The organism is Nonomuraea sp. NPDC050547 (assembly GCF_044457345.1).
In the GTDB taxonomy this organism is placed as follows: domain Bacteria; phylum Actinomycetota; class Actinomycetes; order Streptosporangiales; family Streptosporangiaceae; genus Nonomuraea.
Genome location: NZ_JBITGW010000040.1, coordinates 1 through 44,840 on the forward strand (window position 1 = coordinate 1; position 44,840 = coordinate 44,840).

Consider the following 44,840-nt stretch of genomic DNA (forward strand, 5'->3'; position numbering starts at 1 on the left):
GGCCGTCTAGTTCGGGCCCCGCGCAACCCGCGCCCCCGCCCGGCACCACCCCCCGGGGGCTTTGGGGGGGGGGGGGGGTGGGGGCGCGGGCCCCCCCCCCCCCCCCCACTTCCCGGTCACGAGCAGAGCGACTGCGTCATCCTCATGGAGCCCGGACGACCGACGTGGACCTTCCCGTTCGAGGACGGACCCCCGATCGTGTCGCTGAGGTCCCCGATCGAGGCTGTCCCCCCGGCGGCCGCCCGTTCGTCGCCCGGACGACGGAATCCCCGAACGACAACAGGTGAGACACCTCCATGAACGTGTTCTTGTGGATCGTGCAGGCGGTCCTCGCCGCCATGTTCGCCATGTCCGGCCTGGAGAAACTCCTCCGGCTCAAGGACGAGCTGGCCGGCAGGTATCCGTGGACGGCCATGTTCTCCCAGACGGCCGTGCGGGCCATCGGCGTGACGGAGCTGCTGGGCACGATCGGGCTGATCGTGCCGGCCGCCGCCGGGATCGCACCCGTCCTGACGCCGATCGCCGCGACCGGGCTGGCGATCATGATGGCGCTGGCCGGCGCCATGCACATCCGCAGGAAAGAGCCGGCCGGGCTGAAGGTCACCGCCGTCCTGCTCATGCTCTGCGTGCTCGTCGCCTGGGGGCGGTTCGGCCCCTACGGCTGGCCCTCGTGAAGGTGTCAGCCGGCTGACGCGCCGGACCCGCAGGCAGGCCCCAGTAGCCGTGTGGATACGAACTGGACAAGCCGGATCATTAGCGGCACTATTTGTTTACGGACCCGTCTCGTAAATATATTGGAGGTTCGATGGACACGGACGTCCTGGTGGTCGGAGCCGGACCGGTGGGGCTCGCGCTGGCGTGCGGGCTGCTCCAGCACGGCGTCTCGGTCCGTGTCATCGATCGGGCCCCGCTCCCGGCCACCACCTCCCGGGCGAACTTCGTCCACGCGAGGGGCTCGGAGGTGCTGGACCGGCTGGGTGCCCTCGACGGCCTGCCGCAGGAGTCGGTACGGGCGATGACGATCACCACCTACGCCGGTGACCGGCCGATGATGCGCATCCGGTTCGGCGACCCCGGGCTGGGCACCGCCGCTCCGCCCATGGTGATCTCCCAGGCGCGGGTCGAGGCGCGGCTGCGCGAACGGCTGGCCGTGCTCGGCGTCCGGCCGGAATGGGGCGACGGCCTGGTCGAGGCCCGCCAGGACGGCACCGGCGTCACCGCGGTGCTGGCCGGCGGCACCACCGTCCGGGCCGGCTGGATGGTGGGCTGCGACGGCACCGGCAGCACGGTGCGCAAGCTGGCCGGCATCGGCTTTCCGGGGGTGAAGGTCAGCGAACGGTTCCTGCTCGTCGACGGCCACCTTGACGGCGAACCGGCGCTGGACCGGTCGGGCACCAGCGGCTGGGTACACGCCGATGGCATGCTGGGCGCCATGCCGATGCCGGGCGGACTGTGGCGGCTGATCGCCTACGACGCCGCCTTCCACGAGGACAAGCCCGCCGAGGAGCAGATCGCCGAGCGCATGCGGCGTATCCTCCCCGCGCGGACCGGGCTGTCCGGCCTGCGCCTGGGGGAGGTCACCTGGGCGTCGCTGTTCAGCGTGCACCGGCGTCTGGCCGATGCCTACCGCGCCGGACGCATCCTGCTGGCCGGGGACGCCGCGCACGTGCACGCCCCGTTCGGCGGCCAGGGCATGCTCACCGGGCTCGGTGACGCCGAGAACCTCGCGTGGAAGCTCGCCCTCGTCGTTCAGGGCCGGGCCGGGGACGCTCTTCTGTACACCTACCAGGCCGAACGCCGTCCGCTGGCCACCGCGGTGTTGCGCGGCAGCACCGCCGCCACCAAGGTCAACATCGCGGGCGGCCCGCTCGGCCGGCTGCTGCGCGACCAGGTACTGCTGCGCGTCTTCAACCAGGCGTGGATCCAGCGGTGGACCACCTACAGCACCTCCCAGCTGTGGGTGAGCTACCGGCGCGGCCCGCTCGGCGGCGGGCGCGGCGCCAAGCCCCGTCCCGGCGACCGCGTCGGCGATCTGGCGTGCGAGCGTCCCGACGGCAGCCGTACCCGGCTGAATGCCGAGTTGCGCGGCACCTGGGCGGTGCTCGGCGCCGAGGTCGCCTTCGACGCGGCCCGGCGGCGGCTCGGCGACCGCGTGGTCCGGCTCCGCCCCACCACCTCCGCCGGCGGGCTCGCCCTGCTCATCCGCCCGGACGGCCACCTGGCCTGCAAGGGCGGCTCCACCGAGGTCACCCGCTGGCTGGACGGAGCCCTGGGATGACCGCCACCCGGGGCCGGGGACGTCCGCGCGATCCCGGGACCGACACCGCGATCCTGGCCGCCGCGCTGGAACTGTTCGTCGAGCGGGGGGTCGAGGGCACCAGCATGGAGCAGGTCGCCAAGCGTGCCGGCGTGGGCAAGCTGACCCTCTACCGCCGCTGGAGCAGCAAAGAGGATCTCCTCGCCCAGGCCATCGAGCGGTGGGTCCGCGCCGAGGTGATCCCCTCAGCGGCCGACGTCCACGCCCTGCGGCCGCGTGACATCGTCGAGCGCGTCCTGCCCGCGGCTGCCGAGATGGCCGCAGGCGCGGACTTCCGGGCGCTGGTCGCCCGCATCATGGGCTCGGCGGTGAGCCATCCGCAGCTGATGGCCGTCTACTGGGAGCACTACATCCTGCCCCGCCGCGAACTGGCCGCCGCGATGCTGCGCCGCGCCCAGCGGGACGGCACCGTGGCCGCCGACGCCGACCTGGACGTGCTGATCGACATGATGGCCGGCGCGGTCACCTACCGTGTCCTGCAGCCCGACCCGCCGGACGCCGCCGAGATGCTGCGCTACCTCACCGCGGTCTACCGCCAGGCCGGACTCTACCCATCGGCGCGGGACGGCTGATCACTCGGCCGGCGCGGTCAGTCCTCGACGACCTCCAGGTGCAGCTCGCGGAGGTGATCGGGGTCCGCTATCAGGTTGATCTCGGTGATCCGCCTCCCGGTGATCGTAAAATCGAACGCCACGCGCGGCTGCCCGCCCGCTGACCAGACGGCTCCGGCGGCGCCGTCGATCAGGGCCAGCCGCGCGCCCTGGGCACGGCCGCGGAAGGTCCCGGCCACCGCCGAGGCGCCGCGGAGCCGTCCGGACGCGCCCGTCAGCACGGCCGCACGATCGGCGTGCAGCACCACGTCCGGGTCGAGCAACGCGAGCAGGGCGCCGAAGTCGCCGCCCCGTGAGGCCGCGAGGAAGGCGGCGACGATCTCCCTCTGCCGCAGCAGGTCGGCGCCGGACGGCGGGTCCGCCCCCTGGACCCGCCGCCGGGCCCTGCTGGCGAGCTTCCTGGCCGCGGCCGGGGAGCGGTCCACGATCGGTGCGATCTCCTCGTACGGCACGGCGAAGACGTCATGCAGGACGAAGGCCAGCCGCTCGGCCGGGGTGAGCGTGTCGAGCACCACCCGCATCGCCAGGCCGACCGAGTCGGACACCAGCGCGGCCTGCTCCGGATCGTTCCCGCCGTCGCCGGCCGGGTCCGGGGCCACCGCCTCCAACGGGTCCTCGCGAAGGGTGGCGCGCGAGCGCAGCATGTTCAGCGAGACGCGGGCGACGACCGTGGTCAGCCACCCCCGCAGGTTCTCCACCTCGCCGGTGTCGGAACGGCTGAGCCGCAGCCACGCCTCCTGGACGGCGTCGTCGGCCTCGCTCGGCGAACCGAGCAGTTGGTAGGCCACCGCCCGCAGGTGACGGCGATGCTCCTCGAATCGGCCGGCCAGAAACTCGTGGTCACCCATCGGTCACATTCCTTCGTCGGGTCGTGTCATGTCTATGACCCGCCGGCCGTCGCCGATGTGACCGGCGCACACGAGGAGTACGGAGGAAACCACCATGTCCACCCGCGTGTGGCCGCGACGGCTGCTCACGGCCTTCTACTGGTTCGTGGCGTTCACCTTCTTCATGGGCTTCGTCACGAAGTACTGGCCCGGACCCACGTTCTTCGGGCCGGCGTACTCGGTGAAGTTCGCCGATTGGGGTTACCCGTCCTGGTTCAGGTTCGTGGTCGGCACCATCGAGGGGGTCTGCGCCGTCCTGCTGGTCATCCCCCGCCGGCGATTCAGGTTCATCGGCGCGACGGCCCTGATCCTGGTCCTCACCGCCGCGACCACGACGCACATCGTGGCCGGCAGCGAACTCTACGAACGCGTCGCCGCCCCCGCCAACCTGATGATCATGTTCGTCTTCGCCCTGCTCAACTGGCCGGCCGACTGGCGGGACCTGCTGCGCGGGGAACCACCGCGCGGCGTGCCCCGGCGTGCGTGACCTGAGGATCAGGGCCGGAGGCCGTGGAAGAGCTCCAGCCGGGTGTGGTGGTAGTCGAGGTCCTCCTGGTCGTGCCTGACACCGCGGGCGACGGACACCTCGAAGTAGGCGGCCTCCCTGCGCAGCTTGTGCCTGATCAGCTGGGCCAGCGCCTCGTCGCCGAGGTCTGCGGCCGTTCCGCCCTCATCCAGGTACGCGTCGACGAACCGGCGTACCAGATGAGGCTCGTCCTCTCCCCATTCGGTCGCGGCGGCGGCCAGTTCGTACTCGGGAGCGCCCACGAAGGACTCGTCCCAGTCCAGGACGGCGGCGAGCACGTCGCCACGAACCAGCGTGTTGCCCGCGTAGTAGTCGCCGTGCAAGGGATGACGGCTCGCGTGCGTACGGTGGAACTCGGTGAGCCAGAGATCCAGATCGGGGTCGTCGAGGCCGCCGTGCCCTCCCGGGCCGTCCTCGGCTCCGAGAAGCCCGTACTCCGCGAAGGACCGGACGGGGCGAGGTCCCGGGCGGGCCGTGGACAGGGCGTTGTGGAGGCGAGCCAGCAGACGGGCCGCCTGGAGCGCCTGCTCCGACTCCTGCGGCCAGCGCCCTTGGACAAGGGGCCACAGCGAGACCGGCCGGCCTTCCACCCGCGTGACCGTCGCTCCGTCGAACGTGGTCAGCGGTGCGACGGCCTCGGGCATCCGGTCGGCGGCGTGCCGGGCGACCGCGTGACACCACTCCGTTTCCTCGCTGCCGCGCGACTCGGGACCGATGCGTACCACATGGTCCCCGAGCTGGTACGCGGCCGACTCCTCCCCGCCATGCAGCCGCAGCGCCTCCCCATGGCCGTCGGCTCCCCACATCTCCTTGACGGCTCGCCGGACGGTATCGGTCAACGGGATCACTGCGTAGATCATGGTGCCCACTCTACGAACCCCGTGCCGACCACTCGACCAGGACCCGATCCGCACCGAGCCGGCCGAAGGTCAGCAGGCGCCCGGCGAAGGCGAGAGTGACGAGCAGCCTCAGCCGACGCCCGGCCCCCATCACCTACAAGGCCGGCGCGGACGAGGCCATCGCGGCCCGAGCTCCGGCCATCGCATCCAGCCTCCGCGATGTCTCCTCGTCGTCGGGGGTCATCACCATGAGCCGGTGGCCCGTCTCCGTGACGTCGGTGGAAACGAAGTTCAGCTGGAGAAGCCCCACCAGCGGACTCTCCAGGCGTTTCACCTCGTAGTGCTGGAGAAGCACATCGTGGCGGCTCCACAGCCGCGCGAACTCGTCCGACCTCTCCAGCAACCGCCCCACCACGCCCGAGGCATCCGCTCCCGCCCTCCCCGCACTCGCCGCGGCACGCATCCTCGCCACCATCCTGGTCGCGACGATGTCGTCATCGACGTACCGGCCGCGCCAGTCCGGGTCGGTGAAGAACTGCACGGCGCAGTTCCGTTCACCGGGTGGGATCAAGTCCATGTCGGTGAAGAGGTGCCGGTAGGCCCGGTTGTACGCCACCACGTCGAACAGGCGCGTCTGCAGACACGCGGGATAGGGATCCAGCTTGTCCAGCACCGGTTGGAAGGCCGCCAGGAGAGCCGGGTCGGATGCGACCGGATCGGCGGCCGGTGTCCGCACGCCGGCGAGCCTGCGCAGATGCCGCGTTTCCGCCTCGTCCAGGTGCAGGGCCCGGCCGACCGCTCTGAGCACCTGGGTGCTCACGTTGATCGGCCGCCCCTGCTCCAGCCAGGTGTACCACGTCACCCCCACCCCTGCGAGCACCGCGACCTCCTCGCGCCGCAGGCCGGGCGTGCGGCGTCGTCCGGTGGCCGGAAGCCCGGCCCTGCCGGGACTCAACCGCTCGCGCCGGGTGCGGAGGAAGTCGCCGAGCTCACGCCGGGCGCTCGGGGAAATCGTGTCGGTCATGACTCCATACTGCTGCACCCACGATGGCCCATCCAGGTTCGGCTAATACCCCCATAAACAGGCTTCTGGTACCCGGATCCGTGTCCACGCAGCATCGACACGTGACCACAGCTTCCACCCCAGCGACCCGATCCCAGCCACGAACGCTCGGGCTTCCCGGACTCCTCGCCACCCTCGCCGCCCTGCTGCTCTCGGTGGTCAGCTTCGCCGCCGCGGGCATCGCCGTACCCGATATCGGAGCATCTCTGCGCGCCTCCCCCGCCGAGCAGTCGCTCGTGGTCTCGGTGTACTCACTCGGCTTCGCGGTGCCGATGGTCCTCGGGGGCCGCCTCGGCGACCTCTACGGACGCCGCCGTCTGTTCCTCCTCGGCATGGCGGGCTTCACCCTCTTCTCCCTGATGGCGGCCCTCTCCCCCACCGTCATCGTCCTGATCGCCGCGCGCGCCCTCACCGGCGTCTCCGCGGCGGCGATGGTTCCCCAGGTGCTCGCGACGATCACCGCGTCGACGCACGGCCGCGAACGCGCCAGAGCCGTCGCGTTGTTCGGCGCCACCGCGGGCGGCGCGACGGCGATCGGGCAGATCCTCGGCGGAGCACTGCTCTCCGTCCCGCTCCTCGGCGCCGGCTGGCGCACGGTGTTCGCGGTGAGTGTCGTCATGGGCGTCGTCGCGTTCCTCGCCGCCCTGCGGTGGGTACCGGCCACCAGTTCCCCCGGCCACCGCTCACTTGACCTGATCGGCACCGTCCTGCTGGGCTCCGCCCTCCTCTCGTTGCTCGTCCCGCTGTCGCAGGGCGCCGCGCTCGGCTGGCCCGCATGGTGCTGGGCGCTGCTGGCCGCCGTCCCGGTCCTGTTCGCGGCGTTCTGGAGGTGGCAGCTCCGGCTGCACCGCGCCGACCGCGTCCCGCTGGTCCCGCCGCCCCTGTTCCGCCTGGGCTCCTACCGCGTCGGACTCGTGATGGCGCTCATGCTCCAGTCGGCCTTCGGCGCGTTCACCTTCCTCTACGCCCTCACCACACAGACCGGCCTGGGCTGGACCCCGATGCACGCCGCTCTCGTGCTGCTCCCGTACGCCCTCTGCTTCTTCGTCGTCTCCATCTGGTCCGGGAAACTCGCACCACGCTTCGGATTCCGCCGGCTGCTGATCATCGGCGGGGTCATCCAGGCCGCGCTGCTCGCGCTCACCGCGACCTCGGTGTTCCTGCAAGGAACCGGCCTGAACTCCTGGACTCTCGCCGCGTCCCTGATCGGCGTCGGCATCGGGCAGGCGTTCATGTTCGGTCCCCTCGTCGGCGCGATGATCGCCGACGTCCCCCCGGCTTCCGCCGGGGCCGCGTCAGGAGCGCTCCAGACGACGCAACAAGCCGCGATGGGCCTCGGCGTCGCCGTAGCCGGAGGACTCCTCGCCGCGGCCACGGCCGCATCGGTCATGTACACCACCGCACTCGCCGTCTGCATGATCGTCCAGGCCGCCTTCGCCGTCGCCTTCGCCCTCTGCGCCCTCGCCCTCCCCCGCCGCTGACCCCCGCCTCCCGGCGAAGCTGCGGACCGCCCGCCCCTGTCCCCCGGCGCAATGCGGAACGTCCACGCGCGGGTACGCTCGCCCCCCAGGCTCATAGGTCTCGCGGAGTCAGCCGTCTCTTCGGGTCTGCCTCTCCGCCGCAGCGCGGAACGCCGCGCCGAACCGGTCGGGCGCCTCCAGCCATGGATGGTGGCCCGCGTTCGGAATGATGACGACCTCGCAGCTGAGACGTGTTCCGAGCCGTCGCAGGGCCTCGGCGGGCCGGCTGTCGCCCGCGCCGCCGATGATCACCGCGCCGGGCGGCAGGCACGCGCGAAGCGCGTCCACGTGTGATTCGAGCGGGTCGGCCCTGCCGGCGGCGTTGAGCTGGGCGTTCATCGCGTAGTTGACGGGCCGCAGCGTGTGGGCCGCTGTCAGCGCCCATTCCCACGCCCGATCCCGGTCGGCGTGGTCGGTTGACCACGACAGCGTGAGGTACTCGATCTCCTCGGCACCCGTACGTGATGCGAGCGCGTCCAGTTCGTCGAGCCTGATCCGCTGCTCATCGGTGCGGCGTGCCAGCTGTGCTTCCCGGTCGGCTTCCCGCCAAGGACCCAGGAACGGCCCGGCGAGCTGAATCAGTCCGGCCACGCGCTCGGGATGAGCGAGCAAGAAGTAGCCGGCCATGTTGGTTCCGAACGAATGTCCCACCAGGACCACCCGGTCGTGCCCCCAGGCATCGAGCAACGACACCAGGTCCTCAACGTGGCGGGCGATCGTGTGCTCACCCTTCCACGACGATCCGCCGGTGCCGCGCTGGTCGTAGCGGTGGACCAGGCACAGGTCGTCGATGATCGCGGCGACCGGGGCCAGATAGTCGGGGACCCCTGGACCGCCGTGCAACATGACCACGGGAAATCTCCGCGGGTTCGCCGAGCCTGCCGTCCAGGTGCGTAGCCGCGTACCGTCACCCATCTCCATCATTGGCGTGAGTGTAGAGCTATCGGGTCAACGACCCGGCAACCGGTGGTTCAACGAATCATCGGAGTGCAGCGCCACGCTCTCACGCTGCCGTGATCTTCTGGCAAGCTCGCGGGATGCTCAAGTTCACCGATTTCATCATCGACTGCCCGGACACCATGAAGCTGGCGGCTTTCTACTCCGGGGTGACAGGCCACCCGATCAAGGAAGGCAGCCACGAGAACTGGGCCGGTATCCCGTTCGGTGAGATCGAGCTGGCCTTCATCCGGGTGGACGACTACCGCGCCCCGCAGTGGCCCGACACCGAGCACCCCAAGCAGTTCCACCTCGACTTCGAAGTGGACGACATCGAGTCCGAGCAGCGCCGCGTCCTCGAACTCGGCGCGACGCTGCGGCAGAACTTCATCGGTCCCGAGGGGTACGGCTGGCGGATCTACACCGACCCGGTCGGCCACCCCTTCTGCCTGTGCCGCAACAAGGGTGTCACCTGGACCGACCAGGGCCCGATCTGGCCCGAGCGCGGCTAGGAACTGACTCAGCGCGAGGAGGGCACGGTCTGTCCCCGGCCGCCGATAGAGCGGCCGGGGCTCACTGGTCCGTACGCCGCCGCGAGGCCTTGGCGGGGTCCGGCAGAAGCACGTTCAGCCGGCGCTACCACCCACAGGGGATGGTGGAAACCGAGGCCCTGGAACCGTTGGCGTCGGTGACCGTGACCAGGGTGGTGAAGGTGAGTTCCGTCCCGCCGGGGTTGTTGCAGTCGAACGCGGCCGTGGTCCTGCGGGCGGCCGTGTCGGTGCTCACGACGGGCTGGCGGCGTGCTCGCGGGCTGAACCACTCAGCGGTGACCGGGCCGACCCCACCCGCCCATACCGCTTCGCACAGAACGTAGTTCACTCCCAGCGGCTGCGGACCGCAGGTGAAGCTGGTGATGCTGGTGGTTCTGCTCGGGCACGTGACGGGTGTGTCCCCCACGCCGGGAATGATGTCGTCGGCGAATGTGACCGTCAGCCCGATCACGAACCGCTCGCCGGGTGTGCAGTTCACCAGGATCTGCCGGATGTTGTCGAACCGGGGAAGGGGGTCGTCGTCCTTCGTCCATTCGATGGACTCGATCGGCCGGTTGTCGAATTCCACGGGGATGGTGCAGACGATGTCGGGGGTGTTGGTCAACGCCGGTCTGCACACGGGGTCGGGCGCGTCTGCGTGGGCGGCGCCCGCTCCGGTCAGCAGACCTCCGAGCACGGCGGCCAGCAGCACGAAGACGGCGCTCAGTCGTCGTCGCATCTGATCTCCTCATCAGGTAGACACTGATCGATGAGTGGCCCGCGCGGACTACTCAGGTCATTCGCGCACCGGGGCCCCGCAGATCACCGGTTCCGTGACGAAGGTCGCCGGGTTGTCAGTGGCGGCTGCCACCGTGTACCGCATGGGCGAGCTGATCGAGCGGGTGGACGAACAGGACCGCGTGCTGGAAGTCGTGGAGCGCGCGGAGGCGGTGCGCCGGCGGTGGCTGCATCGGATCGCGACGACGATCTGCCGCGATCCGATGGGGCGGATCCTCGTGCTGCGCCGAGCCGAGGGGCATGTGCGCTTTCCCGGCCACTATGACGTGATGGTCGGCGGCGCCGTGGGCGTGGGCGAATCGTATGAGGACGCGGCGGCCCGCGAACTGGCCGAGGAGCTGGGTGTCGGTGTCCGGGGGCGCCCCTTGTTCACGTTCCTGTGCGAGGAAGGGATCGGCCCCGTTTGGTTCGGGGTGCACGAGGCCGTGATCGCCGAGCCGTTGGCTCCAGATCCGTCCGAGATCGCCTGGCATGCCTGGCTCACGGAGTTGGAACTGCGGAAGGTGGTCGATCGAGGGCCGTTCGTTCCGGGTGGGCGAGAGGCCCTGCGCCGCTATCTTGGCCGCTCAGCTCAGTGACGGTGCGGGGCCGCCACTGACGATCGCACCTGTGCGATCGGGCGTGGCCGTACCGTCGAGCATGGCTTGAACGATCGGCCCCGCCCACGTCACGATCGCATCGTGACCGGCTGAGGCGATCGGTTCGACGCGCACGGCGTACCTGGCCACGGCCAGACCCATGAGCTGAGCGGTGACGAGCGCGCCGCGCATCGCCGCGTCGGGGCCTTCGAGTCTGTCGACGACCTGAGCCGTGAACTCCTTGTCGATGAACTCGCGCAACATCCGCGCCGACGGATCCTGGCTGCCTGCGGACATGGTCAAGGTCAGGATCGGCTCCAGGCTCGCGCCGGCGTCCCACATCTGCAGGAAGCGCCGGACCAGTTCGGCGCCGGCGCCGTCGACGCCGTGGGCCAGCAGCGCGGCCACCGGCTCACGCGGGCTGCCGGGCGCCTCGAGCACGGCGGCGAACAGCTTGTCCTTGCCTCCGAAGAAGTAGCTGATCATGGACGGATCCACACCGGCGTCGGCGGCGATGGCCCGCACGGTGGCGCGATCGTAGCCGTCACCGGCGAATCGGACACGAGCCGCCTCCAGGATCTTGTGGCGGCTCTTCTCCCCGCTGCGCCATCGGCCTGATCGTCCGCTCATGCCCTGATTCTACATTTTCTCCAACACACGTTGAAGTATGAGTGCCGTGACGCTAGATTCTCCAACGGGTGATGAAGAATGGATGTATTGATCGCCGGCGGCGGCCTCAGCGGGCTGACCATGGCGGCTCTCCTCGGCCGGTACGAACGGGACGTACCCAGAGGGCCCGAAACCACCGGCTCAACCCGCGCACCATGGCGGTGCCGCGTGGAGCGGGGCTGGTGCGGCCGGTCCGCGCCATCGAGCTCGGACACGACAGCGGCGGCCTGGTCATGGCCGACACGCTCATCTGCCCGTCGAGACACAGAGAAAGGCTCTGACATGAACCAACCGCTGCGCGTGCTCATCGCGGGCGCCGGCCTGGGCGGGCTCTGCCTGGCCCAGGGCCTGCGCCGGGCGGGCGTCGACGTGCTGGTCTTCGAACGCGACGCCGGCCCGTACAGCCGGGCCCAGGGGCATCGCGTGCACCTCGACGAACGCGGCGAGGACGCCCTGCGCGCCTGCCTGCCCGAGCACCTCTTCGACCTGTACGAGGCCACCCGCGGCCAGCCCAGCGAACGCCTGATGCTGATCGACGCCGCAGGCGAACACCTTCGGGAGATCCCGGTCCCCCCGCTGCCCGACGACACCTCGATCATCAAGAAGGGCAGGGCGGTCAGCAGATCCACCCTGCGCGAGATCATGCTCGCCGGCCTGGACGACGTCGTCCACTACGGCAAGGCCCTCACCCACTACGACCATGACGTGCGGGCCTGCTTCGCCGACGGCACCCATGTGAGCGGTGACGTCCTCGTCGGCGCCGACGGGATCGGCTCCGCCGTACGCCGGCTGCGCCTTCCCCAGGCACGGATCGACGACCTGGACATCCGCTGGATCGGCGGCAAGACCCCGGTCACCGCCGGCATCGAACGCTCGCTGCCGGACGGGCTCCACCACGCGTTCGCCGCCGTCACCGGCATGGACCCGGCCATGATGATCGGCTACATGCGCTTCGGGAACCCGCCTCCGGCCGCCGCCGGACGCCTGGCGCCCGGCCTTCGCCTCACCGACACCGAGGACTTCGTCATGTGGGCGATCACCGTGCAGCGCGACCGGCTCACCGCCGCGGACGCCGCCCTGCCCGCCTCCGGCCTGCACCGGCGGGCCCTCGACCTCACCACGACCGCGCATCCCGCCCTGCGCCGCGTCGTCGAGCAAGCCTGGCCCGAGCACACCTTCCACCTGTCGATCGGTACCTCGGTCGCCGTCCCCGCCTGGGACAGCGACCACGTCACCCTGCTCGGCGACGCGATCCACGCCATGCCGCCCTCCCGCGGCTCCGGCGCGAACACCGCGCTCAGCGACGCCGCCGACCTGGCCCGGCACCTGATCGACGCCCAGCGGGGCCGCGGCAGCCTGCCGGAGGCGATCGGCGCGTACGAACACGCCATGCTCGAACGCGGCTTCGCAGCCGTGGAGTCCTCGACGCGAGCGATCGACGCCTTCGCCCGGAAGATCATCCGATGACGACCGTCTGCGTGGTCGGCGACGGGGGAAGACGAGGGGTCCCTTGAGCCTCTTGATCACCCCATCCTGTGCGCTGTAGGCATACCGAGAGGAACTTCGTACGCCTGAACGAGGCGCTGAAGACGCGCGTGGAGAGCTGACGCTCAGCAGCGCGAGCCGCGACCCTCTAAGGGGTGGCGAAACCCGCGACGATCGTTGCCCGCGGTCCCGCATGGCCGCGCTGAGCTGCTCTCCTGACATCGCCATGTTCACAGTGGGCGGGGACGGCAGGCGGGAGCGCGTATCGGCCTGGCCTTCACCAGAGCCACGGTTGCGCGGGCAGGCGGTTAACTGAGCAGGCCCCGGCGATAGCCCTCGCCTACGGCGGCGGCGCGGTCGCGGACTCCGAGCTTGTCGTAGATGTGCAGCAGGTGGGTCTTGATGCTGGCCTCGCTGATGAACAGTTTGGCGGCCGCCTGGCGGTTGGAGGCGCCGTCCGCGACGAGGGCGAGGACCTGGAGTTCGCGGTCGGTGAGGGCGGCCTTCACGGGCCGGCGTACCTGGCCCATCAGGCGGCCGGCGACCGAAGGGGACAGGACCGGCTCGCCCGCGGCGGCAGCGCGTACGGCACGCAGGAGTTCGTCGGTGGGGGCGTCCTTGAGGAGGTAGCCGGTGGCGCCGGCTTCGATGGCGGGCAGGACGTCGGAGTCGCCGTCGAAGGTGGTCAGGACGAGGACCTTGATGTGGGGATGGGAGTGGCGCAGGGCGGTGATGGCGCTGACGCCGTCCATTTCGGGCATGCGCAGGTCCATGAGGACGATGTCGACCTCGAGTACGGCGGCGCGGTCGATGCCTTCGCGGCCGTTGGCGGCTTCGCCGGCGACGTGGATGTCGGGTTCGGCTTCGAAGGCGGCGCGCAGGCCGTCGCGGACGATCGGGTGGTCGTCGACGATGAGGAGGCGGATCACCGGGGGTTTCCTTGGAGTGCGGGAACGGTGGCGCTGACGGCGGTGCCCTCGCCGGGTGTGCTCTCGATCTCGAGGGTGCCGCCGACGCCGCGTAGGCGTTGTCTCATGCTGCTGAGGCCGAATCCTTTGCCGCTGGGGTTGTGGATGCCGCTGCCGTCGTCGCGGATGTCGAGCAGGACGACGGCGCCGGTGTAGGAGAGGGTGAGGCCGGCGCGGGTGGCGCCCGCGTGCTTGGCGACGTTGGCGAGGGCTTCCTGGGCGACGCGGAACAGGGTGACCTCGATGGCGGGGCTGAGGGGGACGCGGTCGCCGGTCACTTCGACGTGGAGGTCGACGCCGGTGGTCTGGGTCCAGTTGCGGGCCAGGGTGGTCATGGCTTCGGGGAGGTGGGCGTCCTCAAGCTGGTGGGGCTGCAGGGCGGCGACCGAGCGACGGGCTTCGGTGAGGCTCTCCCGGGCGAGGTTGAGCGCGAGTTCGACGTGGGTGTCGGAGTCCTCGACGCGCTGGGCGGCGCGTAGCTGGGTGATGATGCCGGTGAGGCCCTGGGCGAGGGTGTCGTGGATCTCGCGTGCCATGCGCTGGCGTTCGTCGAGGATGCCGGCCTGGTGGGCTTGGGTGAGGAGCTGGGCGTGGAGGCCGGCGTTCTCCTCCAGGGCGGTCTGGAGGTCGCTGACCGCCTTCCGATATTTGCGCTGCCGGTCCTCGATCTTGATGCCTGCGATGGAACCGCCGCCGATGGCGACGGTCTGCACGGCGATGATCGCCAGGTAGAAGACGATGAGCTGGAGGGTGGCCTGGCTCCAGTCGAGCGACGAGCCGTACAGGACGAAGGAGGTGGCGGCGACGGCGGCGAAGGTCCACCGGGAAGGAGCGAAGTGGGCGGCGAGGAAGAAGCCGGAGATGCAGTAGATGATGAAGCTCGGGTGGTGGAGGGTCAGCAGCGCGGCGGTGGCCAGGACGCCGGCGAAGTGAATGGTGACGGCGGCCCTGCGCCGGCGCACCGCGGCGGGGATGAGGGTGCGGGCGCCGAGAATCCAGGCGAGGGCCAGGGCGGTGAGCGCGAGAGTACGGGGGATCCCGCCTTCGTGCCGGTCGGGTGCGGCCAGGCTGATGACGAGGGAGGCGCCGAGGGTGATGTACGGGACGATCTCGACGACGCGCTCGAAGCGTCGTTCCCAGGTGGAGATCGGGAAGGGGTCGTTCATCCGGGGCTCGCCCTCCTCTCGGGGTATGGACGGGTATCACCTGGTGGTGGTGGTCGAGGGCGAGTTTAGGCGCATGGGGATGAGGATGGCGTAGCCGTACATGAGCAGCCCCAGGGCGATCATGAAGATGACGGTGGGCCATTGCCAGATCGGCGGGAGATGAAGGGCGAGGAACCACCCGGGACCCCCGATGCCGAAGATCTTCATGACCAAGGGCACGAGACCCTGGGGGAACAGGGGAAGCCAGGCGATGGCGTAGCTGATCGTGACGCCGATGCGGTGCAGGACGGGGAGGTCCGCGGCGGCGGGTTTGCCGGCCTCGGGCGCCGGGCCGTGCTTCATGAGGTTGAGCAGGTCGATGCCGTGGTTCTCGAGTCTGCGGTACGCGATCCTGCCGAAACCCCAGGCGCTGAGGGCGCCGGTCAGCACACCGGTGGCGATGCCGGCCCAGGGGTGGAGGAGGATGGCGCCGGCCGCGGGCAGGCCGGTGGCGGGGACCGCGACGAGCACGAGCCAGGCGAGGCTGGTTTCGGCGGTTTCGTCGGCGCCGGTGCTGAGCGGGTTGCCGCCGCGCTTGTGGGGGTCGGTGCCGGGGACGAGCGAGGTGACGGCGAGCAGGACGATGATCCCGGCGCCGCCGCCGAGCAGGGCGGGGAGCAGGCCGAGTACCCACGGCCAGGCCCAGGCCAGGCCGCTGACGAGGGTGCCGGCCAGGGAGAGGAGCACTGCTGCCGGGCCGACGACGAGGAGCCAGGCGAGCTGGCGGCCGCGGACGTCCGCGCGTTCCGCGCCGGGGGTCAGGAGGGTGAGCCAGAGCGCGGTGCCGTCGGAGCCGTAGAGGTTGGCCGAGGACGCGGCGGCCATCACGATCGCGATGAGTCCCGCGAAGGGGACCATGATCCAGGCGTCGAGGGCGAGGAGCAGGAGGGGGGTGACGATGGCGTAGGAGAAGGCGGTGGCGAGCAGCTGGATGCGGACGAGGTCGCGCCACCAGGCGCGCAGTTCCTTGGCGGCGGTGATGCGGGCGCCGCCGGTGCTGGGGAGAGGGCGGGGGGTGCCGCCGCGGGGTGGCACGCCTCCGCGTGCGGCCGAGACGACGCGTCGCGACAACAGGCCGGCCCAGGCGGCCAGGAGGAGGGCGATCACGCCGGCGCCGGCGACGAGGATGGCGAGGGCCAGGGGCCAGGGGGCTTCGATGGCGGCCACACCCCATCCGGAGGGCAGGACGCGCACGAGGACCTGGGACCACGCGGAGGTGTCGGTGCCGCCCAGCGCCGCGACGGGCGCCCAGCCGTTGCTGCACAGGGCGATGGCGGTGCCGGTCACGATGCCGACGGCGGCCGCGGTGGCGCGGGATCTGACGAACAGGCCGATGAGCGCCACGATGACGCGGGAGATCATCACCATCGTGATGAGCGTGGTGACGGCTGCCACCAGGCCGATGAGCACTCCGGCCGGGCCGAAGCGCCAGCCGTACACGGGCAGGGACAGCAGGGCGACGAGATTGATGGCAGGTGCGGGGCCCGCGAAGGCTCCGGCGAGCAGCGCCGCCGCGATCCGGCCCGGCGTGGCCGGGAGCATGGAGAAGTATTCGGGGCGGAGGGCCTCGTTGCCGCCCCCGATGAAGATGGGGCCGAAGATCCAGCCGGCGAGCCACACGGCCAGGGTGACGGGCAGGTGGACGGGCCACAGAACGGCGACGGCGATGGTGCCGAAGGCCAGAATCAGCCCGGCCGAGACGCCGGTGTAGAGGTTGGTGGCGTTGTCGCCGCGCAGGGAGTTGCGCATGAGCGCCAGCCGCATGCGGATCATGTGCCGCGCCAAGGCGGTCGGGCCGAGGGTCAGGCCGTGAGCCATGCCAGGCCCTCCGTTCCTCCGGTGCGGGCGCCGACGAGGTCGACGAAGGCGTCCTCCAGGGTCGCGGCGCCGCGTACCTCCGCCAGTGGCCCGGCGGCCACGACCCGGCCGTCGGAGATGACGCCGACGTGGTCGCAGAGCTGCTCGACGAGGGCCATGACGTGGCTGGAGATGATCACGGAGCCGCCGTTGCCGGCGAACCTTCGCAGGATGGTCTTGATCGTGGCCGCGGAGACGGGGTCGACGGCCTCGAAGGGCTCGTCCAGGACGAGCAGGCGGGGCGCGTGCAGGAGGGCGATGGCCAGGCCGATCTTCTTGCGCATGCCGGTGGAGTATTCGATGACCAGGGTCCGCTCGGCGGCGTCGAGCTCGAGGACGTGGAGGAGTTCGTCGGTGCGCTCGGCGACGACGGCGGGCGGCAGGCCCCGCAGCAGGCCGAGGTAGGTGAGAACCTCGCGGCCGGTGAGCCGTTCCGGCATGGCGTTCCCGTCGGGCAGCACGCCGATCAGGTGCTTGGCCTGGACGGTGTCGCGCCAGACGTCGACGCCGAAGATCTCGGCGCTGCCGGCGTCGGGGCGGAGCAGGCCGACGGCCATCGCCAGGGTGGTGGTCTTGCCGGCGCCGTTGGGGCCGACCAGGCCGTAGAAGGATCCCGCGGGGACGGTGAGGTGGATGTCGTCGACGGCCACGTGGTCGCCGAAGGCTTTGCGGAGTCCGATGGTGCGGAGAGCGGGCTCCTGGTGTGTGGGCATGTCCTGAGAATCGCGCGGGGAGCATGGGTGGCGGATCGTCCGGCCGGAGAGCGGAGTGGTGGATTCCGGCATCAGCCGATCGGTTGATGCCGGAGGCGGCTGGTTCGCCCGGACGCCCCTTGCCCAGCGGCGTTTCCCTGCACCATTCTCGATGGGTGATCTGGTGGCTGTCCTTCCGGGCCAGGCGCGGGGACCCGGCGGCGATCCGCACGTTGTGGCGGCGCTGGCGCACGGGTGGCGACCCGGCCATCTGGGACGTCCTGCGGCGCACGGGCCTGAGCGACGACGAACTGGTGCTCTCCGTGCTTCAGGGCATCCCCGTCGTACGCGCCACCGCGCTGGAGGCGATCATCGCCCGAGGCGACCAGAAGGTGATCGACAGGCTGTTCCACCCCGACTGGCACGACCCGGACGCGGCGCTCAAGCTGCTGCACGAACTGACGGCGCGCGACCTGGCGCCCCACGGCCACGCCCACCTGGCCAAGGTACGGCTGGCGGTCGGCGACCGGGACGGCTTCCTGGAGATCGGCGAGTCCGTGACCACGCCCGTCCCCGGGCTCCTGTGGCCCCACACGATCATCGCCGAGCATCTCAGGAAACTGGAACTGGAGGACTGGTTCCTCCGCCAGAGCCTGCGCCGAGACGATCAGGACTTCGCGCCCTTCGCCAGGATGCTGAAGCGCCTCATGCCCATCGACCTCGTGCAGGCCGCCCGGCGCAGCGAGCACGCGCCGACCGCCGACCTCGCCCGGGACCGGTGCCGCACCGCCCGCGGGGGCGAGCTCGCGGCGCTGTGGTCCCAGGCGCTGCGCGGCGGAGAACCTTGGCCGGCGCTGTTCGGCAACCACACCCGGCTCGACCCCGAGGCGAGCGGGCACGGCTGGCGGCTGTGGCTGGCCGGCCCCACCCGAGAGCTGTCCAGCCACCTGCTGAGGCACGGGAGCCAGGTCAGCGACCCGGCCTTGGACGACATGAGCGTGGTCGGTGATGCGGACCTGCTCATCGAGGTCCTCGTCTCCCCCCGCCTGCCACGCGCGATCCGCGTGCTCATCGAGCGCTCCCCCACGCTCCGCGGCCACATGATCCACGACCTGCTGAACGGCCGCCTGGACGCCCTCGACACCGGCCGGCTGACGGCCGGCTACCGGCATCCGCAACTGCGCGAACCGATCCGCGCGGTCTTACGCGAGGCCCGCGGCCTGGACCTCCTCGCGATCGTCAACCCGGCGTCACCGGAGGACCGGCTCTTCGCGGCCGACACCTTCCTCGCCTGGCAGGACTGGGCGAAGCTGCGCGACTACCTGCTCACCTGGCCTTTCCTCGACGTCCTCCAGTACGGGCCCCGCCTGGCCCGCCACCACCCGCCCGAACTGTCCGCCCTGAGGCCGGCCCTCGATGCCGACCGCGCGATGATCCGCTACGCCCGCGTGACCAGATCGCCCAGGATCAAGCCCATCCTGCGATGCTCCCTGGCCACGATGACCGGCGATGACCTGGCGGTGGTGCGCTGGATCCAGAAGAGCGCGAAGAGCAACCCGAAGCTCTGCCTCCTCGCCCAGGTGATCGAATCCTGCCTCACCCGGCGAAGAACGTCCGCAGATGGCGATTGACCGGGTCCGGGCAGTCCAGCTGGGGGGCGTGGCCGCAGCCGTCCAGGATCACGAGCTGGTCGTTCGGGAGCAGGTCGGCGAACCGCCGGGCGCGCTCGACCGGCTGAACGGTGTCCTGCCTGCCCCACAGCACCAGCGTCGGAGTCCTGGTGGCGGGCAGGGCGCGTTCGGTCTGTGCCCAGTCGAGGCGGCGTTCCAGCAGGTACGTGGCGCGGATGTTGTCATGGAAGGTCATCGGCGCCCACCACTCGTCCACCAGCTGATCGGTGACGCGGCCCTTGTTGACCATCATGCCCTCGGCCAGGCCGCGCACGGTGGACCTGCCGGTGGACAGCTTGACGGCCAGTTCGCCGACGACAGGGATCTTCAGGGACTCCCACATCACGGTGCCCGGCAGGTCCAGGCCGGTGGCGTCCAGCAGGGCGAGCTTGGTGACGCGGTCGGGGTGGCGCTGCGCGAAGGCCAGGGCCCAGCCGCCGCTCCAGGAGTTGCCGGCCAGCGCGGCCTGCCGTACACCGAGACCGTCCATGAACGCGCCGACGGCGGTGACCATCGAGTCCAGGTCGAAGGCGAAGTCCGGGTCTTTCACCCGGGTGTAGCCCTGGCCGGGCAGGTCGGCGACGTAGACCGTGTGGTCGCGGGCCAGGGCGTTGAGCTGGTCCTTCCAGCCGATGACCGAGGTGCCGCCGGGCGAGAGCAGGATCACCGGCGTGCCGGAACCGGCCTGGACGTAGTGGAAGCGGGCGAGGGGAGTGTCGGCGTAGCGTGAGCCGGCTTGGGCCAGGTAGGGCGAGCGGAAGGCGCGCCCGTCCTCGGCGGGCTGCCAGACGTAGGCGCCGAACAGCAGCGCGGTCACCAGCAGCGCCGGCACGGCCGCGAGCCGGCGGCGCCGGCGCGCCGGTCGGGCGGCGGTGGTCTGCGGTGCGTTCTCAAGGCCAACCATGGTGATCTCCGGCGTGGTCGGGGAATCGTTCATGCGTCTGGACGGACTGGCGTGCCGCCCTGTGACAGTCATGGCAGGTGAACTGGCTCACGCCGGGCCGGACCTGGGGCTGTGGTGCCGGCCGTACCGGATGATGATCAGTGTTTCGCCGGCTCGGGTACCTGGATCCCGGCTCTGAACTCGGGGCAGTCCTCCAGTGACGGGCCGTGGTGGCACTGCTTCAGGTGGCCGAGGTACCGCCGGGCGGCGGCCAGGCGGTCCAGTTGCGCGTCGATGTCGGCCATCCGGGTGTCCACGACGTCCTGCCGGTTCTCGGTCCGCGACAGCAGCGCCGCGATCTCGTCGATCCCCATCAGTCCGCTCTGCCGCCACAGCCGGATCAACGCCACCCGGTACACCTGAGCGCTGTCGTAGAACCGCTGCCCCGAGCGCCGGTGCGGGACCACCAGCCCGCGCCGCTCCCAGTAGTGCGGTGTCGAGAGCGGCAGGCCGAAGTGATCGGCCACCGCGCGGATCGATGTCAGCCCATCCACGACCCCATCTTCACGCCTCTACGGCGGATCAGGGCAGGGCGTTCGAGCGGCACCGCAAGGATCTTGACGCCCGCCGAGCGAGATCGTTCCCCGGGAGCCGTCCACGGTGATGAGCCGGCCGTCCTGGATCCGGGTGGTCGCGCCGGCCGCCCCCACCACGGCGGGGATGCCGTACTCGCGGGCGACCGTCGTGCCGTGGGAGATCATCCCGCCCTCGCGTGCGGCGGAGAGCAGGAAGCGCGCAGCCAGGTGGTGGAGGAGCTTGCCGGGCGGCACCCTGCGTACCAGCTCGGCGACCTTGGCCCGGCCCTCCCGCGCGGCGGCCGCGAACTCGGTCGGCGCGTCGAAGCCGGTGTCCGCGGCATCGACGTAGCTGATCAGCGTGCTGAAGACGGGTGCGGGGTCGTCGGCCCAGCGGGGCAGCCCGAGGTCCATCTCGGCGGCCACGCGGCAGCCGTGGCGCGCGAGAAAGGCTCGCGTCCCCGCCTGCAGGGCCTCGGGCAAACCTTCTCTGGTGTCGCTCAGCACGTACTGGTCGGGGACGACCGTACCGGCCACCACCGCCTCGCCCCCCGCACCGCCTCGGCGACCATCTCGGACCTGCGGCCCGTCACCGGGTTCAGGGTGTGCAGGACGCCGGCCACCCGGGCGTTCACCATGCGCTGCACGATGACCGCGATGCGGGCAGCGCCTGATCGCCGCGAGGACCTCCTCGCCGCCGCTGACGTGCAGGAACGTGTCGTACTGCCCGGTACGCACGCACGACGGCCCGGGCCAGCCCCTCGGGCAGTTCCGTCGCCAGGATCGCCGCGCGAACGGAGCGCGCCACCTCCTCAGCCGAGGAGTCGCCGTCCAGGAGAGGCGCCGCCCTCCCGGCGCAGGCGGAAGCATAGGCGGGGGTGGTGACGACGAAACCGCCGGGGACGCTGAAGCCCCTGCCGAGCATGGCGGCCAGGTTCACGGCCTTGTTCCCGGCCCGTCCGGCGTCCCGCTCCGTCAGCTCCCGCAACGTCACCACGGTCCGCGCGTCCGTGACAGCCACCTGGTCACCCCTCCTTCGCCGGTCGGCAGTGGGCATCACGATGTCTCCTCAACCCGGGTTGAGCGCAAGCCTCCGCTTCCTGCAGTCGGATCAGGTGATCGCACTCTTTCGACCTCGTGGTCGTCTGCGCCCCCGCCGGCGAGAACTCCCGCGCGGGACTGAACACCTGACACGACATCCGTCCGCGCACCCGCGCGGTACGACGGTGACGTGGCGGCCCTCGGGGCGCGACACTGACGGGCATGGAGTTCGAGTTCGTGACGCGGCGGCCGACGGGGGTGTTGGAGCCGTTCACGGAGTCGGTGTGGTTCGCCCGGGGGCGGATGCCGTACCCGCGGGAGCGGATCGCGCCGACGGGATCAACGGTCGCGGTGCTCGTCCTCGGATCCCCGATCGTGCAGACGCCGCGCAACGGCGACGGACCGGCGTTCGTGGCGGCGGAAGGCTGGTTGGCCGGGCCGCACGACCAGCCGGTGATCAACGCCCCGACCGCCGAGACGCTCGCCGTCGGTGTGGTGTCGTCGCCGGTCGGCTGCCACGCGCTGTTCGGCGTCGATCCCGCTCCGCTGCGCGGGCGGGTCGTGGACCTGACGACGGTCTGGCCGCCCGCCCGTGCGCTGCGCGCCGCACTACTCACCCGCCCGGACCCGGCTGCCTGCCTGGATTCCGTCGAGGCCACGCTGCGCGCCGGCCTCTCCCCGGCACGCGGATGGCGACGGTGTACGACCGCCGTAGCCGCGCTGGAGGCCGATCCCCGACGGCGCATCTCCGGTCTGGCCGCCGAGCTCGGCATCACCCCCGCCCACCTGGACCGGGAATTCGTGCGCGTCATCGGCCTGACCCCGCGCTCCCTCGCGCGCATCCTCCGGCTGCGGCGGCTGCTGAATCATGTGGACGTGCACGCCGATCTGAACTGGACCGGGCTGGCCGCCGCGTGGGGATGGTTCGATCAGAGCCACTTCATCAGGGATTTCAAGCGCCACAGCGGGGTGACGCCGTCCGCGTACGTGCTCGCCCAGCGCGGCGCGTACGCCACCGGGCAGAACGAGCCGGGGTTCGTCCCCGAGATGTGAATTCCGTACAAGTCCCCTACCGCGGCCGGCGGTCACACTGTGGGCCATGAAACGGGCATTCGCCGTCGACGCCGTCATCGACCGGCCGGCGCGGGACGTGTGGCAGGTGCTGACCGACTGGGAACGAGCTCCCCGATGGATGAAGGGCGTGGAGTCGATGTACGCCGAGTCGGGCACCCGCGCCGGTTCGACGATCACCTTCCATGCCCGCGGCAAGACCCGCACCAGTGAGATCGCCGATCTGGACGAGGGACGCTCGATCACACTGGTGACCATCCAGGGCGGAGTCACCGCCCGATACGTCTACCGCCTGGAGCCGCTCGACGGCGACGCGCGTACCCGCGCCCACCTGACCGCCGACCTCGCCACGACCGGATTCCCCTGGACCCTGTTCGCCCCCTTGATCCGCCTGGCCGTCCGCCGCACCGACGCCGGCCAGATCCACGCCCTGCGCGCGACCGCGGAGGGCGCACAGCCTTAGGCACGTTTCCACGGCCGCACCGGACCAGTGGCCGGGTCCAAGGAGCTCCACCTCGTGGAGTGGCTGTGGCGGGGCCCTCGATAATCGTCGGATGCCGCGATTGCCGGTTCTGGACACGAAGAGCCGGCTCCCTGTCCGCCTCCAGCGGCCCGCCCCTGCCGCGCCCGATGATCGACGTCCGTGTGCCCGCGCCTCCGGTCATCAGGAGAGTTGCCGGTGCCGCCGTGACCGGGGCTGCGCCCGGGTGCTGGGGTCGGCGAGGCTCACGACTGCCAGGCCTGGCGGAAGCTCCGCCGTGCCCGCGCCAGTCTCGACTTGACCGTGCCCACGGGCACCTCCAGCAACCGCGCGGCGGCCGCCTCCTCCAGGCCTTCGAGGTCGCGCAGCATCAGCACCGCCCGGTGTTCCGGCGAGAGCCGTTCCAGGACGTCCCGAATGTCCACCGCGCTCTCCACGTCCTGCCGCGACGGCAGTTCGGCCAGCTCCGCGGGGCTGGCGCGGCCGTCGCGTCTGGCGATTCTCACCGCTTCCCGTACGGCTATCGCCCGCGCCCAGCCGTACAGCGCCTCGGGCTCACGCAGCCCGCGCAGGTTCCTGAAGACGGCGATCAGCGCCTCCTGGACGGCGTCGGGTCCGCTGTCGAGCGCGATGGGGCCGCAGATCCGGCCGAGGTACGGCGTCAGCTCGTCGAGCAGGTCGCTCATGGCCATGGTGTCCCCGCGCTGTGCGGCCAGGACCCGTTCGACGGTCACCGGGACCGCTCCTCGACGCGGGCGGCCAGCCGCGCCAACGCCTTGCGCCCGGCAGGCCTCACGCCCAGCGGCACCAGCGCGGATCGCCCCGGCACACGAAGACCTCCGGTCTGCGCGACGAGCGTGCCACCGGGTACGGCCGTCGCCGCCAGGCCGACGAGCAGGAACCTGGACTGCATCCAGCACCAGCCCGGTCGCAGGTCGACGGCGAATCGGGCGCGCATGCCGTACCTGCTGCGAGCCGTGGCGACCAGCCGCCCGTGGCCGTCGTCGGCGACGATCCGCACGTGCCGCATGTCCGGCTCGAACGTGCCGAACTCGCGCTCCAGGTCGCTCGCCACCTCCCAGATCAGCTCGAAGGGGGCCGGGATGACGCGCTCGGCGACGTGCGCGCCCGGGATGGCGGCGGCCAGCGCGCGCAGGCGCCGCACCGGGTCCAGATCAACGACAGGCCAGTTCATACACGTCCAGAGGCGGCGAGGTTCCCAAAGGTTCCATGGAACCATCGGGGAATCCGCCGCCTCCTTGAGGGCATGAACACCAAACGTCTCGGCACCTTCGTCGCCACCATCCTGGTCGTCGACGCCATGGCCCACCTGTACTGGCTCGTCAGGCCCGCGTCCGACCCCCGTGCGCTGTCGATGGCCGTCCTCAACATGGACGTGCCCTTCACCCCCCGGGTTCTGCTGCCGCTGATCCTTCTGCTGACCACGGCGGCGATCGCGATCGTAGCGGTCTCCAGGGGCCGGGGCGGGTGGCCGGCGAAGGCGGTCGTGTTCGCGCTCGGGGCGGGGCTGCTCGTGCGGGGAGCGCTGGGGCTCGTGTGGTCCTCCGGCCTCGGCACCGACACCGGCACGCCGTTCTACCGGCTCAACCTCCTGCTCTACACGCCTGTCTGCCTGATCGCGGCCGGTTCGGTGGGCCTCGTCCTGGCGCGTACGCGGAGGACGGGCGCGCGGGTTTGACCGGCGGCCGGCGTCGCGCTACGGGACTTCCCCCGCGTGGTCGACGATGCCGGCGGCCACCTGAGCGACCGCGAAGATCACCTCACCCTCGGGCAACGCGCCGTGCGGCGGCGGCGCGGCCGATCCACCGACGTAGACGGTGATCTTCCCCGCCCCGACGCCTGGTGATCGTTTCGCTGCCTTCGTCCCGCTGGGCTCGCTCCTTGCCGTCACCCCGCGTCCACCTTTCGGTGGTGTGCCGCGAGCCGGTCTCGCCTCCTCCCTCCGGCGACGCGGCCGACGTGGGCGCGATCTTGGGCGATCGGTAGAAGTGTCTTCTGGCGTAAACCCACTGGGCGTCTCGCGGATAGACGTCCGCCTGCCCCGCCGCCGCCGTCGCGCGCTTGGCCAACGTCTCCGCGTGCCTCCGGTCTTCTCAGCTCCCTGGACCCCGCCAGAGCGTCCGGCCCGCCGTGGACGGTTCCTGGTGTGGAATGAATGTCACGACCGTACTTATCCGAAGGCGGGGAACGGGTTCCCGCCCGCGGCACGGCTCTGGTTCAGCGGGTGACGCCGCTGAGTTCGTTGGGGGTGTTCGGGAGGGACGCGGTCTTGAGGATCTTGCCTGAGGCGAGGTCGATCGCGTGGAGCTGCTTCTTCGCCGGGTCGCTGACGAACACCGTCTGGGCGCGGGCGAAGATGTTCGGGCGGGGCTGCTGCCAGTCCAGCGGCTCGGTCCAGGCGCCGAGGACCGGGATGGTCCTGACGACCTTGGCCGCCACCGGGTCGATGACGTGGATCTTGCCGTCGGTGCCGAGGACGAGGGCTTCTCCCTGCGGGCCGCGGGCCAGCGAGCGGAAGGTGTAGCCGGCGCCGAGCTCCAGGAGCCGCAGCTTGCCGGTGTCGGTGTCGATGAGCGAGACGCGGGTGGGACGTTCCAGTTCGGCGTCGGGGTCGGTCTTGTAGTCGCCGAGGACGACGGGCGACATGTCGGTGCCTGACTGGTTGCCGATTCTGCCGTAGGTGTCCGGGCTCGCGACCTTGGTGATCTTGCCGTTCTTGTAGAGGAGGACGCCGTTCTCGCAGCCGATGACGACGGCTTCGTCCTTGGCGGTGGCCTCGCCGTGCACGCCGGGGCACTGCTCGCTGCGGGCGAGTTCCTTCCTGTTCTTGTCCAGGACGACGATGCCGCGGCGTTCCTCCTCCGTGCCGAGGGTGACGAGGAGTTCTCCGTTCTCGAGCTCGATGGCCACGCCGTGGTGCGGGGCGGCCGCGGTGTAGACCTCCCCCTTGGGCAGGCCCTCGCCGAGCCGCGCGGGGTCGAAGAGGGTGACCTCGCCGCTGCCGTCGGCGAACAGGACCGTGGTGCCGCCGTGCCTGACCACGTGTCCCGGCTTGGCGGCCTTGAACTCGTCGTTCTTCAGCGCCGGGGAGACGGCGTCGAGGACGCGGAAGCCGGTGGCGGTCGAGACGAGCATGTGACGGTCGTCTCCGGCGGCGTTGACCCGGTTGTATCCGGTCAGCGGGATGTCCTTGGCCAGGCGCAGGGTCTTGCCGTCGAGGACGTACAGGCCTCCGGCGTAGGTGGCGACGAGCGGTTCGGCGACCGGCGGCGGGGCCGCCGCCTTTGTGGTCGTGCCGCAGGCGGTCAGGAGGAGGCCGGCGGCGATGAGCGTCGGGAAACGCATGGTGAAGACACCTTTCATTGGAGGGATGTGACGATGGCCGTGGTGTTGGTGCGCATCATGTCCAGGTAGGTCGCGGCGCCCGGTTCGCGCCGGCTGAGCGACTCGGAGAACAAGGTGACGACGCGGACGTCCAGGCGGGTCTCCGAGGCCAGGACCTGGGCCAGGCGGTCGGGATGGGAGGAGTCGGCGAAGATCGCCTTGACCTTGGCGCGCCTGATGGCGTCGGCGAGCGACTTCAGGTCGGAGGCGCTCGGGGAGGCGAGCGTGGTACCGCTGGGGATCACCGCCCCGATCACGCTGAAGCCATACCTTTTGGCGAAATATCCGAAGACATGGTGGTTTGTCACGAGCTTTCGGTTGCCGGCGGGGATGGCGGCGATCTGGGTGGCCATCCAGATGTCCAGTTCGGCGATGCGTCCGCGGTAGGCGGCCGCGTTCGCGCGGACCCGGGCGGCGTCGATGCCGTCGACCTCCGCGATGACGCGCTCGGCGATCAGGTCGACGGCCTTGGCGACCTGCCGCGGATCGGTCCAGAAGTGCGGATCGGCGTCCGCGTCGCCGATCACGCCGTCGCCGACGGCGAGAGTGGGGACGGCCGCTTCGCGCGCGGCCCGGACGTTGCGCAGCACGCCCTCCTCCAGCCCGAGGCCGTTGTAGACGACGAGGGCGGCGTCTTCCAGCCGGGCGGCCTGCTGGGCGGAGATGCCGAAGGAGTGCGGGTCGGAGTCCGGCTTCATCAGCACGGTCACCTCAGCCTCGTCGCCGACGATGTTGCGGGTGATGTCGCCGAGGATGTTCGTGGTGACGACGATGCCCGTGCCGTTCCCGGTCCCCGCCGCGCAGCCCGCCAGAAGCACGATCGCCAGGAGGGCGGCGGCGACGCGGCTCATCGGCCGATCTCCGTCATGTACCGCGGCGCGAAGCCGAGCCTGAACGTCCGCGCCCGTCTGAGCCTGTCGTTGTAGTCGATCTCGTGGACGGCCTTGCGCGCGGGGTCGTTGACGTAGGCGCGGGCCGTGTCCACCTGAATGACAGGACTTTCCGGTACGGCCAGCAGCTTCGTGCGCGCCGTCCGTTTCCCGGTGGCGGGATCGTGGGACTGGAGCGTTCCGTCCCCGGTCAGCGACAGGACGGGCAGGCCGTCACCGGCCGCGTTCACCGCGACCACGCCCTTGCTCCTGATCAGCTTCCAGGTCGAGCGGGTCACGTCGAGCACCCAGATGCCCTGGTCACCGGCCATGGCGGCGAGCGTGGTGCTCCCCGGCCGGTGATGGAACTCCGTCGCCCGCACGCCGCGTACCGGATACCCGATCTTCTTCCCCGCGAGGTTCCCGTCGACGACCAGGGCGCCGTCGGCGCACCCGACGACGACGCCGCGGCGGGTCACAGCGGCGCCTTCCGGCTCACGACATCCCTCGCCGATCGTGCGGACCCGCGCCCCGGCCCTGGTCCTCACCTGTACGGCGTCGCCATCGGCCACGAGCAGATGCCCCGCGAAGGGCACGACGGGACCACCCGCCGAGAGGACGCCGATCTGGGCGATGTCCCCCTTGTCCAGGCGGGCCCGGTCGAGCAGCTTGACCGTGCCGTCCCCGGACCGCACGGCCGTGACGGCCGTGTCGCTGAACGCCTCGTGCGGCCCCCGCCCGGTGACCTCGCCGAGATCGCGAACGGCCGACCTGTAGTAGTGGACGTGGTCGCCGTGATCGACCATCCACGCACCTCCATCGACGATCCGCAGCGCGCCGCCGGACAGGAACGCGTGCCGTCCATCCCCGGTGACCCCCGTGACGTCCCCGGCCTCGCCGGCGGCGTACACCTTCCCGCTGAGCAGGTCGAGGACGTGCGCCTTCGCGCCGTCGGCCAGGACGAGCCGGTACTGCGGCTCGGCGGTCTCCTCCGCCCCGGCCACGTAGCCGTGGGGAGCGGCGTTCTCGGCAGGCTCGATGGCGCATCCGGCCAGTACCAGCAGCCCCGCGAGGGCGATCTTCATCACTGCGTGCGATTCCTTCCGGCGATCCCGCGACCGATGGCGGAGACGAAGAACAGAGCCACGGCGACGGCGGCGATCGTGGCCCCCGCGGCCGTCCCGGCGTGCCACGACACCACCAGCCCCGCCGCGGTCGAGACGACGCCCAACGCCGCGGCGCCCAGCATGATCATCGGGATGCGGCGCGCCCACAGCGCCGCCGCCGCGGGCGGCGCCACCAGCAGGCCGAACACGAGCAGGGTGCCGACGATGTGGAAGGACGCGACGATCGCCAGCGTGAGCAGGGCGAGCAGCAGCACGTGAGCCAGCCGCGGCCGCATGCCCAGCGTGTGGGCCTTGCGCGCGTCGAAGGCCAGGGCGACGAAGAGCCGATGACCCGCCAGCGCGACCAGCGCGCAGACCCCGAGCGCGACGGCCAGATGGACCAGATCGCGCGGCCGCACACCGAGGACGTCTCCGAAGAGGAACGCGGTCAGATCCACCGCGAACGACTCCGAGTGCGACACCACGATCACGCCGAGCGCCAGCATCCCGGCGAACAGCAGGCCGATGCTCGTGTCCTGCGACAGCTTCGGCGACCTGCTGATCGCGCTCACGCCGAGCGCCATCGCACCGGCGCTCACCAACGCTCCGGCCAGGAGATTGACCCCGATGAGCGAGGCGAGCGCGACTCCCAGCAGCATCCCGTGCGACATCGCGTCGCCCAGGAAGGCCATGCCGCGCAGCACCACCCACGTCCCGGCGAGGGCGCAGATGAGGGAGACGAGGATCCCGCCCATGAGGGCGTGCCGCACCAACGACACCTGAAACGGATCAAGCAACCAATCCATGGCAAAGCACTCTACAATGAAAACCATTATCAATTTCAACTCGGAGGTGTCCGTGACCGTCGCGATCAGCGATCTCAGTGCGGGGTACGGCGGGCGGACGGTCCTGCACGGCCTCGATGCCCGCTTCCCGGGACCAGGCGTCACCGCCGTGGTGGGGCCGAACGGTTCCGGCAAGTCGACGCTGCTGGCCGTACTGGCCGGAGTCGTCAAGCCGCTGTCGGGAACGGTGTCGCGGGACGGCGGCAGGCGTCCCGGCTACGTGGTGCAGCGCAGTGAAGCGTCCGACACGCTGCCGATCACGGTCCGGCAGACGGTGGCCATGGGCCGCTGGGCGCACCGTGGCGCGTGGCGGCCGCTGTCACGGCAGGACTGGGCGGTGGTCGACGCGTGCATGGCCCGGCTGGGGATCCGGGAACTGGCGGGCCGCCGGCTGGGCGCGCTGTCGGGCGGGCAGAGGCAGCGCGCGCTCCTGGCCCAGGGGCTGGCGCAAGAGCCTGACCTCCTGCTGCTCGACGAGCCCGCGACAGGGCTTGACGCGGAGGCCCGGCAGCGCATCTCCGACGTACTCGACGAGGTGCGCGCCGACGGGACCACGGTCATCCACGCCACCCACGACCTGCGCATGGCCAAGCGCGCGGACCACTGCCTCCTGCTCGATCAGGGACGTCTCGCCGCAGCGGGGACACCGGCCGAGGTACTGACCGCACCACGCCTGGGCCCGTTCTCGGGTGCGGTTTCCTGATCCAAGCGGTGTCGCCGACGGCGAGCACGCAGCCGTGCCGGCCCTATCCGAGCCCTCTGCCGCCGCGTCCATGGGGGTGCGGCGGCGAACAGCGTCGATCCGCCGCAGCGGGCTCGCCCACCGGTGTCGACGGCACGGTGGAGCCGCGCGCGGTCCTGGAGTGCTGCGCGCCGGGATCCGTCCGACGGCCTCATCGGCGTGACCGGGGCCCGCGAAGACCTGGAGCGCCGGGGGCCGGCGGCTCCTCCCGAGCCGCCGGCCCCGGCGCCGCACCGGTTCACGTCATACGACGCGGCAGCCGGTGGTGGTCTCGGTTCTGGTGCAGGTGTCGGGATCCACGCCGCCGGCAGGGGCGGCGGGCAGTCCGCCGTCGGCGGTGTCGCCGGGCTGGCTGGTGGTGTGCCCCTGCCCGTCGATGGAGTCGGCGCCGTCGCCTCCACGGATGACGTCGTCGCCGTCGCCCTGCTCGACGGTGCTCAAGCAGGCGGTGGTGTCGTGCTTGCCGCGATCCCCGCACAGGAGATCGTCGCCGTCGCCGCCGTCCACGGTGTCGGCTCCCAGGCCGCCGAACAGCCGGTCGTTTCCGTCGCCACCGAGGATCTCGCCGTCACCGTTGCCGCCATAGATGACGTCGACTCCGGCGTCGCCGGTGACGGTCGACAGGTTGCCGCCGCCGGCGGCTCCTTCGCCGGCGCCGCCGCCTACGGTGATCATGTCGTCGCCCGCGCCGCCGGTGGTGCTCGCACCGCTGAGGAGCCCGTCTCCGCCGTGTCCGAGGGCGCCGGTGGCTCTGCCGCCGCCGACCGTGATGGTGTCGTCGCCGTCCCGTCCGGCGACCGTGCCCGCCAGGACGCCGTGGCCGCCCAGGCCCCCGGCGTTCGTGGCGACGCCGCCGAGGACGGAGACGTTGTCGTTGCCCGGCCCCGCGTCGACGCCGCCCCCGGCGACGGCGGCGTTGACACGGGAGTCGGCGCCGGCCGTCGCGTCGCCGCCGTAGATGAGGATGTTGTCGTGGTCGGTTCCGCCGTTGATCTGGCTCGATCTGACGGCCAGGGCCCCGGTGGCGCTCGCGGCGCCCCTCAGGGTGATGCTGTCGTCGCCGTCGCCGCCGTTGACCGTGGCGCCGTCCACGGCGGGCGAGCCCGCGGCGCTGATCATGTCGGCGCCGCCGAGGCCGTTGACGGTGGTGCCGGGCAGGATGGAGGTTTCGTCGCGGCTGCCCGCCCAGCAGGTGATGATGTCGTTGCCGGCGGTGCCGTTGATGACGGTGCCCGTCTGGGCTGTGCCGTTGACGGTGCACGTGCTCGCCGCGGCCGCGTGGGCCGCCGGCGCGAACGCGAGCAGGAGCGCGGTGGTCGCCAGGGGGATGGTCAGGGTGTTCAATCTCATGATGAAGGTCCCTTGAGGGATGAGATCCACTGTCCGTAGAGGGGTTCGATCAGGGTCTCGTCGTAGGGTGTTCGATAGGTCACCTCGACTCGGCCCGTGCCGGCCGTGGGGAGCACATCGAAGAACAGCCCGTACTTCGCGTGCCTGGCAGGTGGCGAGACGAGCTCGACCTCCAGGCCCGGCCACGCGAGGTCGGGCAGGGTGGGATTGAGGTCGAAGACCACATCCACATCGGGTGCGTCGGTCATCGGGGTCAGGTCGAGCGGTTCCCCGGCGCGGCTGGTGACGACGGCCACGTCGAGGAAGTGCCCGGCGAAGGCGTGCTGGCCGGTCCTGGCGTCGGCATGGAAGCCGACCCGCAGCTCGGCCCGCCCCGTCACCTGGTGCAGCGCGTCGCAGAACGCACGGAACGCCAGCCTGAACGGCGTGAGCCCCTCGCGCTTCGCCCGCTCACGCACGTCGTCCCAGTGAGGCAGGCCGAACTCGCGCCGCGTCGCGGGCGAGAAGTCGTGCGGTCCGGGCGGCCGAGGAGTGACCCCGGCGGCTCCTCCGGGCAGCGCGGGGATCGGCGGCACCCCACGCGGCAGCCGTTCACCGCGTACGGCACGCGTATAGGCCTCCGTCAGGTCTTCGAGCACGAGCCCGGCCGACACGCCGTCCAGGACCAGGTGGTGCCCGAGCAGGACGAGGGTGTGCAGGCCGGGCCCCTGCCGGAGGAGCGCGGCACGGAACAGCGGGCCGCCGTCGAGCGAGAAGGGCGCCTCGGTCCAGGTCCGCACGTCGTCACCGTCGGCCACCTGGAGTTCCCCGGCGATGCTCGGGTCGCCGCGCAGGGCGGCGCCGTCCTCGGTGAAGGCGGCGGTCAGCGCGGGATGGCGGCGCAGCACGTACCGCACCGCCTGGCCCAGGGCCGCGACATCGAGCCGGCCCCGCAGGCGCAGCAGCATGGTCTCGTGGTAGGCGGTCCACTCGGGACCGTGATCGCGCTGGATCTGCCACAGCCGCCGCTGCTGTGGCGTCGCCCGCCACTCCGGCCGTTCCCCGGCAGGGAGGAAACCGCCCTTTCTCAGGGCGCCCACGCTCCGCTCCACCGCGTCGAGCAGGTGCTCGGCGTCCCGGTCGTCATGCGCGGTGGACAGGAAGAACGTCCTGCCCTCCCACACGTGGACGCCCTCTGCCAGCAGGCTGTAGTAGAGCATCTCCAGGGGAAGCGGCTGGTAGAAGCCGGCCGTACCGCGATATTCGATCCGCCACAGTGAGCCGAACGAGGCGATCGAGTACGGCAGGCCCTCGGCCTGGAAGATCTCCGTCAGCCCGTCGGTGATCCGCGCGGCCCTGGCGTTGAGATCCGGATAGAGCGTGGGCCCTTCCGCTTCCAGATGATCCAGTACGGCACGCGCCGCGCTGACCGCGAGCGGATGTTTCTGGAAGGTGCCGCCGAACAAGGTCGTCCGGGCGGTGGGCGCGCTGTCGTCGCCGTATCCCCAGGCTCCGCCGTCCATGCCGTCCATGAGGTCGGCGCGGCCGGCGATGGCCGCGATGGGCAGGCCGCCGCCGATGACCTTTCCGTAGGTGCTGAGGTCCGGAGTGATGTCCCAGTGGCCCTGCGCGCCGCGCAGCCCGATACGGAACCCGGTGATCATCTCATCGAAGATCAGGACGATGCCGTGCTCGGCGGTCAGCCGCCGCAGCTCGGCCAGGAACCGCGCGGGCTGCACGGACGGGTTCCTGTTCTGCACCGGCTCGACGACGACCGCGGCGAGCTCGCCCGCGACGGACCGTATCCGCCGCAGCGAGTCGTCCTCCCCATAGGGCAGGACGACCGCCTCGCCGGCGGCCGCCGGTGACAGCCCGGGAGCGCCGGTGTCGGCCAGCACGGCGTCGATCAGCCCGTGATACGACCGCTCGAAGTAGGCGATCTTGTCGCGTCCCGTGGCCAGCCGTGCCAGCCGGATCGCGCCCATGACCGCCTCGGAGCCCGTGTTGCAGAAGGTGACGCGATCATGACCGGTGATCTGGCAGAACTGATCCGCCAGATCATAGGACTGCTTGAGCTGATAACCCAGGGAGTAGGTCTGGCCGAGCTGACGGCGGATCGCCTCGGTCACGAACGGCGGATTGTGCCCGAGCAGCTGAACGCCGAAGCCCATGCAGTAGTCGGTGTAGACATTTCTCGCCGCGTCCCAGAGCCGCGCCCCCTCGGCCCGCTCGGCGACGAACGGGACGATCAGCTCCTTCAGCGCCGGGCGGAAGTTCGCCCACGGCCGGCTCTCCGCGAGCCGCGGCCGGTAGGCGCCCGCCAGTTTCTTGGCCGACTCATCCCGTTTGCCCATCCGCTCCACGAGATCGGCCACGTAGTGGCGCTGGGGCTCGGTGAGCGGTTCAGGCCTGCTGTGCGGTACGGGCGTGCTGTGCGGTACGGGCGTGCTGTGCGGTACGGGCCTGTCGTGCGGTACGGCATGCGGCACCGGCATCGCGGGAGCCGGGGGAAGATCGCGCTTCGGCGGGATCTCGTCGCGGGCGGCGGGGGTCAGCAGGCGCAGCTGCTCCCGCATGACCGCCAGCTGCTCGGACACGAGCCGGGACAGGGACCCGTCGGCGGCGGGCTCAGAGGCGACAGCGGGCTCCAAGGCGGGAGCGGGCTTCACGGCGGGGGCGGGCTTCACGGCGGGGGCGGGTTCAGGGGCTGCGGTGCTTCCGATCGCGGCCGCCAGCGCCCGCACGGTCGGGTAGGTGTCGAACAGCATCGAGGGCTGCAGTGCCGTGCCGTACCGGTCGTTGAGGTAGGACACCAGCTTCATCAGCACCAGGCTGTCGGCGCCGAGGTCGAGGAAGGTCGCATGGTCGGAGATGTCGGCCGCGCCGAGCTTGAGATGTTCGGCGAGCCGCTCCTTGATGGTGACGACGGTGTCGCCGTGCATGCCGTACTCCTTGGTGATCGCCCAGTGCCGGGTCCTCTGCCACGGATAGGTGGGCAGGTCCGGCAGGAAGGTTCCGTCGGGGTGGCGGGCCGTCCAGTCGATGTCCGCTCCGGCGCGGTAGAGCCGCGTGAGCGGTTGGGCGACACTGCCGGCTCGGTGGGCCTGGACGACGCGGACGGGCCGGTCGGCGATCGCGGTGATGTCGCCGGCGTGGGTCGGGCGCGCGCCGACTTCGAGGAAGGACGCGAATCCGATGGTCAGGAGGGCCTCGATCGCCTGGTGGAAGCGGACCGGCTCAGAGATGCCGCGGGCCCAGTAGTCCACGTCAAGCGCGTCGCCGCCGGCGACCGCCCCGAGCACGGTCGAGCAGAAGACGGCCGTGCCCGCGGAGGCGGCGGCCGGGAGGTCGGTGGCCGTCATCGCCTCGGCGACGTCCCGCATGAGGGGACTGTGGAAGGCGTAGTCGCCCGGCAGGGGCTGACCGGAGCATCCGGCTCCCCGCAGCGCCCGCATGGCCGCGCCGAGGTCGCCGCCGGAGATCACGAACCTGTCGGGGCCGTTGTAGGCGGCGATGACCGCGCTCTCGCCCAGATGCCGCCTGACCTGGTCCATGGGACCGGTCACGAACGCCATGCGGCCGCGCCCGTGGGCCCGCCGCATGGCGGCGCCCCGTGCCGCCGCCACCCTGGCGGCCTGCTCCAGGTCGAGCAGCCCGGCCGCGTAGACGGCTGCGGTCTCTCCCGCGCTGTGCCCGACGACGGCGGCGGGCCGCACCCCCAGGGATCGCCACAGGTCGGTGAGCCCCGCCTGGAAGGCGAACAGCACGGCCTGCGCCACGTCGGTGCCGTCGGGGATCGGCTCCGCACCGGACAGCATCGCCCGCAGCGGCAGCCGGAACATCGGCTCGCACCTGGCCACCACGTCCGCGAAGACAGGCTCGTCCAGCAGGGCCGGGGCGTCGGGGAGGTGGCTCTGCCCGCTGAACACCAGGACGGGATCGCGCCAGGGCACACCGTCCGCCTCGGGTTCCGGCAGATTCCGCAGGTCACGCCGTAGCTGCTCCCGGTCCTGCACGATCACGGCCGCCCGATGGGGGTGATGCGCCCGGCGTACGGCGGCGCTGTGGCAGATGCCGGCCAGCGGCCTGTCCTCGGCGAACTCCGCATAACGCTCGGCCAGCGCGCGCAGCGCGCCGGGACTGCGCGCGGACAGCGGCAGGATCAGCGGGCTCGGGAAGGCAGGCGCGGGCCCGGCGGCCTGGGTCGGAGGCTCGGCGACGATCAGGTGGGCATTGGCTCCTCCGAAGCCGAACGAGCTCACCGCTCCGATCAGCCGCCCCTCCGCGGTCCACGGCATGGACCGGGTGACCACCTCGACCTTGGGGTTACGCGGCAGCCGCGGGTTCGGCGGATCGGCGTGCAGCGAGGCCGGCAGGTGGCGCCGTCCCAGGCACAGGATCAGCTTGGCCAGCCCGGCCATGCCCGCCGCCGCCTCCGCGTGCCCGATGTTGGACTTGACCGACCCGACCCGGCAGATCCCCGACTCCCTGGCGCCATAGGTGCGGGCCAGCGCGCTCATCTCTATCGGGTCGCCGAGCGCGGTGCCCGAACCGTGCGCCTCGACATAGGTGACCGCCTCGGCGGGCAGTCCGGCGTCGGCCAGCGCGCTGCGGATGACCGCTTCCTGGGCGGTGCCGTTCGGCGCGGTGAGCCCGTTGCTGCGGCCGTCCTGGCCGACCGCCGAGCCGAGGATGACGGCCAGGATCTCGTCGCCGTCACGTTCTGCCGCTTGGAGGGGTTTGAGCAGGACCACGGCACAGCCGTCCGAGCGGACGAAGCCGTCGCCGCCCGCGCCGAACGATCGGCAGCGGCCGTCGCTGGACATCATCCCGAATTTGGACAGCGACACCCAGTTCGCCGGGCCGAGCACCAGGTTGACCGCGCCCGCCAGGGCGATGGAGCAGGCGCCCCGCCGCAGGCTCTGCACGGCGAGGTCGACGGCGACCAGCCCCGAGGAGCAGGCGGTGTCCACGGCCATGCTGGGTCCGCGCAGGTCCCAGGTGTAGGAGATGCGGTTGGCGGCGATCGACGACGCCTGTCCCGTACTGAAATAGGGGCCGATGGCGGTCAGGTCGCCGCCCAGGGCGCGGCCGTAGTCGCTGCCGCTGATCCCGATGAAGACCCCGCAGTCACCGGCTCGGGCGGGTGGCAGCCCCGCGCGTTCCATCGCCTCGTAGGCGGACTCCATCAGCAGCCGCTGCTGTGGATCCAGCTGCTCGGCCTCGGCGCGCGACAGGCCGAAGAATCCCGCGTCGAACTCCTCGATGCCGTCGACGCACCCCGCCCACCTGCTGCTGATCTTCCCCGGTTCCTCCGGGTCGGCCGAGTAGAGCCGGTCGACCGGCCACCGCGACGGCGGCACCTCCCCGATGGCGTCGACTCCGCCGGCCAGCAAGCGCCACAGCTCCTCGGGAGAGGCGACGCCCCCGGGGAACCGGCAGGCCATGGAGACGACGGCGATGGCGTTCATGGTGTGGCCAGCGCTTTCGCCAGGTCGGAGATCGTCGGATGATCGAAGATCAGGGAGGTGGGTACCGGCGCGCCGAGCATGCGTTCCAGCTCGGCGGCCAGTTGCTCGGCCCCTACGGAGTCCAGGCCGAGGCCGGCGAAGGGCATGTCGTCGGCGAGATCGTCGGCCGGCATCGCCAGGATCTTCGCGAGCATGAACCTGAGCATCGGCCTGAGCATGGCCACGCTGGGCTGGGGAGCCGCGTCGCGCTGCCGCCACTGGTAGCGGACGCGGAGTTCGCCGGCCGCCAGCCGGCGGCGGCACTCGTTTCTCTGGACCTTGCCGCTGGAGGTCTTGGGCACGCTCCCCAGGTGGACCAGGGTGATCGTGTCGAGTTTGAGCTGAAAGGCGGAGGAGATCACGCGCTGGATCGCGGTGGCCATGTCGGCCAGCGACTCCTGTGACTGTGCCCCGCGGATCTCGCACACCAGGCCGACGGCGCCCTCGTCCTGGAACGCGGCGAGGCCACCGGGCCGGATGGCGGGATCCACCTCCTGGGCGACGTGCTCCAGGTCCACCGGATGGTAGTTCTGCCCGCGGACGATGATCACGTCCTTGAGCCTGCCGGTGAGGTAGAGCTCGCCCTCGTGGAAGAAGCCGAGATCGCCCGTACGAAGTTCGCGCAGGTCGCCGGACCGGCCGTGGAAGCCTTTGGCGACGCCCCAGCCGGCGACGGCGATCTCCCCGACGGCGCCGTCGGGCAGGACCTCTCCGGTCTCGGGCGACAGGATGGTGACGTCCAGGCCGGGCAGCGGCCGTCCGCACGACGACAGCGACCGGCCCGCCGGCGCCGCCTTGGCGCTGCCCGCGCTCAACGCGTCCCGGTCGGCGGTGAACCGGCCCGGCGTCTCGCCCGGCCGGGGTGTCGTCACCGCCAGCGTGCACTCGGCCAGGCCGTAGGAGGGGCGCATCGCCTCGGCGCGGAACCCGCACGGGCCGAACGTCGTCGCGAAGCGGTCCATGGTCGCGACGCGGACGGGCTCGGCCCCGTTGATGGCGGCCTTCCAGGTGTCCAGCCGCAGCCGCGACCGCTGCTGCTCGGTGACCTTGCGCACGCACAGGTCGTAGGCGAAATCGGGCGCCGCCGAGTGGGTGCCGCCGAAGTCGGAGATGGCGCGCAGCCACCGTTCCGGATCACGGATGAACGCCTGCGGCGACAGCGTCACCACCCGCGCGCCGCGTAACAGCGGTATCAGCAGGCCGAGCACCAGCCCCATGTCGTGGAAGAACGGCGCCCAGTTGACCAGCACCGAGTCGCGCTCGATCTCCAGCGCGTCCCCGAAGTGCCGCGCCTGACCCAGCACGTTGTCGTGAGTGATCTCGATCCCGCGCGGCGAACCGGTGGAGCCCGAGGTGTACTGCAGATAGGCGAGGTCCTCCCCGCGCGCCCCACTCTCCTCGGGAACGGCGCCGCCGCCCCCACGCCCAAGCCACGTGATCTCCGCCAGGCTCGGGCTCAGCTGCACCACCTCCTCGCGCGAGACCTGCGGGGTGAGGCCGGCGGCGGTGATCCCGGCGTCCGCCACGATCCGCGCGAGCCTGTCGGCGGACCGGTCACGGGGTGTACGAGGCTCGGGAGCGGGCACCGGCACGGCGCCGCCCAGCAGGCAGCCGAAGAACTCCACCACGAAGTCGGGCCCGATGCTGTGCAGCAGGAGCACCCGCTGTCCCGGCTCGACGGCCGGCGCGAACGCCTCGCACGCGCGCCGCAACTCGCCGAAGGTCAGCGTGGTGCTCCGGGGCTCACCCCCGTGGTCGTAGTCCAGGTGGGTGAGCGCCGGACGCTCGGCGGGGTGTGCCAGCGCATCCTGGATCAGGCGCATCGGCTCAGATCCGTTCGCGCAGGCTGCGTGGGCGGATGTCCGTCCACACCGTGCCGATGTGCTCCAGGCATTCCTTTTCCGACCCGCGGAATCCGGCGTCGTCCCAGCCCGCGGGCAGGTCGCGGTCGTCGGGGTAGATCGAGTACTGCTCCTCGTGGTTCACCACAACGACGTAGTTCATCAAGGCTCCTGTCGATAGTCGGCGTACGGCCGGACCGTCATGGCATAGGCGGCCAGCAGGTAGGCATTGGAGTAGGCGACGACCAGTCCGTGCGGCAGCCGCGGCGACGGATGGTCGGCCAGCAGCAGCGCCCGGTCGGACGCCGGGTCCTGGACGAACACCGCGCTGAGCGCGAAGTGGTTGGGCTCGTATCGCATCGTGGGCGCCGATCCGAGACGCTCGTCGTCGATCTGCGCCCCGGCCAGCGCGTGGAAGCGGTTGAAGGTGAAGCTGGCCGCCAGCTCGGGGTCGCGCATGAACGTGGAGATGGTCGCGAACGGCACCCGCCGGTGCGGCATGATCGCGACTTCCTCGCGGTGCACCCGCCGGACGAGATCGATCCAGGTGCCGCCGTCCAGGCGCAGCGTGAAGGGGACGATGTTGAGGAACAGGCCCAGGGCCTCGGCCCCTCCCGCCTCCTCGACCCTGCCGTGCTGGCCGAGCCCGGTGACGACGTCGGTACGACCGCTCGCCCGGCTCAGCGCCACCAGATGGGCGGTCAGGGCGACGCTCTTGACGGACACACCCGCGTTCTGGGCGAGCCTGGTCATGGCGCGGGACAGCTCGCCCGGCACCTCACGCTCGATGGTCCTGCCGACGGTGGGCCCGGCGGGCAGCTTGCCGAAGATGGCGCCGTCCGCGGCGGCCAGCCGTTCCTTCCAGAACGTCAGCGACTCGGCCGAGCCCGCGGCCTCGCGCTCCAGCGCCACGAACCGGCTGAAGCGGGACGCCGGCGGGGGCTGCGGAGGCGTCCGCGGCCGGCGGCTGAGCAGCGCGTGGCGGTTGATCAGCTCGGCCAGCAGGGAGGTGAAGCTCCAGCCGTCCAGGATCGCGTGATGTTCGACGACGGTGAGCTGGAAGGACTCCGGCGACAGCCGCTGGGCGTTCACCCGGAACAACGGCGCCCGGCCCAGGTCGAAGGGTGCCGACCACTCGCGTTCGACGAGCGCGGTGATCTCCTTGTGCTGATCGGTCCCGGTGAGGTCGCCCATCGCCAGCGGGAGTGGGGCCGACGCGCGCACGAGCTGCATCGGCTCGCCGAACGACGTCAGGTCGAAGCAGGTCCGCAGCACGGGATGACGCTCGGCCGCCTCGCGTACGGCCCGTTCCAGCGCCGCCTCGTCCAGGGGCGCCGCGACCCGGTAGCTGTTGACGTTCTGGTACGGCCGCAGCTCCGGGTCCAGCTCCATGTGGTAGACCATGGCGAGCTGCATCGCGGTCATCGGGTAGGCGTCCACCAGGCCGTCGATCGCCGCCGCCCGCTCAAGGTCACGGTCGTCGAGCTGGCCGTACGGCTGGGCGTCCGCGGCCGGCGCGGCCGGTGTCGCCTGATCGGCCGCCGCGGCGACGGTGGGATGGGTGAACAGCACGTCCAGCGGAAGCGTGTAGCCCGCCCGCCGCAACCTCCCGACGACCTGCACCGCGCGTACGGAGTCGCCGCCGAGGTCCATGAAGGAGTCCTGCCTGCTCACCCGCTCCACCTTCAGCACCTCCGACAGCGAGGCGGCGAGTGCCTGTTCCACGGGCCCTTGGGGCGGGTCGTAGACCTTCTCGGCCCGGCCCGCCGTCGGCAGGGCGCGCCGGTCGACCTTCCCGTTGACGGTCAGCGGTATCCGATCCACCACGATGACCGCCGACGGCACCATGTAGTCCGGCAGCCGGCCCGCCAGATGCGCTCGGATCTGACCCGTCGTGGCCTCGGCGCTCAGCACGGCGTAGGCGATCAGCCGGCCGTCGGTGGCCACGACCGCGCCGGAGCGGACCGCGGGATGCTCCATCAGCACCTGATGGATCTCGCCGGGCTCGATGCGGAACCCGCGGATCTTGACCTGGTCGTCGATCCTGCCCAGGTACTCCAGATTCCCGTCGGGCAGCCAGCGGGCCAGGTCGCCGCTGTGATACCGCCGGGCGCCCGGGACGGCGGGGTCGGGGCGGAACCGCTGGGCGGTGAGCCCGGGACGGCCCAGGTAGCTGCCCGCCACCCCGTAGCCGCCGACGACCAGCTCGCCCGGCACCCCCACGGGGACGGGATGCCCGCGCGGATCCAGCACCTCGGCCGACAGGTGGGCGAGCGGACGCCCGACGACCGAGCGCTCGAACGGCGTCTCGGGGGTGATGTCGAAGCCGGTGACGTGCACGGTGGTCTCGGTGATGCCGTACATGTTGCACAACCGGGCCTGCGGCGCCGCCCCCGCGGCGAACCACCGCCTGACCTGCTGGGGTCGCAGGGCCTCGCCGCCCAGGACGACCCAGCGCAGATCGCGCAGGACCCGCGGCGACTCCTCCACCAGGGCGGTGAGCTGGGCGAACGCGGAGGGCGTCTGGCTGAGCACGGTCACCCGCTCGCGCCGCAGGAGATCGGCGAACGCCTCGGGCGACCTGCTGACCTGCCGGGGAACGGTGACGACCCGCCCGCCGTACAGGAGAGCACCCCAGATCTCCCACACCGAGAAGTCGAAGGCGTAGGAGTGGAAGAGGGTCCACACGTCCCGTGGGCCGGGGGTGAAGCGCTCTTCCGCGGCGGCGAACAGCTCGGCGACGTTGGCGTGGCTGACCGGGACGCCCTTGGGCCGGCCGGTGGAGCCGGAGGTGTAGATGACGTACGCGGTGGCATCGGGGCCGGGCGGCTCCAGGCGGCCGGTGGGGCGGGCGGCGATCTCGCGCTCCTCCTCACGCAGGCCGATCGTGACACCTTCGCCCGCCCGGTCGGCCAGCACGACCTTGACACCGGCGTCGGCGACGATGAACGCGACGCGCTCCGGTGGGGTGCCGGGCGCGATGGGGACGTAGGCGGCGCCCGCCTTCAGCACGGCGAGGATGGCCTCCACCTGGCGTGGGGTGCGTTCCAGCAGGAGACCGACGTGATCTCCCCGGCCCACGCCACGGGCGCGCAGGTGGTGGGCCAGGCGGGAGGATCGCCGGTCCAGCTCGGCATAGGTGATGTCGGTGGCGAGCCGGTCGGCGTGCGCGGCGGCCGTCGTCTCGAAGCGCTCGTGCAGGCAGGCGTTCCGCGCGCCGCGTACCGGGCTGGTGACGGCGACGACGGACTTGTCGGCCCGGGTCATCAGCGGCAGGTCGGCGACCGGGGTGTCCGGCGCTTCGACCGCGGCGGCCAGCAGGGTCAGCCAGTGCGCCGCCATGCGCTCGATGGTCGCGGAGTCGAACAGGCCGGAGTTGTACTCGATCTCGCCGCGGAGGTCCAGGCCGTCGTCGAAGATCGACCACAGCTGGTCGAACTTCGCCGTCCCGGTCGTGTGCACCTGGGGGATTCCGCTCGCCTCGCCCAGCCGTACCGTCTTCGCGGCGGGCGTGGTGTGCACACCGAACGCGACGTGCGGGCGCTGCCCCGCGGACAGCCGGCCGAGCGGGGCATGGCGGTGCTCGAAGTCGTCCATGACCCCCTGCCACACCGTGTCCAGCAGGTCGGCGAAACGTCGCTCGCCCTCGATCCGGGTGCGCACCGGCAGCAGGGCCACGAAGTGGCCGATCAGCTCTTCCAGCTCGATGCGGTCTCTGACCACCGTCGAACAGCCGATCACCAGGTCGTCCTGGCCCGTGTAGCGGTGCAGCAACACGTTGAACGAGGTGAACAGGATCGTGAAGGACGAGACCCCGGCCGCGGCGGCGAGTCTGCGCACCTGTACGGCGAGCGCCGGAGGCAGGTCGAAGTCGTAGGTCGCGCCCTCGACCGTCCTGACCGGCGGGCGGGGACGGTCGGTGCGCAGGTCCAGGCGGCCGGGGGCGCCCTGGAGCCGCCGGGCCCAGTAGTCCAGGTCGGCACGCGCGTCACGTTCGCGTTGCCAGGTCGCGTAGTCGGCGTACTGCCAGGCGAGCGTGGGCAGGGTGTCCCCCGCGTAGAGCGTGGCGAGCTCGCGCTGGAAGATCTCCAGTGACAGCTCGTCGCAGGCGGCGTGGTGGAAGACCACGATCAGGGTGGCGGTGTCCGACCGCACCAGCAGCGCCCTGACGGGCAACTCGCGTTCCAGGTCGAACGGCCGGCGGACCTCGTCGTGGATCACGTCGCGGACCTGGTCGGTGCGGCACTGCCGCACCGGCAGGCCGATGTCGGCGGCCGGGCGGACCTGTTGCCGCGGTTCGGGCACGGCGGGCACATAACCGGTGCGTAAGATCGCGTGCCTGGCGACGACGGCGTTCAGCGCCGCCCTGAGCCGGTCCTCGTCCACGGGTCCGGTCAGCGGGAGCACCCAGGGGACGTTGTGCAGCGGGGTGCCGGGGCTGAGGCGGTCGGCGATCCACAGGGTGTGCTGGCCGTACGACAGGGCCGTCATGACGGCACCCGGGCGACGGCGGCGACCCATGCCTGGTCGTCGAGTTCTGACAGGGGGGCGATCTCCTCGGCGCGGCGCAGCAGCGTGGGGCGTGACGGCGCTCGTTCCATGAGGGCCTCGGCCTGGTCGTCGATGGTGCGCGCGGTATAGAAGACGCGCAGCGGGAGATCGATCTGGAAGGCGACGGCGATGCGGGCCTTGGCCTTGGCGACCGTGAAGGAGTGCGCTCCCAGCTCGAACAGGTCCGCGTCGACGGCCAGCGAGGCGAAGCCGAGCGACCTGCTCCAGATCTGGGTGAGCGTGTGGTGCAGAGGGGTGGCGGCGGGCTGCCGGGGTGGGGCGTCGAGCTGGGGTGGTTGCAGGGCCTTGCGGTTGATCTTGCCGTTGTGGGTGGTGGGGAGGGCGTCGAGGTAGTGGTAGCCGGTGGGGATCATGTAGTCGGGCAGGTGGGGTTTGAGGTGGTTGCGGAGCTGGTCGGGGGTGGGCCGGTCGCCGTGGGTGGTGAGGTAGGCGTTCAGCCGCAGGGTGCCGGTGGGGTCGGGGTGGGTGGTGACGGCGACCTGGGCGACGTTCGGATGGGTGAGGAGGCGGGATTCGATCTCGGCGAGTTCGACGCGGTAGCCGCGGATCTTGTGCTGGGTGTCGTTGCGGCCGTGGAAGATGAGCCGGCGGTCGGGGGTGTGCTGGGCGAGGTCGCCGGTGGCGTAACGGCGGCTGCCGGGCGGTCCGGTGGGGTCGGGGGTGAAGTGCCGCGCGGTGGTGGCGGGTTGGTTGAGGTAGCCGTGGGCCAGTCCCGGGCCGCTGATGTGGAGGTGGCCGATCTGGCCGGGCGGGGTGGGCGTGAGGTCGGGGTTGAGGAGCTGGATGCGGCGGTCGCCGAGGGGACGGCCGAGCGGGATGCCGGGCTGGTCGAGGTCGTCGGGGGTGATGGGGTGGATCATGGCCCAGACGGTGGTTTCGACGGGTCCGTAGGCGTTGTAGAGGTGGGTGTGGGGGAGGGTGGCCAGGGCGGTGGCGACGTGGGTGGGGATGGCGGTTTCGCCGCCGAAGATGAGGTGGTAGATGTTGGTGAGGAGGTGGGGCTGGGTGGTGATGACGGTGTTGAAGGAGGCGGTGGACAGGAAGAGGGTGGTGACGTGGGTGGCGTGGGCGGTGTGGGCGACCGTGAGGGGGTTGGTGTCGGGGTCGGTGTGGATGATGAGGCGGGATCCGGCGGTCAGGGGCGGGAGGATTTCGAGGAGGTGGAGGTCCCAGGACAGGGCTGAGTGCAGGAGTGCGGTGGTGTGGGGGGTCCAGGAGGCGTAGCCGGCGCCGAGGAAGAAGCCGGGGATGGCGCGGTGGGGGACGAGGGTGGCTTTGGGGGTTCCGGTGCTGCCGGAGGTGTAGGGGAGGTAGAAGGGGTCGTCGGGGTTGATGGGCAGGTTGGGGTTGGTGTCGTCGTGGTGGCCGGTGTCGAGTTGGTCGAGGTTGAGTACCGGGGTGTCGGTGTGGGTCCAGTCG

At 71.3% G+C, this 44,840-nt stretch carries 42 protein-coding genes; 14 read left to right on the forward strand and 28 right to left on the reverse strand.

Annotated features, from left to right (window positions below):
- Window positions 1–296 precede the first annotated feature (296 nt).
- The 3 genes from ACIBHY_RS53640 (at window position 297) to ACIBHY_RS53650 (ending at window position 2,889) form a co-directional block, all read left to right on the forward strand.
- Window positions 297–674, forward strand: a complete 378-nt coding sequence (locus ACIBHY_RS53640; RefSeq protein WP_397310930.1) for a DoxX family protein — start codon at window positions 297–299, stop codon at window positions 672–674.
- Window positions 675–805: 131 nt separating this feature from the next.
- Window positions 806–2,278, forward strand: coding sequence for an FAD-dependent oxidoreductase (locus ACIBHY_RS53645; RefSeq protein WP_397310931.1), 1,473 nt, complete (start codon window positions 806–808; stop codon window positions 2,276–2,278).
- Window positions 2,275–2,889 (forward strand): TetR/AcrR family transcriptional regulator, encoded by a 615-nt coding sequence (locus ACIBHY_RS53650; RefSeq protein WP_397253246.1) that lies wholly within the window; start codon window positions 2,275–2,277, stop codon window positions 2,887–2,889. The genes ACIBHY_RS53645 and ACIBHY_RS53650 overlap by 4 nt, the downstream gene beginning before the upstream one ends.
- A 17-nt stretch (window positions 2,890–2,906) precedes the next feature.
- Here ACIBHY_RS53650 and ACIBHY_RS53655 read toward each other — a convergent pair whose 3' ends face one another.
- Entirely contained in the window at window positions 2,907–3,776 is an 870-nt protein-coding gene (locus ACIBHY_RS53655) for a sigma-70 family RNA polymerase sigma factor (RefSeq protein WP_397253248.1), read from the reverse strand.
- A gap of 94 nt (window positions 3,777–3,870) precedes the next feature.
- Here ACIBHY_RS53655 and ACIBHY_RS53660 point away from each other — a divergent pair, with 94 nt between their 5' ends.
- The gene (locus ACIBHY_RS53660) at window positions 3,871–4,302 is read left to right on the forward strand and encodes a DoxX family protein (protein WP_397253250.1); all 432 of its coding nucleotides are present in this window, start codon (window positions 3,871–3,873) and stop codon (window positions 4,300–4,302) included.
- A gap of 8 nt (window positions 4,303–4,310) precedes the next feature.
- On the opposite strand, the gene ACIBHY_RS53665 is transcribed toward ACIBHY_RS53660, so the two are convergent.
- Both ACIBHY_RS53665 and ACIBHY_RS53670 read right to left on the reverse strand, forming a co-directional pair.
- Window positions 4,311–5,201 carry a phosphotransferase enzyme family protein gene (locus ACIBHY_RS53665; protein WP_397310932.1) on the reverse strand — a complete coding sequence of 297 codons (891 nt, stop codon included), beginning with the start codon at window positions 5,199–5,201 and terminating at the stop codon, window positions 4,311–4,313.
- A 133-nt stretch (window positions 5,202–5,334) separates the two neighbouring features.
- Window positions 5,335–6,204 (reverse strand): helix-turn-helix transcriptional regulator, encoded by an 870-nt coding sequence (locus tag ACIBHY_RS53670; protein ID WP_397310933.1) that lies wholly within the window; start codon window positions 6,202–6,204, stop codon window positions 5,335–5,337.
- 101 nt (window positions 6,205–6,305) lie between these two features.
- On the opposite strand from ACIBHY_RS53670, the gene ACIBHY_RS53675 reads away from it, so the two are divergent.
- Window positions 6,306–7,724 carry an MFS transporter gene (locus tag ACIBHY_RS53675; RefSeq protein ID WP_397310934.1) on the forward strand — a complete coding sequence of 473 codons (1,419 nt, stop codon included), beginning with the start codon at window positions 6,306–6,308 and terminating at the stop codon, window positions 7,722–7,724.
- Window positions 7,725–7,832: 108 nt separating this feature from the next.
- Here the strand turns inward: ACIBHY_RS53675 and ACIBHY_RS53680 are convergent, their stop codons facing one another.
- Entirely contained in the window at window positions 7,833–8,687 is an 855-nt protein-coding gene (locus ACIBHY_RS53680) for an alpha/beta fold hydrolase (RefSeq protein WP_397310935.1), read from the reverse strand.
- Window positions 8,688–8,800: 113 nt separating this feature from the next.
- Here ACIBHY_RS53680 and ACIBHY_RS53685 point away from each other — a divergent pair, with 113 nt between their 5' ends.
- A complete protein-coding gene (locus ACIBHY_RS53685; RefSeq protein ID WP_397310936.1) occupies window positions 8,801–9,211 on the forward strand; it encodes a VOC family protein in 411 nt (136 codons plus the stop codon).
- Between the two features lie 124 nt (window positions 9,212–9,335).
- On the opposite strand, the gene ACIBHY_RS53690 is transcribed toward ACIBHY_RS53685, so the two are convergent.
- Window positions 9,336–9,968: a hypothetical protein gene (locus ACIBHY_RS53690; RefSeq protein WP_397310937.1), complete on the reverse strand. Its 633-nt coding sequence runs from the start codon at window positions 9,966–9,968 to the stop codon at window positions 9,336–9,338.
- 142 nt (window positions 9,969–10,110) lie between these two features.
- On the opposite strand from ACIBHY_RS53690, the gene ACIBHY_RS53695 reads away from it, so the two are divergent.
- Entirely contained in the window at window positions 10,111–10,605 is a 495-nt protein-coding gene (locus ACIBHY_RS53695) for an NUDIX hydrolase (protein ID WP_397310938.1), read from the forward strand.
- Here the strand turns inward: ACIBHY_RS53695 and ACIBHY_RS53700 are convergent.
- Window positions 10,594–11,235 (reverse strand): TetR family transcriptional regulator, encoded by a 642-nt coding sequence (locus tag ACIBHY_RS53700; RefSeq protein ID WP_397310939.1) that lies wholly within the window; start codon window positions 11,233–11,235, stop codon window positions 10,594–10,596. The two genes, ACIBHY_RS53695 and ACIBHY_RS53700, sit on opposite strands and share 12 nt — an antisense overlap.
- A gap of 194 nt (window positions 11,236–11,429) precedes the next feature.
- Between ACIBHY_RS53700 and ACIBHY_RS53705 the strand changes: the two genes are divergently transcribed.
- Both ACIBHY_RS53705 and ACIBHY_RS53710 read left to right on the forward strand, forming a co-directional pair.
- Window positions 11,430–11,555: a hypothetical protein gene (locus ACIBHY_RS53705; protein WP_397310940.1), complete on the forward strand. Its 126-nt coding sequence runs from the start codon at window positions 11,430–11,432 to the stop codon at window positions 11,553–11,555.
- A gap of 1 nt (window position 11,556) precedes the next feature.
- Entirely contained in the window at window positions 11,557–12,741 is a 1,185-nt protein-coding gene (locus ACIBHY_RS53710) for an FAD-dependent oxidoreductase (protein WP_397310941.1), read from the forward strand.
- 326 nt (window positions 12,742–13,067) lie between these two features.
- Here the strand turns inward: ACIBHY_RS53710 and ACIBHY_RS53715 are convergent, their stop codons facing one another.
- Genes ACIBHY_RS53715 through ACIBHY_RS53730 form a run of 4 tightly spaced genes read right to left on the reverse strand, consistent with a single transcriptional unit; the run spans window position 13,068 to window position 17,502 of the window.
- A complete protein-coding gene (locus tag ACIBHY_RS53715; protein ID WP_379612589.1) occupies window positions 13,068–13,688 on the reverse strand; it encodes a response regulator in 621 nt (206 codons plus the stop codon).
- On the reverse strand, window positions 13,685–14,893 hold the full coding sequence (locus tag ACIBHY_RS53720) for a sensor histidine kinase (protein WP_397259381.1): 1,209 nt from the start codon (window positions 14,891–14,893) through the stop codon (window positions 13,685–13,687). Before ACIBHY_RS53720 ends, ACIBHY_RS53715 begins: the two co-directional genes overlap by 4 nt.
- Window positions 14,894–14,929: 36 nt before the next feature.
- Window positions 14,930–16,750: a hypothetical protein gene (locus tag ACIBHY_RS53725; RefSeq protein ID WP_397310942.1), complete on the reverse strand. Its 1,821-nt coding sequence runs from the start codon at window positions 16,748–16,750 to the stop codon at window positions 14,930–14,932.
- Entirely contained in the window at window positions 16,735–17,502 is a 768-nt protein-coding gene (locus ACIBHY_RS53730; RefSeq protein WP_397259385.1) for an ABC transporter ATP-binding protein, read from the reverse strand. The genes ACIBHY_RS53725 and ACIBHY_RS53730 overlap by 16 nt, the downstream gene beginning before the upstream one ends.
- A gap of 155 nt (window positions 17,503–17,657) precedes the next feature.
- Between ACIBHY_RS53730 and ACIBHY_RS53735 the strand changes: the two genes are divergently transcribed.
- Window positions 17,658–19,112 (forward strand): hypothetical protein, encoded by a 1,455-nt coding sequence (locus ACIBHY_RS53735; protein ID WP_397310943.1) that lies wholly within the window; start codon window positions 17,658–17,660, stop codon window positions 19,110–19,112.
- Here ACIBHY_RS53735 and ACIBHY_RS53740 read toward each other — a convergent pair.
- From ACIBHY_RS53740 to ACIBHY_RS53760, 5 genes are all read right to left on the reverse strand, one after another.
- On the reverse strand, window positions 19,078–20,088 hold the full coding sequence (locus ACIBHY_RS53740; RefSeq protein WP_397310944.1) for an alpha/beta fold hydrolase: 1,011 nt from the start codon (window positions 20,086–20,088) through the stop codon (window positions 19,078–19,080). The genes ACIBHY_RS53735 and ACIBHY_RS53740 overlap by 35 nt on opposite strands.
- Window positions 20,089–20,192: 104 nt before the next feature.
- Complete coding sequence (locus ACIBHY_RS53745) at window positions 20,193–20,588, reverse strand: MerR family transcriptional regulator (RefSeq protein WP_397310945.1); 396 nt, start codon at window positions 20,586–20,588, stop codon at window positions 20,193–20,195.
- A gap of 18 nt (window positions 20,589–20,606) precedes the next feature.
- Window positions 20,607–21,149 carry a PEP-utilizing enzyme gene (locus ACIBHY_RS53750; RefSeq protein WP_397310946.1) on the reverse strand — a complete coding sequence of 181 codons (543 nt, stop codon included), beginning with the start codon at window positions 21,147–21,149 and terminating at the stop codon, window positions 20,607–20,609.
- Window positions 21,110–21,247 (reverse strand): hypothetical protein, encoded by a 138-nt coding sequence (locus ACIBHY_RS53755; protein ID WP_397310947.1) that lies wholly within the window; start codon window positions 21,245–21,247, stop codon window positions 21,110–21,112. The genes ACIBHY_RS53750 and ACIBHY_RS53755 overlap by 40 nt, the downstream gene beginning before the upstream one ends.
- The gene (locus tag ACIBHY_RS53760; protein WP_397310948.1) at window positions 21,241–21,630 is read right to left on the reverse strand and encodes a PEP/pyruvate-binding domain-containing protein; all 390 of its coding nucleotides are present in this window, start codon (window positions 21,628–21,630) and stop codon (window positions 21,241–21,243) included. The genes ACIBHY_RS53755 and ACIBHY_RS53760 overlap by 7 nt, the downstream gene beginning before the upstream one ends.
- 242 nt (window positions 21,631–21,872) lie before the next feature.
- On the opposite strand from ACIBHY_RS53760, the gene ACIBHY_RS53765 reads away from it, so the two are divergent.
- Together ACIBHY_RS53765 and ACIBHY_RS53770 are read left to right on the forward strand one after the other, a co-directional pair.
- Window positions 21,873–22,703, forward strand: a complete 831-nt coding sequence (locus ACIBHY_RS53765; protein ID WP_397310949.1) for a helix-turn-helix domain-containing protein — start codon at window positions 21,873–21,875, stop codon at window positions 22,701–22,703.
- A 46-nt stretch (window positions 22,704–22,749) separates the two neighbouring features.
- The gene (locus ACIBHY_RS53770; protein ID WP_397259395.1) at window positions 22,750–23,184 is read left to right on the forward strand and encodes an SRPBCC family protein; all 435 of its coding nucleotides are present in this window, start codon (window positions 22,750–22,752) and stop codon (window positions 23,182–23,184) included.
- Between the two features lie 263 nt (window positions 23,185–23,447).
- Here the strand turns inward: ACIBHY_RS53770 and ACIBHY_RS53775 are convergent, their stop codons facing one another.
- Together ACIBHY_RS53775 and ACIBHY_RS53780 are read right to left on the reverse strand one after the other, a co-directional pair.
- Window positions 23,448–23,936: an RNA polymerase sigma factor gene (locus ACIBHY_RS53775; protein ID WP_397310950.1), complete on the reverse strand. Its 489-nt coding sequence runs from the start codon at window positions 23,934–23,936 to the stop codon at window positions 23,448–23,450.
- Window positions 23,933–24,397, reverse strand: coding sequence for a hypothetical protein (locus tag ACIBHY_RS53780; RefSeq protein WP_397259398.1), 465 nt, complete (start codon window positions 24,395–24,397; stop codon window positions 23,933–23,935). Before ACIBHY_RS53780 ends, ACIBHY_RS53775 begins: the two co-directional genes overlap by 4 nt.
- A 72-nt stretch (window positions 24,398–24,469) precedes the next feature.
- Here ACIBHY_RS53780 and ACIBHY_RS53785 point away from each other — a divergent pair, with 72 nt between their 5' ends.
- Window positions 24,470–24,901: a DUF3995 domain-containing protein gene (locus tag ACIBHY_RS53785; RefSeq protein ID WP_397310951.1), complete on the forward strand. Its 432-nt coding sequence runs from the start codon at window positions 24,470–24,472 to the stop codon at window positions 24,899–24,901.
- A gap of 18 nt (window positions 24,902–24,919) precedes the next feature.
- On the opposite strand, the gene ACIBHY_RS53790 is transcribed toward ACIBHY_RS53785, so the two are convergent.
- From ACIBHY_RS53790 to aztB, 5 genes are all read right to left on the reverse strand, one after another.
- Window positions 24,920–25,114 carry a hypothetical protein gene (locus ACIBHY_RS53790; RefSeq protein WP_397310952.1) on the reverse strand — a complete coding sequence of 65 codons (195 nt, stop codon included), beginning with the start codon at window positions 25,112–25,114 and terminating at the stop codon, window positions 24,920–24,922.
- 326 nt (window positions 25,115–25,440) lie between these two features.
- Window positions 25,441–26,568: a zinc metallochaperone AztD gene (gene aztD / locus ACIBHY_RS53795; protein WP_397310953.1), complete on the reverse strand. Its 1,128-nt coding sequence runs from the start codon at window positions 26,566–26,568 to the stop codon at window positions 25,441–25,443.
- A gap of 14 nt (window positions 26,569–26,582) precedes the next feature.
- A complete protein-coding gene (gene aztC, locus ACIBHY_RS53800; RefSeq protein WP_397310954.1) occupies window positions 26,583–27,458 on the reverse strand; it encodes a zinc ABC transporter substrate-binding protein AztC in 876 nt (291 codons plus the stop codon).
- On the reverse strand, window positions 27,455–28,561 hold the full coding sequence (locus ACIBHY_RS53805) for a hypothetical protein (RefSeq protein WP_397310960.1): 1,107 nt from the start codon (window positions 28,559–28,561) through the stop codon (window positions 27,455–27,457). The genes aztC and ACIBHY_RS53805 overlap by 4 nt, the downstream gene beginning before the upstream one ends.
- Window positions 28,561–29,388: a zinc ABC transporter permease AztB gene (gene aztB / locus ACIBHY_RS53810; RefSeq protein ID WP_397259409.1), complete on the reverse strand. Its 828-nt coding sequence runs from the start codon at window positions 29,386–29,388 to the stop codon at window positions 28,561–28,563. The genes ACIBHY_RS53805 and aztB overlap by 1 nt, the downstream gene beginning before the upstream one ends.
- A 52-nt stretch (window positions 29,389–29,440) precedes the next feature.
- Here aztB and aztA point away from each other — a divergent pair, with 52 nt between their 5' ends.
- Window positions 29,441–30,130 carry a zinc ABC transporter ATP-binding protein AztA gene (gene aztA, locus ACIBHY_RS53815; RefSeq protein WP_397310955.1) on the forward strand — a complete coding sequence of 230 codons (690 nt, stop codon included), beginning with the start codon at window positions 29,441–29,443 and terminating at the stop codon, window positions 30,128–30,130.
- A 282-nt stretch (window positions 30,131–30,412) separates the two neighbouring features.
- Here the strand turns inward: aztA and ACIBHY_RS53820 are convergent, their stop codons facing one another.
- The 6 genes from ACIBHY_RS53820 to ACIBHY_RS53845 all read right to left on the reverse strand — a co-directional run.
- Window positions 30,413–31,519, reverse strand: a complete 1,107-nt coding sequence (locus ACIBHY_RS53820; protein WP_397259413.1) for a calcium-binding protein — start codon at window positions 31,517–31,519, stop codon at window positions 30,413–30,415.
- Complete coding sequence (locus tag ACIBHY_RS53825) at window positions 31,516–36,969, reverse strand: aminotransferase class III-fold pyridoxal phosphate-dependent enzyme (RefSeq protein WP_397310956.1); 5,454 nt, start codon at window positions 36,967–36,969, stop codon at window positions 31,516–31,518. Before ACIBHY_RS53825 ends, ACIBHY_RS53820 begins: the two co-directional genes overlap by 4 nt.
- A complete protein-coding gene (locus tag ACIBHY_RS53830) occupies window positions 36,966–38,831 on the reverse strand; it encodes an AMP-binding protein (protein WP_397310957.1) in 1,866 nt (621 codons plus the stop codon). The genes ACIBHY_RS53825 and ACIBHY_RS53830 overlap by 4 nt, the downstream gene beginning before the upstream one ends.
- A gap of 4 nt (window positions 38,832–38,835) precedes the next feature.
- A complete protein-coding gene (locus ACIBHY_RS53835) occupies window positions 38,836–39,012 on the reverse strand; it encodes an MbtH family protein (RefSeq protein WP_397259419.1) in 177 nt (58 codons plus the stop codon).
- On the reverse strand, window positions 39,012–43,340 hold the full coding sequence (locus ACIBHY_RS53840) for an amino acid adenylation domain-containing protein (RefSeq protein ID WP_397310958.1): 4,329 nt from the start codon (window positions 43,338–43,340) through the stop codon (window positions 39,012–39,014). The genes ACIBHY_RS53835 and ACIBHY_RS53840 overlap by 1 nt, the downstream gene beginning before the upstream one ends.
- Window positions 43,337–44,840: non-ribosomal peptide synthetase (locus ACIBHY_RS53845; protein WP_397310959.1), on the reverse strand; the 1,504-nt coding region annotated here is incomplete at its 5' end. The genes ACIBHY_RS53845 and ACIBHY_RS53840, both read right to left, overlap by 4 nt.

Bases quoted from the DNA above. Each gene is read 5' to 3' on its own strand.
- aztC (WP_397310954.1), bottom strand. From the start codon at position 27,458: ATGAGCCGCGTCGCCGCCGCCCTCCTGGCGATCGTGCTTCTGGCGGGC.
- ACIBHY_RS53840 (WP_397310958.1), bottom strand. From the start codon at position 43,340: ATGACGGCCCTGTCGTACGGCCAGCACACCCTGTGGATCGCCGACCGC.
- ACIBHY_RS53835 (WP_397259419.1), bottom strand. From the start codon at position 39,012: ATGAACTACGTCGTTGTGGTGAACCACGAGGAGCAGTACTCGATCTAC.
- ACIBHY_RS53765 (WP_397310949.1), top strand. From the start codon at position 21,873: ATGGAGTTCGAGTTCGTGACGCGGCGGCCGACGGGGGTGTTGGAGCCG.
- ACIBHY_RS53655 (WP_397253248.1), bottom strand. From the start codon at position 3,776: ATGGGTGACCACGAGTTTCTGGCCGGCCGATTCGAGGAGCATCGCCGT.
- aztB (WP_397259409.1), bottom strand. From the start codon at position 29,388: ATGGATTGGTTGCTTGATCCGTTTCAGGTGTCGTTGGTGCGGCACGCC.
- aztD (WP_397310953.1), bottom strand. From the start codon at position 26,568: ATGCGTTTCCCGACGCTCATCGCCGCCGGCCTCCTCCTGACCGCCTGC.
- ACIBHY_RS53825 (WP_397310956.1), bottom strand. From the start codon at position 36,969: ATGAACGCCATCGCCGTCGTCTCCATGGCCTGCCGGTTCCCCGGGGGC.
- ACIBHY_RS53670 (WP_397310933.1), bottom strand. From the start codon at position 6,204: ATGACCGACACGATTTCCCCGAGCGCCCGGCGTGAGCTCGGCGACTTC.
- ACIBHY_RS53660 (WP_397253250.1), top strand. From the start codon at position 3,871: ATGTCCACCCGCGTGTGGCCGCGACGGCTGCTCACGGCCTTCTACTGG.
- ACIBHY_RS53725 (WP_397310942.1), bottom strand. From the start codon at position 16,750: ATGGCTCACGGCCTGACCCTCGGCCCGACCGCCTTGGCGCGGCACATG.
- ACIBHY_RS53785 (WP_397310951.1), top strand. From the start codon at position 24,470: ATGAACACCAAACGTCTCGGCACCTTCGTCGCCACCATCCTGGTCGTC.
- ACIBHY_RS53820 (WP_397259413.1), bottom strand. From the start codon at position 31,519: ATGAGATTGAACACCCTGACCATCCCCCTGGCGACCACCGCGCTCCTG.
- ACIBHY_RS53640 (WP_397310930.1), top strand. From the start codon at position 297: ATGAACGTGTTCTTGTGGATCGTGCAGGCGGTCCTCGCCGCCATGTTC.
- ACIBHY_RS53805 (WP_397310960.1), bottom strand. From the start codon at position 28,561: ATGAAGATCGCCCTCGCGGGGCTGCTGGTACTGGCCGGATGCGCCATC.
- ACIBHY_RS53690 (WP_397310937.1), bottom strand. From the start codon at position 9,968: ATGCGACGACGACTGAGCGCCGTCTTCGTGCTGCTGGCCGCCGTGCTC.
- ACIBHY_RS53705 (WP_397310940.1), top strand. From the start codon at position 11,430: ATGGCGGTGCCGCGTGGAGCGGGGCTGGTGCGGCCGGTCCGCGCCATC.
- ACIBHY_RS53755 (WP_397310947.1), bottom strand. From the start codon at position 21,247: ATGGTGAACGCCCGGGTGGCCGGCGTCCTGCACACCCTGAACCCGGTG.
- ACIBHY_RS53730 (WP_397259385.1), bottom strand. From the start codon at position 17,502: ATGCCCACACACCAGGAGCCCGCTCTCCGCACCATCGGACTCCGCAAA.
- ACIBHY_RS53740 (WP_397310944.1), bottom strand. From the start codon at position 20,088: ATGAACGATTCCCCGACCACGCCGGAGATCACCATGGTTGGCCTTGAG.
- ACIBHY_RS53700 (WP_397310939.1), bottom strand. From the start codon at position 11,235: ATGAGCGGACGATCAGGCCGATGGCGCAGCGGGGAGAAGAGCCGCCAC.
- ACIBHY_RS53645 (WP_397310931.1), top strand. From the start codon at position 806: ATGGACACGGACGTCCTGGTGGTCGGAGCCGGACCGGTGGGGCTCGCG.
- ACIBHY_RS53680 (WP_397310935.1), bottom strand. From the start codon at position 8,687: ATGATGGAGATGGGTGACGGTACGCGGCTACGCACCTGGACGGCAGGC.
- ACIBHY_RS53685 (WP_397310936.1), top strand. From the start codon at position 8,801: ATGCTCAAGTTCACCGATTTCATCATCGACTGCCCGGACACCATGAAG.
- ACIBHY_RS53695 (WP_397310938.1), top strand. From the start codon at position 10,111: ATGGGCGAGCTGATCGAGCGGGTGGACGAACAGGACCGCGTGCTGGAA.
- ACIBHY_RS53650 (WP_397253246.1), top strand. From the start codon at position 2,275: ATGACCGCCACCCGGGGCCGGGGACGTCCGCGCGATCCCGGGACCGAC.
- ACIBHY_RS53720 (WP_397259381.1), bottom strand. From the start codon at position 14,893: ATGAACGACCCCTTCCCGATCTCCACCTGGGAACGACGCTTCGAGCGC.
- ACIBHY_RS53780 (WP_397259398.1), bottom strand. From the start codon at position 24,397: ATGAACTGGCCTGTCGTTGATCTGGACCCGGTGCGGCGCCTGCGCGCG.
- ACIBHY_RS53665 (WP_397310932.1), bottom strand. From the start codon at position 5,201: ATGATCTACGCAGTGATCCCGTTGACCGATACCGTCCGGCGAGCCGTC.
- ACIBHY_RS53710 (WP_397310941.1), top strand. From the start codon at position 11,557: ATGAACCAACCGCTGCGCGTGCTCATCGCGGGCGCCGGCCTGGGCGGG.
- ACIBHY_RS53770 (WP_397259395.1), top strand. From the start codon at position 22,750: ATGAAACGGGCATTCGCCGTCGACGCCGTCATCGACCGGCCGGCGCGG.
- ACIBHY_RS53830 (WP_397310957.1), bottom strand. From the start codon at position 38,831: ATGCGCCTGATCCAGGATGCGCTGGCACACCCCGCCGAGCGTCCGGCG.